Raw genomic sequence first — 55,994 nt, forward strand, 5'->3', positions numbered from 1 at the left:
GACAAGCCGGAGGATGAGGAGATCAGTGCCGAAGAGCTGATGGATGCCGCCGTCGCCTCACGCAAGCCGACCGAGCGCATCAGCTACTACGCCTTCACGGCGACGCCCAAGGCGAAGACGCTGGAGCTGTTCGGCCGTCCGCCGGATCCGGACCTGCCGGCTTCGGCCGACAACAAGCCCGAGCCGTTCCATCTGTACTCCATGCGCCAGGCGATCGAGGAAGGCTTCATCCTCGACGTGCTGAAGAACTACACCACCTACTCGACCGCCTGGAAGCTGGCGCACCCGCATGGCGATGACGAAGAGGTGGAGTCGCGCAAGGCCTCGACCAAGATCGCCCGCTGGGTGCGGCTGCACCCGTACAACATCAGCCAGAAGGTGGAGGTGATCGTCGAGCACTTCCGCGCCAATGTCCGCCACCTGCTGGATGGCCAGGCCAAGGCGATGGTGGTGACCGGCAGTCGGCAGGAGGCGGTGCGCTACGCGCTGGCGATGCGCGAGTACATCCAGGACAAGGGCTATGGCGATGTGCACGCACTGGTGGCCTTCTCCGGCTCCGTGCTGCCGGACGAGGTGATCCCCGAGGAGGTGACCGAGCACAGCTCGCTGCTGAACCCGGGCCTGAAGGGGCGCGACCTGGCCGACGCGTTCAAGACCGCCGAGTACAACGTGATGATCGTCGCCAACAAGTTCCAGACTGGGTTCGACCAGCCCAAGCTCTGCGCCATGTACGTGGACAAGAAACTGCTGGGCGTGGAGTGCGTGCAGACCCTCTCCCGGCTTAACCGGACCTTCCCGGGCAAGGAGGACACGTTCGTCCTCGACTTCTTCAACGATGCCGAAGACATCCTCGAAGCCTTCCGGCCGTACTACAACAAGGCCGAGCTCGCCGACGTCTCCGACCCAAACGTGGTCTACGACCTGCAGCATAGCCTGGACGCGTCAGGCATCTACCACTGGGACGAGGTCGAGAACTTCGCCCGCGCATTCTTCAACCCCAAGGCCAACGCCAGCCAGCTCAGCTACTACTGCCAGCCCGCCCGGGAACGCTACACAACCCGCTACAAGGCCGTGCTGGAACAGATCCAGACTTGGAAGGCCGCCTACGCCCAAGCCGAGCGCAATGGCGACAAGCCCGGCCTCCACCGAGCCGAGCAGGAGCTGAAGGACGCCCACACCACCCGCGACGAGCTGGACCTGTTCCGCAAGAACCTCCAGAGCTTCGTACGCAGTTACGAGTTCCTCTCGCAGATCGTCGACTTCGAAGACCGCGAGCTGGAACAGCTATGCGTGTATGCCCGCGCCTTGCACCCGCTGCTGCGCACCGAAAACCTGGAAGAAGACGCGATCGACGTCTCCGAACTGGAGCTGACCCACTACCGCCTCAACAAGCGCGCCGAACACCAACTCAACCTCGGAGAAGAGGGTCAGGACTACGATGGCCTGAAGCCCGTCTCCGACGTCGGCTCCGGCAAGCCCCACGACCCGGAAAAGAAACGCCTCTCCGAGATCATCGACCAGCTCAACGACCTGTTCGGCGCCGAAGTGAGCGACGAAGACAAACTCCAGTTCGCCAACGGCATCGCCGAACGCATACGCCGCGACGACGCTGTAATGGCCCAGGTCGAGAACCACAGCCCCGACCAGGTGATGCACGGCCTGTTCCCCAAACGCGTCACCGACACCGTCCTCGACGCCATGACCGACCACGAAAAACTCTCCATGCAGGTCCTGGACGATCCCGAACGGCAACGTGACTTCGCCCTCTTGATCCTGCGCCTGCTGACCGGTAGCGCAGGCGTACAACGAACCGCGACCACCTGGCCCGGCCAATGAACAAGTGCTTCAGTACATCGTGGCGCCCCTCGTCAACAGGAAAGCGAAAGTCACAATGCTGCCATGCCGCCATTCGGTTTCAACCGCGGCCTCGCATGGGCGTGTTGCCAACCGAGTCGGATGGAACCTCGCCAGCGGGATATCACGGCGATATCGGTGTTATGCAGAATCTGTATAGCGCCAATATCCACGATTCTGTCTAATACACTGTTAGAGCAATGGGAGCGGGTGTGTCAGATTCTGTTTGGGTTTTCGCGGGCTCGGTCGTTGCGGCACTCATTGTTCTCTTCGCCGGTTGGCTGCAGCAGAATATTGCACGCGCGTCTACGGTCTCAGGCTACCGCCAGAAGTGGATTCAAGATGTGCGCGCGGCATTTCTTGCCTACCTTGCGGAGCTCGACGCGCTAGCCGATAAGGGGGTGGGCCTCAAAGAGGAAGGCCGCCGGCTCGATAGCACGCAGCAGATGCTTGAGTGGGTGCGCAAGGTCCGGCACCGGAAACATGCATTCATCCTTTACTTGAATCCCCGAGAGGAAGAGCACTGTCAGCTCATTGCCCGCCTCGACGAGAACGAGGAATACCTGATCCGTACGGCGCCCGAGGACCTCATGCTAAATCTGTATGAGGAGCGCCGTAGAGCACTAATGGGCGAATTTCAATCGGTCCTCAAAGCAGAGTGGGATCGGGTGAAGTTGGGAGAGCTGCGTTGGCGGTTCCGCCGTTGGCGAAAGAGCTTCTAACATGGCGCTGCAGCCGACGGCTTCGCCGCGGCTGAGCTTCAACGTTGGGCAGGCAGGGCGTGAACAGAGCACGTGAAACCAGAGGTAGTACTTAAGGAGGCTACATGGCCGACAAAAAAACGGTATTCATCGCTTTCGCTATCGAGGATGAGCGGCAACGGGACTTTCTCAAAGGACAGTCCTTAAATACGGCCTCACCTTTCGAGTTCGTCGATATGTCCGTTAAAGAGGCGTATAGGGATGAATGGAAGAAGAAGGTTAGGGCACGAATCCGAAGGTCGGATGGCGTCATCGCTTTGGTGAGCAAGAACTCCCTGAGTTCAAGCGGCCAGAAGTGGGAAGTGCAATGCGCCAAGGAAGAGAAGAAGAAAATCCTTGGAATTTGGGCCTACAAAGATGACCGAACGAGTCTTGAGGGTGTGAACACGAAGGTATGGACTTGGAAGGCCATCGAAGATTTTATCGATAGTCTGTGAGTATGGGTGCTGAGCCATGAGAATCGCGCTAATCGTCGGCATTAACTATTACGACCATGGAAGCCCGCTTTTCGGGTGCGTTAATGATGCGCACTCAGTGAAAGCGATGCTGGGGCGCCACGACGGTGGTGCAGTTAACTTTGACTGCCAGCTCATGACCGGAACTGGTCCGAGTGAGAGAGTGTCTCGAAGTGCGCTAAAGGACGAAATCCAACGCCTATTTAATGCGGACGCAGAGGTCGCTTTACTGTACTTCGCCGGACACGGACACATCGAAGCGTCCGGTGGCTATTTGCTTGCGACAGACTCAAGCAGGGGAGATGAGGGCGTTTCTCTCTCGGAGATTCTAACGTACGCAAACGGCTCGCCGGCGAAGAATAGAATAGTTATTCTGGATAGTTGCCACTCAGGAATAGCTGGTTCACCACCGGGCGATGAGGGATTGGCAACACTGCAAGAGGGGACGACCGTTTTGACTGCCTCTACCAAGGAGCAATACTCCTCGGAGGCAAACGGCCACGGTGTCTTCACCGCCTTGTTGGTCGATGCGTTGGGTGGTAGTGCATCAAACCTTACTGGGGATATTACACCTGGAAGCATTTACGCTCATATAGATCAGTCGCTGGGTGCTTGGGAGCAAAGACCGGTATTTAAGACTAATGTGAAGAAGTTTGTATCGCTTAGAAGAACCACTCCCCCGATTGATATAAACGAATTGCGCCGCATACCGGATTTTTTCCCAAGCGCTGGGCATGAGTACGCGCTTGATCCGACTTATGAGCCGGAGATGAAGGGGCGCGATGAAGGAATGCCGCCACCGGATCCAGAGCATACGGAGACCTTTGCCATTTTGCAGAGGTACAACCGGCTACATTTGCTGGTCCCGGTGGGTGCCGATCACATGTGGAACGCCGCGATGGAAAGCAAATCATGTCGCCTCACGGCATTGGGTGAACATTACCGCCGCTTAGCGGAACGGAATAGAATCTGAGAACAAAGGGGGTGCCCAACAATTGAAATAGCGATGGGGTCAGACCTTGCCTTTTGCCCCCCTGGCAGGTGTAGGCCTTCCGACCCGATATGATCGATACCGAAGGCCCTGTGTCAAACACTGGAGGCGCCGCTTTGATAGCTTCCAAGGTCAATTTCGCACTCAGTTAACTGGAGCGTGGTATCGACAGTGGGGCTGCCCTTATTCTGAGTAGTCGGGGATTTCGACGTAGAAATGAACGGACATCCGCTCAAAATCTGTTACATATCGCAATATAGAGCGAAAACAGTCACTTAAGGACGTATACCATGTTACCAACTGCGGTAATACCATGCAGGTGAAAGTGAAATGGCTGGATCAGGTGGCCTTTGTCGGCGAGACCGACAGCGGCCACGCGGTGGTGATGGACGGGGCGCCGGATGCCGGCGGGCGCAACCTGGGCGCACGCCCGATGGAGATGCTGCTGCTGGGGATGGGTGGTTGTACCAGCTTCGACGTGATTGCGATGCTGAAGAAGGCGCGCCAGCAGGTGCTGGACTGCGAGGTGACCGTGGAGGGCACGCGGGCGGAGACCGTGCCCAAGGTCTTTACCGATATCCACGTGCACTTTCGCGTGTACGGCCACGAGCTGTCAGAGAAGCAGGTCGGGCGTGCGGTGGGGCTCTCGGCCGAGAAGTACTGCTCAGCCTCGCTGATGCTGGGGGCCTCGGCGAAGGTGACCCACGACTTCGAGATTATCGAGGGGCCGGCGCCGCGCTGAAGCCGCGTCTCCCCTGGGTCCGTCCTTGGACTTGCGGGCCGGGGCGTCTACAATTCGCCGCTCGCTGCGGCCCGGGCCAAGAGGACACGCCATGCCTCGTCACAAGAAGCAGATCAAGCTCCACGGTTTCAATAACCTGACCAAGAGCCTGAGCTTCAATATCTACGATATCTGCTATGCCTCGGGTGACCGACATCGCGATGAATACATTGCGTACATCGACGAGGCGTACAACGCCCAGCGTTTGACGCAGATCCTGTCCGACGTGGCCCACCTGATCGGGGCCAACATCCTCGATATCTCGCGCCAGGACTACGATCCGCAGGGCGCGTCGGTGACCATGCTGATCTCGGAGGAGCCGGTGGCCACCGAAAAGATCGGCTACACCGAAGGCCCCGGCCCATTGCCGGAGACGGTGGTCGGCCACCTGGACAAAAGCCACATCACGGTGCACACCTACCCGGAGGCGCACCCGGAGGGGGGCATCGCGACCTTCCGCGCGGATATCGACGTGTCCACCTGCGGGCGCATCTCGCCGCTGCGCGCCCTGAACTACCTGATCCACAGCTTTGAGTCCGACATCGTGATCATGGACTACCGCGTGCGCGGCTTCACCCGCGACGTGCGCGGCAAGAAGCACTTCATCGATCACAAGATCAACTCCATCCAGGACTTCCTGTCGCGCGACACCCAGGAGAAGTACCAGATGGTGGACGTGAACGTGTACCAGGAGTACCTGTTCCATACCAAGATGGTACTGAAGGACTTCGACCTGGACAGTTACCTGTTCGGGCTGGGCAAGGATGATTACTCGGCCAAGGAGGCCAAGCGCATCTCCAAGCTGCTCAAGCACGAGATGATGGAGATCTTCTACGGCAAGAACATGAGTCGCCCGGGCTGAGTCGGTGCGCGCCGCGCGTTGCACGCGGCGGTGATCACCTGGCTCCCCGCGTCGCGGGTCAGATCCAGTAGGCGGTGCGCGTCATTACGCTGGACGTCAGCGGCATCAGGAGGTTGCGCACCGGCCACGGCGGCGCCTTGCCGCCCAGTGCCATCGCGTGCGCGCCGTGTTCCACCTCGTCCTGTTTCATCTGCGCCAGGATGCGCGCGGAGACCTCGTCCTGTGCCGGCAGGCGCTCCAGATGGCGGTCCAGGTGGCGCTCCACCTGGCGTTCGGTCTCGTCGATAAAGCCCAGGCTGTAGGCATCGCCGGTCAGCCCGGCGAGCGCGCCCATACCGAACGAACCCATGTACCAGAACGGCCCCAGCAGGCTGGTGCGGCCGCCCAGGTCGTGTACCCGGCGGGCGCACCAGTGCAGGTGATCGCCCTCCTCGCGCGAGGCCTGGTCCAGGTGGCCGCGGATCTCCGGGTTGCGGGCGGTCAGCATCTGGCCCTGGTACAGCCCCTGCGCCGCGACCTCACCGGCATGATTGACCCGCATCAGGCGGGCGGACAGGTCGCGTTCGTGATCCTCCAGGTGCGGCCCGATGTCGTCCCCACCCGGGGATGGCCGGCCGGTGGAGCGGGCCTGTCCGGAGACGACCTTCACGAAGGCGTCGGCCTGGTTGATCAGGTGGTCCAGCGGGGAAAGTCGGCGCATGGTTCCGGTCCGGTTGGGGCGTCGTGGTGTACCCCTCAAGGGTACCGCAAGCGCGGGCAGGGATCAGCGCCCGGCGGAGTGGTGGGTGTGGTTTTTCAGACGCCGGGCCAGAAAGCGGGCGGGTGACAGGATTTCCGGCAGGTCGGATTGTTCGCTTGCCAGCGCCCGCAGGTGCACGCTGCAACCGACATTGGGGCTGATGATCACGTCCGGCGCATCGGCGGTCAGGACCTTCAGGGTCTCGGTGCCCAGGTCGTCGGCCATGGCTGCCTGCGTCAGCATCGCGGTGCCGCCGGCGCCGCAACAGTTCGGCGTGGCGGCGACCGGCGCCAGCGTGACCCCGGGCAGGCGTTCCAGGAGCGCGGGCAGCTCGCGGGCCTCGCGGGTGACGTTGCGCAGGGTGCAGGGCCGATGCAGCGCGATGCGTATCGGTGTGGCGTCCCAGATATCTCCGTCGGTGTTGGTGTCCAGCCACTGCGCCAGAAACCGGGTGAGGCTCTGGCTGCGCGCCGCCAGCGTGCCCTCGGGGTATTCGCGCAGCGTGGCCTCGCAACCGCTGTCCAGCGCGATCACCGGCACCTCGCGGGTGCCGAAGGCTTCGCCATTCCGCGCCTGCAGCGCCTGCGCCGCCGCGCGGTGGCCGGTGTGCTGGTCCAGCGCTCCGCAGCAAACCTGGCCCTGCGGGATGGCGATGCGCACGCCGAGGGCGTCGAGGACCTCCAGCGCGGCCTCCAGGTCGGGGCCGGTGAAGAAGCGGTCCATGCAGCCGGTAAACAGCAGGGCGTCGGCTGTTTCCGGGGTCGCGGTCGCCCGCAGCCGGGGGGCGGGTGCCAGGGAGTCCCGGGTGTGGGCGAGGCTGCGTTCCCAGCCGCCGCGCGGCAGCAGGCGGTCCACGCCCAGGCGGGCGCCGGTGCGCGCCGCCAGTCCCCCGAGGCTGCGCAGGCTTGGGTGCAGCAGGGCCTGGTGCTGTAGCGCCTGGCGCCAGCGGTCCCCGTGCGCCGACGTGGCGGGGTGCTCGTTCAGGATCTCGCGGGCACGATCGATCAGCGCCCCGAAGGGCACGCGCGCCGGGCACACCGCCTCGCAGGAACGGCAGCCAAGGCAGCCTTCCAGGTGGCTGTGCAGGCGCTCGGAGTCCGGCTCCAGCCGGCCCTGGGCCAGGCCCTGCATCAGGGTGAGCCGGCCGCGCGGGGAGTCGCCCTCGACCCCGTGCCAGCCATAGGTGGGGCAATGCGGGAGGCACAGCCCGCAGTGCACGCACTGGTCTGCGGCGGAAAGTCCCCGGAATCTCAGGGGCTGGTCCGATGCGCCGAGCGGCTTTGCTAGGGTCTTGCCCTCATTCGATTCCGGGAGGTTTCCCATGCTCGTGCGTTCGTTCCGGCCCGTCGGGTCTGCGTTTGCCTCGCTCATCCTGCTGAGCATACCAGTCTCGCAAGGGCTGGCCTGGGAGGCGGAAGGCTGGCAGTCGACGATCGAGCTGGGGGCCTCCAAGACCACCGGGAACACCGAGTCCACCACGGCCACGGGGCGTTTCCGCGCGGAACACACGACCATCGACTGGCGCAACCGCATCCGCCTGGACGCGTACTTCCACGAGGAGGACGACGAGACCACCGGCCAGCGCTACATCGCCGGCTACCAGGCGGACCGCAAGCTGGGCGAGCACGACTACCTGTTCGGGGCGCTGCGCTACGAGCGTGACCGCTTTAGCAACTATGACTACCAGGGTTCGGCCACGGCTGGTTATGGTCGTCGCCTGATCGACGGCGAGCGGGTGCAGCTGGACGGCGAGATCGGTGCCGGTATGCGCCAAGTGCGCATCCGGACGACCGGGGAGACCGACAGCGAACCGGTCGGACGCCTGGCTGGCAACTTCCGCTGGGAGATCAGCGAAAGCGCCCGCCTCACCGACGAGCTGCTGATCCTGACCGGCAGCGACAATACCGAGATCGAGAACATCCTCGCGCTGACCGCGGACGTCACCAGCCGGATGTCCCTGCGTACCAGCTTCACCGTGAAGCACAACACCGACGTCGAGCCCGGCGTGGAGAATACCGACACCATCACGGACGTGAGCCTGGTCTACCGCTTCCGCTGAATGCACGGACAGCGCACGCTGCCACCCGCCGTTTTGCCGGCGGCGGCGTTATCATGAGCCGCAGGGATCACCGGAGACTTTCATGGGCTACTACCAGCGCCATATCTTTTTCTGCACCAACTGCCGCGAGGACGGCAACTGTTGCGAGGACCACGGGGCGACCGAGATGCGCGCCTATGCCAAGAACCAGGCCAAGGCCCTGGGCATCCACGGCAAGGGCCAGGTGCGGGTGAACACCGCCGGCTGCCTGGACCGCTGCAACGAGGGACCGGTCGCGGTGGTCTACCCGGAGGGCGTCTGGTACACCTATCAGGACGAGCGCGACATCGACGAGATCCTGGAAGAGCACCTCAAGAACGGACGCGTGGTCGAGCGCCTGCAGATCTGAACCCTGCCCGGCGCCGCGCTGGCTTGACTTTATGCGCCGGCCTCCGGAGAATTCGCAGCCCGCGTGGCTACGTAGCTCAGCTGGTTAGAGCACATCACTCATAATGATGGGGTCCCCTGTTCGAATCAGGGCGTAGCCACCACCGACTTCTCCAAAAGGGCTGCCTTCCGGCAGCCCTTTTTGGTGTTGGGCGCTGCTGCCGGTTTTGGCTTTGCGTATCCTGGCAGTGACGAAGGCGTGGGCAAGGGGGCGCTATGCGCAGCAAGCGGACGGTTCTGGCGGGGCTTGGGCTGCTTGTTGCAATGGCGGCAGGCGGGGTCTCGTACGCTGCTGAGGCGCGTCCAGCAGGGTTGGTTGCGGCGGGTGAGGTGGTAACGGACCTGGTCGAGGATATCCGGTACTTTGGCGGCGACAATTTCGTGGGCGAACCGATTGATGGCTACGAGGCCCCTGTCTGTATCCTGACGCACCCGGCCGCCCATGCCCTCGCCCGGGTGCAGGAACGTCTCGCGGCTTTCGGGCTCGGTCTCAAGGTGTTCAACTGTTATCGGCCGGAGCGGGCCGTCGCGCACTTCGTGCGCTGGGCGGAGGATCTTGGCGATACCCGGATGCAGGCACAATATTACCCGGGTGTCGCCAAGGACGAGTTGTTCGAGCATGGCTACATTGCCGGGCGGTCGAGCCACTCGCGTGGTTCCACGGTGGATCTGACGTTGATTGACCGGGACTCCAGCGAGGCGCTGGACATGGGCACCGGCTTTGACCGGTTCAGTCCGCGCTCCTGGCCCGGGGATGACGGTGTTTCCGCACAGCAGCGGGCCAACCGCATGCTTCTGCAGCGGCTGATGGTAGAGGCGGGCTTCGAGCCCTACGAGCAGGAGTGGTGGCATTTCACCCTGGCGGACGAGCCCTTTCCGGATCACTATTTCGATTTTGTGGTCGGCCGGGGCCAATAGGCGCGCCGGAGGGCTTTATTGCCGCCTGTTCGGGGCTCGGCTAGACTGCGCGCCGGCCGGCCCGGCTCACTGGGACCAACCTCGGATGAACGCCATGAAACGTTACGGAATCCGCATTCGCCTGCCGGAAGGCAGCACTCTTTCCATGCCGCACCTGCTGGGGGCGGACTGGGAATCCTATCGCTGGTATGACAGCGCGCAGGCGCGTGACAAGGCGCTGGCGGACATGCAGCGCGACCTCCCGAATTACCGCAAGGGCGATCACGTCGCCCAGGTCCTCGAGCGCGTCGAACGCGACGCCTGAGCCGGATTGGAATCCGTCGCGAACAGCGGCGGGATCAGAGCGTCAGCGGCTCCATCAGGTAGCACAGGCAGTCCTGGGCGATCACGCGGGTGTCCAGCGTGAGCATGGACGGCATCGCCTGGCGCTTCAGGCGGATCTCCTGACCGGTCCGTTCCAGGTACTCCCCGGTCACATCCGAACCGTCCTCGGCGATCGCGATCAGCGGGTCCTGGGTATTCGCGTGGGCGTTCACCAGGCGCGAGCCAGCGGGGAGTAGCTGGAAATTCAGGCCATCCAGGTCGGGCTCCAGACGGATATCGTGCTGCGCTTCCAGTCCGACCTGCAATCCGGGGCGTACCCGGACCTGGGCTACGGTGTGGAAGATCTCGATGGCGCCCGTCCGCGGCGGCTCCTGGGCGAAGTGGTCCAGGTGCAGCACCGCGTCGATCATCTCGCGTGCGTGGTCCACGCCGGCCGCGTCCTCGGGGTGGCCGCACTCCACCGTCACGGCCGGTGCGATACGCGCCAGTGCCATGGAGGCCACGCCGCGCGGCCGGGTGAAGTAGACCACCGTGCGCCCAAACAGCGCGGCCAGATTCAGGAATGGCGCATCCAGGTGATTGATGCAGGCGTAGTGGGGGTTGCGCCCGGTGTTGTTGTGCAGGTCGATTGCGGCGAACAGGCCGCGTCCTTCCAGGCGCTGGCAGAGTTCGGCGAAGACGTCGGCCTCGCGCGAGCCGCCCTGTTCGGTCCCCGGCCAGATGCGGTTGAAGTCCGGCTGGTCGTCCAGGTGGCGCTGGTTGAGCGCTGCGGCCTGCGGGTTGCCCACGACCAGGGTCAGCGCGCGCGGCAGCGGGCGCCCGGTGTAGTGGCGCAGGAGTTGCTGCACCGCGTGCAGGCCCACCGGCTCGTTTCCGTGCAGCAGAAGGACCACGGCCACCGCAGGCTCGCGCTGGCCTTCCAGATGGATCAGCGCCGGCCCGGGCACGCACTGGTGCAGGGTGGCGGGCGTGGCCTCGAGGAAGCCGTCGGGTAGTTCGAAGTATTCGTTGATCGAAAGAGTCACGGGCTTCCTCAAAGTCCCCAGGTGTGAACCGGCGCGCCGGTGTTCTGCCAGCCGCGGTAGGCGTGGACCAGTCCCGGCCAGTCGCGGCCGTGGCGCGCGACCCAGTCGCGTTGCCAGTGCGTGCCGGTCTGCCGGCTGGCGACCCGCGCGGCGATGATGCCAAGCAGATTGTCGCGTTCGCTGCGGTCGATGCCCAGGCGCTCCAGACCTTCGGTCGCCCGGGGGAGCAGCTCCCGCGTGATCAGGCGTGGCGCCGGGACGGGGTCGCGATGGCCCCAGCGCAGGCGAGCATCCAGCCCGTAGCGGGCGGCATTGTAGAAGTTGTCGCGGGCCTCGGAAAACGGGGTCTCCAGCGTTCCATTGGGCGATTCGGCCACCAGGTACTCGATCAGGCCCAGGGCGAAGGCGGTGTTGGCCAGCATGTCGATCAGCGACGGGCCGGCCGGCAGGCAGCGAAACTCCAGGCGTAGACTGCGTCGGCCATCCGCGTCGCAGCCCACGATCGGCCGGTTCCAGCGCCAGATGGTGCCGTTGTGGAAGGCGAGATGGGCCAGTTGATCGGCCGGCTCGTCGAGGGCCACTGGCAACAGCACCGGAAAGTGCTCGAGGTTCTCGGTGAACAACTCGCCGATGGATGCGTGCAGATAGCCGGTACCGAAGGTCACGCGGCGGATCGGGCCACGCGCCGAGTTGGCGAACCCGCCGACCTCCACCGATTGCTCGAACAACGGGATGCGGCTCTCGGCCCAGAGGTCGTGGCCGAAGATGTAGGGCGTATTGCCGGCGGCGGCCAGCACCGGTGCCGCGGCGACCAGCGAGGCGTTGTAGGCGCGGTGGGCGACCTCGGGGCGGGTCTCGATATGCACCTGGAAGGAGGTCGCCGCGGCTTCCAGCATCACGTCCGCATGGCGGTGCTGCAGGTGCTCGTGACCGACGATGTCCACCTGCAGCGGGCGCTGGGCGCGTTGTTCCAGGATCGCGCTGTTCAGGGCCCGGTAGCGGGCCTGCTGCGACATGTGGTGGATCCCGAGGTCGTCCGGTTCCAGGGTGGGCAGGCTGCCGGCCATCAGCAGTTCCGCGCCGGCGTGGCGGGCCGCTCGGCGCGCCCGGCGCAGGGTCTCGTTCAACTCGTCGAGGATGGCGCTGAAGCAGCCGGGACCGGCGCGGAAGACGCCGCTGTTCAGTTCGATATTGAACTGCGCCAGTTCCAGGGTGGCCAGCGGGCTGTCCATCGCGGCGAGGAAGGCGTCATTGACCGGTAGCGGTCGCCCCTGGGTGTCGCACAGCCAGGCTTCGATCTCGAAGCCCAGCCGCGGGGGTGGGGCGGGGTCCTCGGGCGGTTGCGTGCGCAGCCAGTTCAGCAGCTGGGCGGTCTCGTCCGCGAGGGCCTGGTGGAAGCGGTCAAAGTCTGCCGCGCCGAAGTGCTCCTCGCGGATCTCGCGGCCCAAGGCCTAGTCCTCGTCCCGGTCGTCGTCCGGTGCGTCGTCATAGAGGCTCTCCAGAAGATCGCCCCAGATCTGTTCGTGTTGCTCGATGAAGGTCAGCAGGCTCTTGCGGAAGGCGAGATAGTCGGCCTCGAAGGCTTCGAAGTCGGCCCCGCCATTGAGCAGCTTGGCGGCCCGGTCGGTCTGCTGCAGGCTGTCACGCAGGTTGAGGCTGGCGGCCATCGCACCCTTGACGCGTTCGCGCTCGTGCGGGATCCAGGCGCGGTCCGACAGCATGGAGCGCAGGTTCTCGCCCAGTTCCAGCAGGCGCTTGCGCAGGCGCGGGACGGCGCCGATGGTGCCGGTCTTGAGCTCGCCCCAGACGGCATCGGTGATCAGGCGCGCCCAGTGCTCGCGCAGATCCCGCACGGTATCGGGGTCAAAGGCGAAAGCGCGCTCCAGTTGTTGCGGATCGAATGGCATTGGGTATCCTGATCGACGAAGCCCGGGATGCGCGGCGTCTGCGGTGGAGGGGCCGGAATAGCCCCGCGCCCCGTAGCGTCCTACAGGGTACAAGAACAAGCAAGGTCGCACGTACGGCCTGCGGATGGAGGAATCGACAACATGGCGAACTGGTTCGCGCAGCGCAGGCTGCGTCAGAAGGTGTGCGACCTGCGGCCGCAGATGTACCGCATGGCATTCGCGTGGTGTCACGATGCCGCGCTGGCGGATGACCTGGTGCAGGAGGCAATGATGAAGGCCCTGACCCGGCTGAAGTCGTTGCAGGACGAGAACGCCCTGAAGGCCTGGGTGTTCCGCATCATGACCAACTGTTACCGCGACTGGGGCCGGCGGCAGAAGGACACGGTGGATGTGGACAGCATGGAGCTGTCCTGCGAGGACTGCCCGGAGCAACAGACCGAGCGCAATCGCATGGTCGCGGATGTCCACCGGGCGATGGCCGAACTGAGTACCGATCACCGTCAGGTGGTCGCGCTGGTGGACCTGGAGGGTTTTGCCTACTCCGAGGTCTCGGAGGTGCTGGACGTACCGATCGGCACCGTGATGAGTCGCCTGAGCCGGGCTCGGGCGCAGTTGAAGAAGGTGCTACTGGAGCAGCAGGCCGACACGGGGACAGCGGCCGATACACCCTATCTCAAGGTAGTGAGGAATCGGCATGTCGAATGAACGACTGAGTGCAAAGAATCGACCCAGCGAGGAGATTCTCAATGCCTTCGTGGACGGCGAGTTCTCGCCGGAGGATCGTCTGTTTACGCTGAAGACGATCGCCTCCAGTGAGCATCTGAGTCGCGAAGTCTGCGACATGCACCAGCTCAAGGAGCTGGTGAACATGGCCTACGAAGACGTCCCGGCCGGGCGCGCGGCCGGGACCACCGGTGGCCGTTGCCGGTTATCGCGCGGTGGAGGTTCGGCCTGGTTTCCGTCGGTGGCGGCCGGGGTGCTCGCGCTGGTCGTGGGTTCGCTGGGTGGATACGAGATCACTCGCGATGCCGGTTTCTTCGGGGGCGACCATGCTGCTGCGGCCGGCCAGGAGTCCGGGGCCCTGGCGCAGGTGGCTGCCAGCGATAACGCGCCCGGCGGGGCCGCGGCCCCGCAGCAGGTGTTTTCGGCTACCGAAACCGATCAGATTCTGCTGCACATTAACGAGGCGGATACCCGCGCGGTGGACGAGTTGCTGGACGACATCGAGAGCATGTATCGCGAGGCGGCCACGGTCGGGCGCGACCTGAACGTGCAGGTGGTGGTGCACAACAATGCGATGGGCATGCTGCGAACCGACAGCGCACCCTATCCGGAACGCGTCGCGAGCATGGCGGAGGCGTACCCCACGCTGCGCTTTACCGCCTGTGCCCAGACCCTCAACCGCCTGGCGCGCGAGGAAGGCCGGAAGGTGGATATCCTGCCACAGGCTGAACTGATCGATTCCGGCGTCGCCGAGGCGGCCCGCCGTCAGGCGGAAGGCTGGATCTACATCAAGGTCTGATCCGGCACGGCCGGAATCTCGATGCAACCCGATCCACGAATGCTGCGCCCCGGCTGGTTCCTGGCCGGGGCGCTCTTGTTGATGCTGGCGGCGGGCGGCGCGACCGCTGTATTGATGGGCACCGTCGCCAAGGCGCCGGCGGCCGAAGAGCCGCTGCGGGTGGTCTATCACATCAACACCGATGACCCGGAGCTCCACCTGAACGCCCTGCGCAACCTGCAGAATCACATCGACGGTAGCCCCGATGATGTTTCTCTCAAGATCAAGGTGTTGACTCATGGCAGCGGCATCAGTCTGCTGCAGCACGCCCGTACCGATCCGGACCTGCGCAGTACCGTGAATACCCTTAAGCTGCAGGATGTGCGCTTTTTGGTGTGTGGCAACTCGCTGGAATCGCGCGGGCTCGAACGCAGCGATCTGCATGAGGTGTCGGACAGGGACGTGGTCCCCAGTGGCATCGTGGAACTGACCCGCCTGCAACGCTCCGGTTACACCTACATCAAGCCCTGACCGGACCGGCCGCATCCCCCCTGCGTTGGGTGATCAGCGCCCCTCAAGCTCGGTGTCCAGCGCTGCCAGGCGCTCCGGTGTGCCGATGTCGCGCCAGGCGCCGGTGTAGTGTTCGCCGGTGACCCGGCCGGCCTCGATGGCTTGACGTAGCAAGGGGCCGAGGGCCCGGCGCCCCGGTGGCAGATCACGGAACAGCGCCGGGTCGTACCAGCCGATGCCGCTGAAGGTCAGCAACTCGTTCCCCGCCAGGGCCACCCGCTCCCCGTCCAGGGCGAAATCGCCCTGCGTGTGATGGTCGGGGTTGGCGACCAGTACGAGGTGCGCGAGCGGTCGGTCGGTGGCCGTGTTCATTGTCGTCGGGGGTGTCAGCGGGTGGTCGCACCAGACATCGCCATTGACCACCAGAAACGGCTCCTCCCCCAGAAGGGGAAGGGCCTGGCGGATCCCGCCCGCGGTCTCCAGGGCACCCTCGGGCTCCGGTGAGTAGCGAATGGCGAGGCCCGACTGGCGTTCACCCAGGGTGGCGCGGATCTGTTCTCCCAGATGCGCGAGGTTGATGACTACCTCGCGGTACCCGGCGGTCGCCAGACGATCCAGCGTGTAGCCGATCAGCGGCCGGCCACCGACAGGCAGCAGCGGCTTGGGGCAGTGGTCGGTCAACGGGCGCATGCGTTCGCCGCGCCCGGCGGCCAGGATCATTGCGCGCATGGCTTAATCCTCCCGCATCCGTTCGGGCATGTGGGTGTGGAACCAGCCCGCCACCGGTGCCAGCGCCGGCTGTGACAGCCCCTGCGCCAGGAGTCGATGCAGGCGCGGCAGGTGTTCCAGGTAGCGCGGTTTGGCATCCCGGCGTGCCAGGCGTACGAAGATCCCGAGGATCTTGGTGCTGCGCTGGACGCCGAGGACGCGGTAGTGCTGCATGAAGGCCTCGGGGTCCCAGGCCGTTCCCGCGGCATAACGCTTCAATGCCCGCTCCACGGTGGCGGGTGACACCTCGCGCCGGGCGTCTTCCAGCAGCGAGACGACATCGTAGGCGGGGCTGCCGATCACGGCATCCTGGAAATCCAGGACGGCACAATCGCCATCCTCGCCGGGCGGCAGCATCAGGTTGTCCACGTGGAAGTCGCGTAGCACCAGTGTCCCGGGCAGGACGGGCAGGTCTTCCAGTGCCTCCCGCCAGGCTGCGAGAAATCCGTTGCGCAGGGACGCGCTCATCGGGGTGCCGTGTTGCTCCGGCCAGTACCAGTCGGCAAACAGCGCGGCCTCGTCCAGCAGACGCGGGGTGTCGTAGGCGGGGAGGTCCGGGGCCTTCGCGGCCTGCGCTGGCCAGGCGCGATGCAGCTGGATCAGGGTGTCGATGGCGCGGTCGTACAACGGGCCTTCCGCGGCCCCCTCGGCGAGGGCCCGGGTGAAGGTTCGGTCGCCGAGGTCCTCGAGCAGCACGAAGCCGGTGGCTGGATCGTGCGCAAGGATGCGCGGCGGGCGCAGCCCCAGCGATTCCAGCACTCGCGCGATCTCCACGAACGGCTCGGTGGCCTCGCGCTCGGGTGGCGCATCCATCAGCACCACCGGTTGGTCGTCGCGGCACAGGCGAAAATAGCGCCGAAAACTGGCATCTGCGCGCAGGAGTGCCAGGTCGGTAAACCTGCCCGGCTGGTCCTTCAGCCAGGCCTGGAGCTGCTTGCTGCGGCGATCGTCCGGGATCATGCGCGGGCCTCGGGAAATTCGCCGGATAGACGCTCGACGCGGGTGTCGATGCGGCCATCGGCATGCAATGCCAGTACGCGGTAGCCGGCGTGTTCGGTATCCAGCGCGAACTGTTCGGAGCCGGGGGCGAACTGGACGCAGGTGGAGGGGCAGCCCAGCAGTTCGACGCCCTGGCGCTCGGCGCGGAAATCCTGATGGATGTGACCGAAAAGACAGGCGCGTACGCGCGGGTGGTGATCCAGGATCGCGAACAGGTCGTCGGGATTGGTCAGGCCGATCCGGTCCATCCATGCGCTGCCGACGGGCACGACCGGGTGGTGAACGGCGACCATGCCCCAGTGATCGGGGTGTGCGGTCAATACTTGATCCAGGCGTGACAACTCGGCCGGCTCGATGCGCCCGTACGCCTGCCCCGCAACCGCAGAATTGATCCCGACCAGCAGCCAGTCGCCGAGCAGCCGGTGGCCGTCCAGGGCATGTCCGGCGCCCGTAAAGGCGCGGTGCAGCAGGGTCCAGTCATCGTGGTTGCCCGCCAGGCCGGCGAGCGGCCAGCCTTTCACGTGTTCGTCGAGCATTGCGAGGAGTCGCGTGTAGGCCGCCGGATCCGGATCTTCGGCCAGGTCGCCCGTGAGCCATAGCAGGTCCGGCCGGGCCTCGTTCCGGCGCAGGGCCTCGAGCACGCGGGCGAGCTGGCGGTCGCTGTCGGGATAACCCGGTCGAATGGGGCCCGGCTCCCGGCCGAGGTGGGTGTCGCTGATCTGAAGGATGTGCTGCATGCGGCCGGTGTCGCCTTCCGTATGGTGCCGGTTGTGTGCGTTCGGGCGCGCTTTCGCGTTTGCCGCCCGGCAGGGTTATTGCCCTATACTCGATCGGGTGTACTGTGCAATGCGCCGGGGCCTTCCCGCATGGGGCGAGAGGGGGCCTGGCGAGGGGTCCAAGATGAGCCAAGAAGCCAAGACCCGCCCGGATTCCGGGTACCGTCCGTCCGAGGACGAACCCTACATGAATCCGCGTCAACTGGACTACTTTCGCGCCAAGCTCGAGGCCTGGCGTGCCGAGCTGATCGAGGAATCGGAACAGACTCTGGAGCACTTGCGCAGCGAGAGCTGGCAGGAGCCGGACCCGAATGACCGCGCCAGCCACGAGACCGATGCCGGCCTGGAGCTGCGTACCCGGGATCGGTACCGCAAGCTCCTGAACAAGATTGACGCGGCGCTGGCGCGCATCGAGCAGGGCGAATACGGCTATTGCGAGGAGACCGGTGAACCGATCGGCATCGCCCGGCTGGAGGCGCGCCCGATTGCCACGCTGAGCGTGGCGGCCCAGGAGGCCCATGAGCGCGACGAGGCCCGCTATGAATAGGGCCTGTCTGGTCCGGGTTACTCGCCGGCCAGCACTCGGGTAAACACCCGCGAGTTGCGCGCCTGGTTGTAGCGGGTCTGCCGGCTGACGGGCAGATCGTCCACCTTGCCTGGCGTGTAACCGCGTTCCTGGAACCACTGGGCGGTGCGCGTGGTGAGCACGAATACCCGCCGGATTCCCTGTTCCTGCGCCAGGTGTTCCATTGCCTGCAGCAAACGGTCGCCGCGGCCGCTCCCGCGGTAATCCGCGTGCAGGGCCAGGCAGGCGATCTCCGCGGCATCCGCCTCAAAGGGGTAGAGCGCGGCGGTGCCGATGATCAGGCCGTCGGCCTCCAGCACCTGGAAGCGGTCGATCTCCAGCTCCAGGTGCTCCCGCGCGCGATGCACCAGGATGCCCTCGGCCTCCAGCGGTTCCAGTAGCGCATGGATACCCCCCACATCGTCGAGTGTGGCCGGGCGCAGCCGTTCCAGTGGCTCGCGCGAGACCAGTGTGCCGATTCCCAGGCGGGTGAACAGCTCGGTCAGGAGCCCACCGTCGTCCCGACGGTCGATCAGGTGCACCCGGATCTCGCGCTGGCGACAGGCGTCGATCGCGCTCTTCAGGTGGTTGGCCAGTTCCTGCGGCAGGTCGGTGGCGGTCTCCAGCAGCTCCTGCGCGGCCGGCACGGTGAGCTGGTCCAGCACGCCGTGCTCGGGATCGCGCAACACCCCGGCTTCGGTGAGAAAGATCAGCTTGTCGGCGTTCAGCGCGATCGCGACCTGGGTGGCGACATCCTCGCCGGAGAGGTTGAACACCTCGCCGGTGGGGGAGTAGCCGAGCGGGGAGACCAGGGCCACCTGCTCGCGGTCCAGCAGGGCCGCGAGTGCGGTGGTGTCCACCCCGCGCACCTCGCCGGTGTAGTGGAAGTCCACGCCGTCGCGTACGCCCAGTGGCCGTGCGGTGACGAAGTTGCCACTGGCCACGCGCAGGCGTGCGTTGCCGGTACCCGGCTGGCCGAGGCTGCGCGAGAGCAGGCCCTCGATCTGCAGGCGCAGCCGACCGACCGCATCCAGCACGGCTTCCAGCGCTGCGCCATCCGTTACGCGCAACCCGTTGGCGTAGGCCGGGGTCAGTCCGCGCTCGCTCATCCGTGCCTCGATTTGCGGGCGCGCCCCGTAGACCAGCACGACCCGGATACCCAGGGCATTGAGCTTGGCGATATCGCGCATCAGTGCCGGAAACTCCGGCGCCTGGGCGGCCTCGCCTGCGAGCGCGATCACCATGGTGCGCCCGCGGTGGGCGGCGATGTACGGGACGGCATCGCGGAACCAGGCGAGCTCCCCGGGCTGCGGGGCTCGGCGCGAGGGCGCGTGATTGCGGGCGGCTGGGTTGGATGTGGCGGTCACGGGCGTGTCCGTTTCCTGATGATGTCCTTGAGCAGACAGTCTAGGGAATCACGGATCAATGTACACGTGGGATCAGTCAGGCCTGCTGGCCCGATCCTGCGGGAAGGGGTGTTAGGGAAACGCTGATTAATGTAACGCTCGCGCTCGAGTCGCTTTTGCGTGCGAACAAGGCGCGGTGACTGCCGCGCAGTCATTCTGCACAAGGGAACCGCAACGCCGTTCCCACGCAAAAGCGGCCGAGCCCCTGCTTTGCAATGGCTTGTGGGGTTGGCACCCCAGGTTCCCCGATCCTGCGTTGCGCCGCTTGCGGGTAGAACCACTACCCGCTGCACGACGCGCCTTGTCTCGGAAAACCTGGGGTGCCAACGCGAGTGTGTACATTGATCAGTGTTTCCCTAGTCGGTCTCGCCCACGAGGCGTTCGAGGTCCGGGACGGAGGCGCCGGGCGCGATGCCGTGCTCCTTGAACCACCCGGCATTGACCTCCAGGGCGTAGCGCACCGGCCGTTTCGCCTCGTGTATGCGGGTGGAGTGGGGCGTCATGCTCGCGATGTTGGTAATGGTGAAATCGGCATCGATGAAGGCCACGTCCAGCGGGATGCGGGTGTTCTGCATCCACATGCCGTAGTGCGCCGGTCGTGGCCAGATGAACAGCATGCCGTGGTCGGCGGGCAGGTGGTCGCGGTGCATCAGCCCGATCCGGCGGCTACGGTCGGTCGCGGCGATCTCGATCGTCAGGGCTTGTTCGCCGAGTTGCAGTTCGGCGGTCGGCAGCCCGCTTTCGGCCTGCGCCAGCCCCGTGCCCAGGACGAACAGCAGCACCAGCCCGACAAGGCCGGGCTGCGCGCGCCCCCGCGACGTATTGATCAAGCCTATTCGCCGCTCATGCGCCCCACGGCGCAGCTGGCAAACGACTTGGCCTTGGCGCTGGCGGAGCGCAGGCCGGAGACCGAACCGACCTCGGGGTAACCCATGCTGGCGAGCTTGGCGGCGACCGCCTCGCGGGCGCTGTCGGGCGCCTCGATATCAACCGCACCGCCTTCCACGTCCACCTCGGCGTCGGTGACGCCCTCGACCTGCAGCAGGCCCTTGCGGATGGAGCTGGCGCAGCCGCCACACTTGATGTTCTCGACTTCGATTTTCATTGCAGGTGCTCCGGGGTACTGGGGTTTGTACGACTCATTATGTACGATCTGCGTTCACTGTAATCGTTCACGAGAATATACATGCCCGCCTATCGTTCCCGCACCACCACCCACGGTCGCAATATGGCGGGTGCCCGCGCCCTGTGGCGCGCCACCGGCATGAAGGATGGCGACTTCGGCAAGCCGATCATCGCCATTGCCAACTCCTTCACCCAGTTCGTGCCCGGGCACGTGCATCTGAAGGACCTGGGCCAGCTGGTGGCCGGCGAGGTGGAAAAGGCCGGCGGCGTGGCCAAGGAGTTCAATACCATCGCGGTGGACGACGGGATCGCGATGGGCCACGGCGGGATGCTCTATTCGCTGCCCTCGCGCGAGATCATCGCCGACTCGGTCGAGTACATGGTCAACGCACACTGCGCCGATGCCCTGGTCTGCATCTCCAACTGCGACAAGATCACCCCTGGCATGCTGATGGCCGCGATGCGCCTGAACATCCCGGTGGTGTTCGTCTCCGGTGGTCCGATGGAGGCCGGCAAGGTGCAGGCCCCGGGCAGCGACAAGGTCATCCACCTGGACCTGGTGGACGCGATGGTCAAGGCCGCCGACTCCAGTGCCAGTGATGAAGAAGTGGAGGCCATCGAGCGCTCCGCCTGCCCCACCTGCGGGTCCTGCTCCGGCATGTTCACCGCCAATTCGATGAACTGCCTGACCGAGGCGCTGGGTCTGTCGTTGCCGGGCAACGGCTCGTTGCTGGCCACCCATGCCGGGCGCAAATCGCTGTTCGAGCAGGCCGGCCGGCGCGTGGTCGAACTGGCCAAGCGTTACTACGAGCAGGACGATGCATCCGCGCTGCCGCGTTCCATCGCCACCTTCGAGGCGTTCGAGAACGCGATGAGCCTGGATATCGCGATGGGCGGCTCCACCAACACGGTGCTGCACCTGCTGGCGGCCGCGCGCGAGGGCGAGGTCGACTTCACCATGGCCGACATCGACCGCCTGTCGCGCAAGGTGCCGAACCTGTGCAAGGTCGCCCCGGCCACCCAGCTCTACCACATGGAAGATGTCCACCGCGCCGGTGGCGTGGTCGGCATCCTCGCTGAGCTGGATCGCGGCGGGCTGCTCCACCGCGACATTCCCACCGTGCACGCCGACACCATGGGCCAGGCCCTGGAACAGTGGGACGTGATGCGCCACGCCGCCGAGGCCGAGACGCTTTACCAGGCCGCCCCGGGCGGCGTGCCTACCCAGGTCGCGTTCAGCCAGGACAAGACCTGGGACAGCCTGGACATCGACCGCGAGAACGGCTGCATCCGCGACATCGAGCATGCCTACTCGAAGGACGGTGGCCTGGCCGTGCTCTACGGCAACATGGCCCCGGATGGCTGCATCGTGAAGACTGCCGGGGTGGACGACAGCATCCTGAAATTCTCGGGCCCGGCCCGTGTCTTCGAGAGCCAGGACGCGACGGTGGAGGCCATTCTTGGTGACCAGATCCAGGCGGGCGACGTGGTGATCATCCGCTACGAAGGCCCCAAGGGCGGCCCGGGCATGCAGGAAATGCTCTACCCGACGTCGTATCTCAAGTCCAAGGGCCTGGGCAAGGAATGTGCGCTGGTCACCGACGGGCGCTTCTCCGGCGGCACCTCCGGGCTGTCGATCGGTCACGTCTCGCCGGAGGCGGCGCAGGGTGGTGCGATCGGCCTGATCGAGGAAGGCGACACCATCGTGATCGACATCCCCGGTCGCGAGATCCGCATCGACGTCGACGACGCCACGCTGGCCGCACGGCGCGAGGCCATGGAGGCCCGTGGCGCGAAGGCCTGGAAACCCGAGTCGCGGGAGCGGGCCGTCACCCAGGCCTTGCGCGCCTACGCCCTGATGACGACCTCCGCCGCCTACGGCGCGGTGCGCGACATCTCCCGCTTCGAGGACTAGCCCAGGGCCCAAACCGAAAAAAGCGAACGCATGTAACGCAACCACAGGGAGGTGGTGATGGCGATTACCGACTGGCCCGCGGCCGAGCGCCCGCGGGAGAGGCTGATCGAACGCGGCGCGGCCGCGCTTTCGGATGCGGAGTTGCTGGCAATCTTTCTGCGCACCGGCGTGGCCGGCAAGAGCGCGGTGGATGTCGCGCGGGACCTGCTCAGCCGCTTCGGCGGGCTGCGGCCTTTATTACAGGCGGATCAGGCGGGGTTTTGCGCCGCCCCGGGGCTGGGGGATGCCAAGTACGCCCAGCTTCAGGCCGTGCTGGAGATGGGGCGCCGCCACCTGGCGGCCGATCTGGAGCGCGGCGATGCACTGACCTCGCCCGCGACCACCCGGCAGTTCCTGGCGGCGCGCCTGCGCGACTATCCCTTCGAGGTCTTCGGCGTGCTGTTCCTCGATAACCGCCACCGCGTGATCGCCTTCGAGGAGCTTTTTCGCGGCACCATCGATGGCGCCTCGGTGCACCCGCGCGAGGTGGTGCGCCGTGCCCTGCACCACAATGCTGCGGCCGTGATCCTGGCCCATAACCACCCCTCGGGCGTGGCCGAGCCGTCGCGTTCGGATGTCGCCATCACCCGCCGCCTGACCGACGCCCTGGGGCTGGTGGACATCCGCGTCCTCGATCACGTGATCATCGCCGACGAGGCCGTCTCCCTCGCCGAACGCGGCGAGCTGTAGGGGGCGGCTGACCCAGTCGCACGTCTGCGTTGCAACGCAGTGAGCTGCCGGCCGCTGGTCCGGCACCGAGTGGTCATTGCGAGGAGCCGCAGGCGACGAAGCAATCTGCCGATAACTTTTCCGGGGGGGGGCATCCGGATGATGATTGCTTCGTCGCTTTGCTCCTCGCAATGACGGTTAGAAGCTTGCGCGCGGTGTTACGCCGGTGTGTCGTTGAGGGCCTGTTCCAGCGTCTGCAGCAGTGCGTCGACCTGCGTTTGGGTGTGGGCGGCGGACAGGGTGATGCGCAGGCGGGCCTCGCCTTCCGGGACGGTCGGGGGGCGGATCGCGGGGACCAGGAAGCCGGCCTCGAACAGGCGCTCGGCGACGGCGCTCGCGCGAGTGGCGGTGCCCAGGGTGACAGGCTGGATGGGTGTGAGGGGCGGTGGGTGTGGCAGGCCGAGGCGATCCAGCCCGTCGCCCAAGCGTCGCAACAGGTTCTGCAGGTGCTCGCGGCGGTCGTGGGCGGACGCGGCGATATGCACCGAGGCCAGGGTGGCGGCGGCCAGGGCGGCCGGCATCGCGGTGGTGTAGATGTAGGGGCGCGCGGTCTGGATCAGGGTCTCGATCAGCCGTTCGGAGCCGGCCACGAAGGCCCCGGCGGTGCCGAAGCCCTTGCCCAGCGTCCCCATAAGGACCGGTACGTTGTCGCTGCCGAGACCGAAGTGCTGGCAACTGCCGCCGCCAGTCTCGCCCAGCACCGACAGGCCGTGGGCGTCGTCCACCATCAGCCAGGCATTGTATTCGCGCGCCAGGGCGGCGAGTTCCGGAAGCGGGGCGATATCGCCGTCCATGGAGAACACGCCGTCAGTGGCGATCAGGCGCTGGCCGGTCGCGGGCGCCTTCTCCAGGCGCTCGCGCAGGTGTTCGGGCTCGGCGTGGCGGTAGCGCTGGCTGCGCGCGCCCGACAGGCGCACGGCGTCGATCAGCGAGGCGTGGTTCAGGCGGTCCTCGAAGACGGTGTCGTGGCGCCCGACCAGGGCCTGGACCAGGGCCAGGTTGGCCATGTAGCCGGTGGAGAAGACGAGTGCCCGAGCGCGCCCTGTGAAGCGGGCCAGGGCCTGTTCCAGTTCCTCGTGGGCGCGGGTGTGGCCGTTGATCAGGTGGGCCGAACCCGCGCCGACGCCGTACTGATCCAGCGCCTTGCGGGCGGCGGCGGCGACCGCCGGGTCACCGGCCAGGCCCAGGTAGTCGTTCGAGCAGAAGGCAATCACGCGGTGGCCGTCGATAACCTGTTCGGGCCGCTGTGGGCCGTCGAGGATGCGGGTGCGGCGCCATAGCCCGGCGTCGCGCACAGTGCTCAGGCGTTGCTCCAGGTAGTGATCGAGTGAGTCGCTCATGGGCGCAGGCCCGCGCGCAGGAAGATCGGCCAGTGCACCCGTGCCGGCATGCTCGGGTTGGACCACAGGGCTTGCAGGGCCGGCGCTAGCGCGGCCAGCGGGTCCTGGCCGGCGGCGCGGGCGCGGCGGATCGCGGACCAGGTACCGAGATAGCCCAGCAGGGTGGCGCGATCCCATTCGCGCGTGATGCGAAACTCGGGCGCCTCGATCTCGGGCCAGGGAAACGGCAGGTCGCGGTAGTGGTTGCGGATGTGCTGGCGCTCTTCCGGCCACCAGGGGGCCAAGGTGGCATCGTGAAAGTCGATCAGCAGGTGGTCCAGTGCCGGGTCCTCGGCCCGCAGCACGCCGTAGCCCCAGATCGCCAGGAGTCCGTCCGGGCGCAGGACGCGGGCGACCTCGTCGTGGAACTCGGTGTGGCGGAACCAGTGCGCGGCTTGGGCCACACAGGCGAGGTCGACCGAGCCATCGGCCAGGGCACAGGCCTCGGCGGCGCAGGCGACGCGGTCGATCCCGGAGTGATCCGGCACTGTGGCCAGCAGCGATGGGGCGGCGTCCGTGGCGAAGACGTGCGAGAAGTGGGGCGCGAGGCCCCGCGCGGCCTGGCCGTTGCCGCTGGCACAGTCCCAGGCGCGCTCGTGGTGCGGGGTGCGCGCCGCCAGCCAGTCAAACAGCTCGGCCGGGTAGTCCGGGCGGTGGCGGGCGTAAGCGTTAGCCACCGCCGGGAAATGGTCGGGGAAGCCGCCGCTCACCGCCGGTCTGGCTCAGGCCGACGCGGACGCCGGCTGGTCCGATTGCGCGGGGGATTCCGGGCCGGTCTCCGGGTGCAGGCCCAGGCGTTCGAACAGCGCGAGGTCGTGGTTCTCGCCGGGGTTTGGCGTGGTCAGCAGGGTGTCGCCATAGAACAGCGAGTTGGCACCCGCGAGGAAGCACAGGGCCTGCATCTCGTCGGACATCTCGGTGCGCCCGGCGGACAGGCGCACGTAGGAGGCCGGCATCAGGATGCGGGCGACCGCGATGGTGCGCACGAACTCCAGCGGGTCCAGATGTTCGATGCCGTGCAGCGGTGTGCCCTCGACCTGGATCAACTGGTTGATCGGCACCGACTCTGGGTGTTTTGGCAGGTTGGCCATCTGCTGCAGCAGCCGCGCGCGATCGCGGCGCGACTCGCCCATGCCGAGGATGCCGCCGCAGCAGACGTTCATCCCGGCCTCGCGTACGTGCTCCAGGGTCTCGAGGCGGTCGTCGTAGGTGCGCGTCGAGATGATGTGACCGTAGAACTCCGGCGAGGTGTCGAGGTTGTGGTTGTAGTAGTCCAGTCCCGCCTCGGACAGGCGTTTGGCCTGCTCGGCCTTCAGCATGCCGAGGGTCATGCAGGTCTCGAGGCCCTCGTCCTTCACCGCGCGGACCATCTCGATCACGCGCTCCAGGTTCTTGTCGGTGGGGTTGCGCCAGGCCGCGCCCATGCAGAAGCGGGTCGCGCCCTGGGCGCGGGCGTTGCGGGCCGCCTCCAGCACCTCGTCCAGCGGCAGCAGGCGTTCGCGCTCGATCTCGACCTCGTGGTGCGCGCTTTGCGGGCAGTAGGCGCAGTCCTCGGGGCAGGCCCCGGTCTTGATCGACAGCAGCGTGCTCACCTGGACCGCGTTCGGGTCGAAGTGCTCGCGGTGGACGGTCTGCGCGCGGAAGATCAGGTCATTCAGCGGCAGGTCGAGCAGGGCCTCGACCTCGTTGGTGTTCCAGTCGTGGCGGGGCGTGCTCATAGATGATGTTCCTTGTCGGCTTCGGCGGGGATCTCGACGTCCGTCCAGGGCTCGCGGTAGATGGTGAACAGGGCGTAGATCGTCCACGGCAGCAGGATGGCCGCGGCGATCGCCCAGTAGGCGCGGTAGTAGTTCAGATCCGGCGGAAAGAAGGTGGCGACCCCGATCAGCAGGCCCATCAGGGCGTAGTAGCGATAGGCGGCCCACTGCGTGAAGTGGCCGACGCGGGGATCGGGGTGGTGCTTGTTCAGGGCGTAGACCAGCATCGAGCCGCCAAACCACAGTACCAGCGGGACGATGCCCATGATCGCGGCGATGATGAAACCGACCCCGACGCCCTCGCTGCTCACCAGGAACAGCGGGATGCCGGCAATCGACACGCTGATCAGGTTGCCGATATCGAACATCGACGCGGCGCGCCGCGAGCTGCGCCCGGAGACGGTCCTAGTGGCCATGGTCTACCCTGCATGCAAAAAGCAGAGCATACCATTATGGCCCCGGACCCTTCATTGCGCCCCGTTTCCAGGCGGTCTCCGGCCGCGCGCTTGAGGGCCCGGGCTGCGGCCTGCGTCGACTGGCTGGGGGAGGCCCTGTACCCCGGTCAGTGCGGACTGTGCCTGGCCCCCGGTCCGGCGATCTGCGCGGATTGCCGGGCGGATCTTGCGCCGCTCGAGCACCCCTGCCCCACCTGTGCGTTGCCCCTTCCGGTCGCCGGAGTGTGCCCGGCTTGCATCCGCCGAGCGCCGGTCCTGGATGCACTGCATGCCGGCTGGGCCTATGCCTGGCCGCTGGATCAGCTGATCCTGGCCTACAAGCACGGCGCCAATGCACGGGCCGAACGCATCCTCGCGGCCCTGGCGGAGCAGGTGGCGGGCCGTCTGGTGGGCGAGAACGGCGATCCGCCCGATCGGGTGCTCCCCGTGCCGCTGCATGGCAGGCGGCTGCGCGAGCGGGGTTTCAATCAGTCGGACTACCTGGCGCGGCGTGTGGCGGGGGTGCTGGATGTCCCGCTGGATACCCGCGGACTGCGGCGCATCCGCGCGACCGAGTCGCAACAGGCGCTGGGTCGCAAGGCGCGGCGGAGCAATGTCCACGGTGCGTTTGCCTGGGACGGTTCGAGCCTCGCCGGGCAGCATGTGCTGGTGGTGGATGACGTGGCGACCACGGGCGCGACGCTGGCCGCACTGGCCGAAGTGCTGCGCCGCGAGGGTGCCGCACGGGTGGAGGGACTGGTCCTCGCGCGCGCCTGAGGGTGTGCGGGCGCGGGATTCAGGCCCCCAGGTGGTGGTCGGCGATCATCGCCAGAAGGATGACGGCGCCCAGGTAGTGGTTGTTTTTGAAGGCGCGCAGACAGTCGGCGGGTTCGCGTTCGAAGATCAGGAACTGCTGGTAGAACATCAGCATTGCCACCACCACGAGCCCGGCGGTGTAGTAGCCACCGAAATCGGCGTGCTGGCCGACGAGATAAAGCCCCAGCCACACGAGCACCTGCAGCCCGCCGGTGATCAGGCGGTCGAGTTCGCCGAAGGCGATGGCCGTGGATTTCACCCCGATCTTCAGGTCGTCTTCGCGATCCACCATGCCATAGAAGGTGTCATACACCACCGTCCACGCCAGCACGGTTACGAACAACAGCCAGGCCACTTCGGGCGGGTGCTCGCCGGTCACGGCGGTGAACGCCATGGGCACGGCCCAGGCAAAGGCGGCGCCGAGATGGACCTGCGGGAAGTGGTGGAAGCGCTTGGAGAACGGGTAGGTGCCGGCCAGTGCCACCGCCACCAGGGAATACAGGATGGTCAGCCCATTGGTGAACAGCACCAGGACGAAGGCGACCACGCTGAGGGCCACGAAGGTACCCAGCGCCTCGCGTGGGGTGATGGTGCCGAGCGCCAGCGGTCGGTCGCGGGTGCGCGCCACATGGCTGTCGAAGTCGCGGTCGGCGTAGTCGTTGATCGCGCAGCCCGCCGAGCGCATCAGCACCACGCCGGCGGCAAAGATGAAGATCAGGTAGGCCGGCGGCCAGCCCTCGGCCGCCACCCACAGGGCCCAGAAGGTGGGCCACAGCAACAGGTAGATGCCCACCGGGCGATCCAGCCGGATCAGGCGGGCGAGTTCCCACAGGCGTTCGCGCTCGGTCATGGCGGCCAAGCTTACCAGCCTTGCGGCGCCAGGGCGCCGGGTGTCGCTCCGGCGTCGGGGGGCGCTACAGGTGCGCCTCCAGCCATTCGTCCAGGTCGGCCGGTTCCACCTCGCCACGATGGGTGTCGAGGATGGTGCCTTCGCGGTCGATCAGGACGGTGTAGGGCAGGGCGCCGATGCGGTTGCCGTATTCCCGGCCGATCGTGACCGCGTCGTCCTGGCCGATCAGTACCGGGAATTCGATGCCGAAATCGTCGACGAAATGCTGCGTGGCTGTTTGCTCGTCCACGGCGACCGCGACGATGGTAAAGCCATCCTCCTGGTTGGCATCAAAGGTGTCCTGGAACAGCGGCATCTCCTTCTTGCAGGGCGGGCACCAGGTGGCCCAGAAGTTCAGCACGATCAGGTCGCCGTCCCACTCACTGAACTGGCGTTCTTCACCGGAGAGGTCGGGCAAGGTGAAGTCGATGCGTTGATTGCCCTGGGTCTCCTCGGCGGCGACCTCGGTGGCCGCGTTGGCAGAGGTTGCCCCGGCGTCCATCTCGGGTTCCGGGTCACCACAGGCGGTCAGGATCAGGGCGCTGGCCGTGGCGACCACCACCCCTGCGAGTGTGTGCTTGCGGTTTTTCATGGCGTCACCCCGATGGCGCTTTCCACGTGTGCCAGGAAGCGGTCGGCATTCAGGTAGCCGACGTTGCGGTAGTTGCGCAGCTCGTTGCCGTCGCGGTCATAGAAGATCATGGCCGGCGGCCCGAACAGATTGAACTGACGCATCAGGTCGCGGTGCTCGGAGGTGTTGTCGGTCACGTCGGCCTTCAGGAGGTGCACGTCGCCCATCGCTCGGAGCACACGCGGGTCCTGGAAGGTGGTGCGGTCCAGCCGCACGCAGTCCACGCACCAGTCGGCGTAGAAGTCGAGGAACACGGACTGACCGTTTTCGCGGGCCCGTGCGACTTCGCGTTCCACGTCCTCCAGGCTGTCGACGTAGGTGAACGCCATCTCGGTCGGCCCGGACTGCTCGCCGGTGGACGTCACCGCGGGCTGGTTGAACGTGGCCAGCGGGCGGAAGATGTCCTTGCCGCCGGTCGCCGCGCCGAGCATCAGCAGCATGCCGTAGATCAGGATCACCACACCCAGGCCCTTCCACAGGCTGTACCAGCCGGAGGCATTCTCCGGCAGGGTCCGCAGCGCGCCCATGTAGACGGCGGTCACGATCAGCAGGATCGCCCACAGGAACATCGCGACCTCGCCCGGGATCACCCGTTCGAGCAGCCAGATGCCGATGGCCAGCAGGCCGACCCCGAACACCGCCTTGATGGTATCCATCCAGGGACCGGCCTTCGGTAGCAGGCGCCCGGCGGAGGTGCCGATGACCAGCAGCGGAGCACCCATGCCCATGCTCAGCGCGAACAGCGCGATCCCGCCCAGCACGGCATCGCCAGTGTGGCTGATGTAGAGCAGCGCCCCGATCAGCGGTGCGGTCACGCAGGGGCCGACGATCAGGGCGGAAAGGAAGCCCATGATGCCGGCGCCGACGTAGGTGCCGCCTTCCTGCTTGTTGCTGATCTGCGAAAGCTTGCTCTGCACGCCGGCCGGCATCTGCAATTCGTAGAAGCCGAACATCGACATCGCCAGCGCGATGAAGATGGCCACGAAGGTCCCGATAATCCAGGGGTTCTGGAAGGCCGCCTGCAGGTTGGCACCCGCCAGGCCCGCGAATACGCCGGCGATGGTGTAGGTCAGCGCCATGGCCAGCACGAACACCAGCGAGATCAGGAATGCCTTGCGTGTGGTCAGGTTCTTCTGTCCGATGATGATGTTCGACAGGATCGGGATCATCGGGAACACGCAGGGGGTGAAGGTCAGCAGCAGCCCGAAGCCGAAGAAGGCCAGGGCCACCAGCCAGATCTGGCCGTCTGCCAGCTGGGCCGCGATGCGGTCCTGCTGGGTGACCGGTGCCGCGGCCTCGTCGTCTTCCGCAGCCCCGTCGCCGGTTTCCGGCAGGGCGTCGGTGTCGGCCTCGGCGGCCAGATCGGCAGCAAAGGAGACCGAGACCTCCTGGGTCAGCGGCGGGTAGCACACGCCGGCGTCGGCGCAGCCCTGGTAGTCGATCGCTAGGGTGATGTCGGAGACGTCATCCGCGTCGCGCAGGACCGGAACCAGGATCTCGACCTGGCCCCGGTAGACCTGGCTCTCGCCAAAGAACTCGTCTTCCTGGAGCTCACCGTCCGGTGGGTTGACCGGCCCCAGCTCGATGCCATCGCCCTCGGCGATGCGCACATCGAGCTGCTCACGATAGAGATAGTATCCCTCGGCAATGTCGAAGCGCAGGATCGCCGCGTTCTGGCTGATCGCCTCCAGCGAGGCGGCAAAGGCCTTCTCCGGTTCCAGCAGGTCATCGGCGGCGCCCAGGTCGCCGGACAGGTTGCCCAGGTCACCCAGCGCGCTGCGTTCTTCCCCGGCATCTTCGTCCGCGCGGGTCTCGCCATTGCCGCTTGGCAGGCCGGGCAGCTCGATGGATACGGTCTGGAAGTGCGGCGGGTAGCACACGCCCAGGTCCGCGCAGCCCTGCGAGCGCGCGGTCAGCTCGATGCTGGTGCTGTCGGCCGCCTTGATCGGCAGCTCCACCTGAACCTGGCCGCGATAGGTCTCGACGCGCCCGAAGAATTCGTCCTCCTTGACCTCGCCGTCCGGGATCTCGGCCTCGCCCAGTTCCAGCCCGTCGCTTTCCGGGGTGAAGTCGAACTGCTCGCGGTACATGTAGTACTCGTCCGCGATGTCCCAGGTCAGCCGTACCGTGTCGGCGTCGATCGCCTCGGCGCTCAGGGCGAAGGCGTCATCCGGGTCCAGCAGGTCGTCCTCGAAGAGGGCGTGCGTCAGTCCCGGGGCCAGCAGGAGTGCGACCAGCAGGGTTGCCAGCCAGGTGCGCGGATTCATGAGGTGCATTGCGTTATCCAGTCCAGGTAATCGGGCAGCCCGCGTTCAATCGGCAGGGCGATGATCTCGGGTGTGTCGTAGGGGTGTTGTTCAGCCAGCTGCGTCTGAAGATCGTTCAGGCGCGCAGGCGCGGTCTTGATCAGTAGAGTGACTTCGGAGTCGATTTCGATATTCCCTTTCCACATGTAGACCGAGCGTCCGGGCGGGAGGATATGCACGCACGCGGCCAGACCCTGTTTCACCAGGGTGCCGGCCAGGCTGTCAGCCGTGTCCGGGTCGTCGAGTGTGGTAATGACCAGCCAGGCGCGGGCGCTGGATGGCGATTGCTCATTGCTCATGTATCAGGAATCCCGTTCGATCCGTGCGGGCTGACCCGGGCGCAGTGGTGTGTCGTCCGCCGGCGAGAATTCGACCTCGACGCGGTAACCCCGCTCGGGCTCTTCGCCGGTCGGCTCCCAGCCGATGGTCGCAATGGTGCCGGAAAGACGCTGGTCGCCGACTACGACCGTAACGGTCTCCCCGGGTTCCAGGTCGGCGGCGGTGGCGGCCGGGACGGTGGCCACGGCGCGCATCGGGTCGGTCGTGCCAAGGATCGCCAGGACCGGCGGTAGCAACGCCGGATTGACGTACTGCCCCGTATTGGCGTCGATGCGCACCAGGCGCCCGCTGGCCGGGGCGCGGATGGTCGCGTCCTCGAGATCGGCGCGGATGCGGTCGCGCTGGGCGCGGGCCTCGGCCAGGCGGGCCGCGACGGTCGCGTAATCGATACGCGCCAACTCCAGTTCGCGGGCGGCGATCAGGGTCTGGTCGTAGAGATCCTCGGCCTTGTCGCGCTCGCGCTCGGCTTCGTCCAGCTCCATCTGCAGGCGTTCCATGGTCGCGCGGGCGGCGCGCAGGTCGGCATCGCTGCGCCGGGTATCCAGCCGGAACAGGACATCGTCGGCCTCGACCCGGTCGCCGGCGCGGGCTTCGATTGCCTCGATGCGGCCCGCGATCGGGGCAGTAATGCGGTGGCGCTCACCCCAGTCGAGTTGGGCCGCGAAGCCTTCCTCGGCCAGTAGAGGCATGGGTGCCAGGGCGAGCAGGGCCAGCAGGCCGCCGGTGGTCAGTAGGGATGGGACATGGAATACGCGGGGCATGGTCAGGTCTCCCGTCCGGTCGCCGGCGGTTGGGCGGCTCAAGGGTTTTCGTCCGTGGCGCGGAACGGGCTCAGCTCGTCGCGCCCGCTCAGCAGGGCCAGGCGCTCGTAGGCCAGGGCCAGTTGGAATTCGGTGCTTGCATTGAAGTGCGCCGCTGCGCTTTGCTGGACCATCGAGTCGCCCAGGTCGGCCTGGTCCTCGATGTCGTACAGGTAGCGCGCGCGGTCGATGTACAGCTCACGGTAGTCCATGCGCCAGGCGGCCTCGTCGCGCTGGGTTCGTAGTGCGCGGATCTCGTCGTACAGCTCGCGCAGGCGGTTGCGCGCCTCGATGCGGGCCTCGCCCAGCTCGGCCTCGGCTCGATGGCGGGCGGCGACGGCCTGCCCGACCCGACTGTCGTGGCGGCGGCCTTCGTACAGCGGGATTTCCAGGACCAGGCCGGCGGCGAACGGGTTGCGATCGCTGCCGCCCAGGTCGCGGTGCCACCAGCCGGATTCGGCCTCGGCATACAGGCGCGGGCGCCGCTGCGCGCGCGAGGCCGCCACCTCGCGGCTGGCGGCCTCGACGTGGCGGCGCTCGGCCATCAGGCGCGGACTGGTGTTATCCAGTTCGGCGAGCAGCGCATCCAGTTCGGGCAGTTCGGGCAGATCCAGGGGCAGCATGGGGGCGAGTACGGTACGCACGCGCCGGTCCGGGCGGTTCAGGGCTTCGGCCAGCGCGGCCCGGGTGCGGGCCTGGTCCTGCAGGGCGCGGGTACGTTGCACGCGCAGGGTCTGGTACTCGGATTCCAGGCGGAAGACCTCGATGTCCGAGACCTGACCGCGCTGGTTGCGCTCCTCGGCCCGTTCCTTGGATACGTAGGCGGCGGCCATGGCCTCGGTGTCGCGGGCGAAGGCGAGATCTGCCAGCAGCACCTCGAAGTAGCGCTCGAGGACGTGGATGCGGTGACGGGCGTGGGTCAGTTCCTCTTGCTGGCGGGCGGCCTCGAGGCGCTGTTCGCCTGCGGATTCGCGCGCATGCGACTGCCCGAAATCGCTCAGCAGCTTGCGTGCGACGATGGAGGCGCGGGAGTCGTTGCGGCTGCGGTCGGCAATCAGGTCGTTGGGCTCGATCCAGCGAGCCTCGAGCTGCGCATCCACGCGCGCATCACGCTCGGCACGAGTCGCCTCCAGGGCGGCGCGGGCCTGTTCGCGGTCGGCGCGCGCCTGACGCACCCGGGGGTGCAGGGCGTCGACTCGTTCCAGGGCGTCACCCACCCGCATCGGGTTGGGCAGCGGGCCGAGGCCGGTTGCGCCGCCGGCTTCCTGGGCGGTCGCCGGCCCGGCCAGGGGCCACAGGAGAAGACTGGTCAGTAGCAGGCGAGCCAGGGGCCGCCGGCGTCCGGTGCAGGACGAGCGGGGGTGCATCGGCGACATCAGGCGTCGATCCTCGGGAGTGGCAAGAAGATGGGTTTAGCGACCGTCTTGCTCGCGCTTGAAGCGCGTGAAGTTCTGGTCCTTGTAATGCCCCTCGGCGACAAACTCGCCCAGCTGCAGGAATTCGCGGGAGTCGCGGGTGGCCCCGGTGAAGCGGGCGATCGGTTCGCCCTCGAGGTTGAAGAACTGGAACACCGGTGTGGCGCGTACCCGGTAGTCGCGGGTGGCCCAGTCCATCTGGGTTTTGGTCTCGCCCTCGAAGGTGACGATCTCGATGGCGCCCTCGACATCGACGCTGAACACCCGGAAGTGTTCGCTGAAGTATTCCTGGACCTCGGGCTGGTTCAGTACCTGGTTTTTCATGCGGTGGCAGAACGGGCAGTCGGCCATCTCGAAAAAGATCAGGATGCCTTTCTTGCCGGCCGCGCGCGCGTCTTCCAGCTCTTCGGGGAACTCGCCGAAGGTCGGGTCGAAGAAGTGGTGTGTCGGATCGCGCGGGTCTTCGACCGCGGCGGTTGCCAGAGCGGGGACAAGGAAGGCCAGCAGGGCCAGCATCAGGATTGGATTACGCAACATGAGCCGTCACTCTCCGAATATGTAGATAGCCGTATGCACCAATGACGTGCAGGAGACTGGCTTAATTCCCTTTGCCGTGCAAGGACAACGGAGGCGGGCCCCCGCGGGCGCTCTTGATATTGGAGTGTCCACGTATCAGCGAGGTTCCAATCGACACCACCCGGGGCGCATGTTCCAATAAACAGGCCTGATCTGCGGAACCCCTTCGATGCGCAACCCCCTCTTTCCCCTGTTTGTCTTTCTCGGTCTGGTGCTGCTCGAGATCTTCGGCTTCGCCTGGGTGGGCGATGCCGTGGGCGCCCTGATGACGGTGGTGCTGGTGATCGTCACGGCGGCGGCCGGGCTGATGTTGTTCCGATTGCAGGGCTTCTACCATTGGCGGCGGCTGCAACAAAGCCTGGCGCGGGGGGAGGTTCCGGCGCGCGGGCTGGTCGAGGGCTGGCTGCTGATGTCGGCCGCCGTGCTGCTGTTGCTGCCGGGGTTCTTTACCGATGCCGCCGGCTTCGTGCTGTTGATTCCGCCGCTGCGGCGCTGGGCGGCCGCCGGCATCCTGCGCCGCGGCATGGTCCGCACGCGCACCGGCGGCCCTGGTGGGCCGCCGGGCGGCGGTACCATCGAGGGCGAATTCCGCCACCACGACGACCGCCCCGAGACGCCCGACGATCGGCTGGACCACGACGACCGTCGCTGATTCACGTTTCTGGCCCCGCTTTCGTAACGCGCGCTCTTGACTCGCCCTTGTGTGCCCCTATTATTAGCACTCGTCAGGGGTGGGTGCTAACAGGGTGCCTGCCCGACAAACCAATTTTCCTGTTTGAGACATTCTAATAAGGAGTTCGCGCCATGAACCTGCGTCCTTTGCACGATCGAGTCATCGTGAAGCGTATGGAAGAAGAACGCACCACCCCCGGCGGCATCGTGATCCCGGATTCCGCGGCCGAGAAGCCGATCCGTGGCGAAGTGGTTGCAGTAGGCAACGGCAAGATCCTGGACAACGGCGAAGCCCGTCCCCTGGACGTGAAGGCTGGTGACACGGTCCTGTTCGGCAAGTACTCCGGCACCGAGGTCAAGGTCGATGGCAACGAAGTCCTCGTGATGCGCGAAGACGACATCATGGCCGTCATCGAGGGCTGAACGCCCCGAACCGCGACCGTCTAACACGAATTTTCAGGAGTAGAACGAATCATGAGCTCTAAAGAAGTACGCTTTGGTACCGACGCCCGTACCCGCATGGCCAAGGGCGTGAACACCCTGGCCAACGCCGTGAAGGTCACCCTCGGTCCGAAGGGCCGCAACGTGGTCCTGGACAAGGCCTTTGGTGCCCCGACCGTGACCAAGGACGGCGTGTCCGTGGCCAAGGAAATCGAGCTGGAAGACAAGTTCGAGAACATGGGCGCCCAGCTGGTCAAGGAAGTCTCCTCGCAGACTTCCGACACCGCCGGTGACGGCACTACCACCGCGACCGTGCTGGCCCAGTCCATCGTCCGCGAGGGCATGAAGGCCGTCACCGCCGGCATGAACCCGATGGACCTCAAGCGCGGCATCGACAAGGCCGTGAAGGCCGCCACCGAGGAGCTGAAGAAGCTCTCCAAGCCGTGCACCGAGCACAAGGCGATCGCCCAGGTGGGCTCGATCTCCGCGAACTCCGACACCGCGATCGGCGAGATCATTGCCGATGCGATGGACAAGGTCGGCAAGGAAGGCGTGATCACCGTCGAGGAAGGCTCCTCGCTGGAAAACGAGCTGGATGTCGTCGAAGGCATGCAGTTCGATCGCGGCTACCTGTCGCCCTACTTCATCAACAACCAGCAGAACATGAGTGCCGAGCTGGAGGATGCCTACATCCTGCTGTTCGACAAGAAAATCGCGAACATCCGTGATCTGCTGCCGATCCTCGAAGGCGTGGCCAAGGCCAACAAGCCGCTGCTGATCATCGCCGAGGACATCGAAGGCGAAGCCCTGGCGACCCTGGTCGTCAACTCCATGCGCGGCATCGTCAAGGTCGCCGCCGTGAAGGCCCCGGGCTTCGGTGATCGCCGCAAGGCCATGCTGCAGGACATCGCCGTGCTGACCGGTGGCCAGGTGATCTCGGAAGAGGTTGGCCTGTCGCTGGAGAAGACCACGGTGGAAGACCTGGGTCGCGCCAAGAAGGTGCAGGTGACCAAGGAGAACACCACGATCATCGACGGCATGGGGTCCAACAAGGACATCAAGGGCCGCGTCGACCAGATCCGTGCGCAGATCGAGGAAGCGAGCTCCGACTACGACAAGGAAAAGCTGCAGGAACGCGTGGCCAAGCTGGCCGGCGGTGTGGCCGTGATCAAGGTCGGTGCTGCCACCGAGATCGAAATGAAAGAGAAGAAGGCCCGCGTCGAAGACGCCCTGCATGCCACGCGTGCGGCGGTGGAAGAAGGCGTGGTCCCCGGCGGTGGCGTGGCCCTGCTGCGTGCCTGCGCCGCGATCACCAAGCTCAAGGGTGACAACGACGAGCAGACCGCCGGTATCAACATCTGCCGTCGTGCGATGGAAGAGCCGCTGCGCCAGATCGTCTTCAACTCCGGTGACGAGCCGTCCGTGGTCCTCAACCAGGTCCTGGAAGGCAAGGGCAACTACGGCTACAACGCCGCAAGCGGCGAGTTCGGCGACATGATCGACATGGGCATCCTGGACCCGACCAAGGTGACCCGTTCCGCGCTGCAGAACGCCGCATCGGTCGCTGCCCTGCTGATCACCACCGAGGCCATGATTGCCGACATCCCGAAGAAGGATGACGGTGGCGGCGCCGGTGGCGACGACATGGGCGGTATGGGTGGCATGGGCGGCATGGGTGGCATGGGCGGCATGATGTAATTCGCCGCTTTACCCGTGCATCGTTGATGTACCTAGGGACCCCGCTTCGGCGGGGTCTTTTTGTCTGACCGGTACCGTTTCCTGGGGTCCGAGTTCGGGTGCCAAATCCGCGGTTTCAGGAACCCTTAGCAGGGTTGTGTGTCTTCCGGAGTACAGCTTGCCGGAATGTCTCTGTGCGATTCGGGTTCTGTCTGTTGCAATATCGAAACAGGGCAGTCGAAAGTCACTGGATATTCGGAAATTTACGGAATGTGACGATGTTGTGATGTCGACACATAATTTGCGTTCCGATGCGTGCAAAACCCGAACTTGTGTGCCACTATCAGGGTACTGTAGGGGGCTTGGCGCAAGGAGCTCGCTGCTTTGGATTGCGGTCGCGGCGCGTACCATGGTGGTCGCGCGGTTCAACCCGGGTCCGACGTCTATTGTTTTTACAAGGAGGCTTTGCAATGAATCATAAGCTCGTTAAGAATCTTCTGGCCGCTTCCGTGGCCTCGCTGGTGCTCGGCGCCGCCGGGCAGGTTGTGGCGCAGGAACCGCCGGCCGCCAACGTGACCGACCGTAGCGGCAAGGTTGTGGTCGATCGCTCCGGTGAATGCGTGCGTACGCGCTCCTGGACGGAAGAAAACGTGAAGTTCCCGCATTGCGCGGGCTACATCGAAGAAACCGCCGAGGCCCCCGCGCCCGAGCCCGCCGCCGCCCCGGCGCCGGAGCCGGAGCCGGAATTCACCACCACCACGCTGAGCGCCCAGGCCCTGTTCGACTTCGACAGCGCTGATCTGCGTTCCGAAGGTCGTTCCGCCCTGCGTGATCTGGCCCGCAGCCTGACCTCCGACGACGCCGAGTACAGCTCGGTGCTGGTCGAAGGCCACACCTGCACCATCGGCCCGGCCGACTACAACCAGGGCCTGTCCGAGCGTCGTGCCCAGGCAGTCACCGACTTCCTGGCCAGCGAAGGCGTGCGTGAAAGCGACATCCGCACCGTCGGCTACGGTGAAGACCGCCCGACCGCCGACAACTCCACCCAGGAAGGCCGCGAAGCCAACCGCCGCGTGGAAGTGACCTCCGACGTGCGCCAGCGCGCCAACTAAGGTCGCCGGCAAGACCCTGACCGCCGGTTCGCCGGCGAGTTGGAATCAGGCCCCGCTCCGGCGGGGCCTTTTTTGTGGGCAACTCGCGGGCGCCCTTCGGCGGACCTTCGGGCCGTCCGGAGGCGGGGGCGCGGTTGCTGGCCCTTCAGCCTGCGTTAATGTGGCGGCCCTAGACTGGTTCCAAACACCCAAGGATCCACGATGACCATGACCCTCAATACGAACCTTCCCCGCTCCCCGTTCGGCCCGATACTTCTGCGCTCCGGTGCCTTGTTGGTCGGCATGCTGCTGGCTACTGCGGTCGCGGCGGGCGGCGTCGAACGCGCAACGGACCTCCAGGCGCTGAACACCCAGGGCGATGGCAAGGCGACCGTGATCATGTTCGCGTCGACTAGCTGCCCGTACTGTGATCGTGCCGAGCAGCGCTATCTCGGCCCGATGACCGCGGACCCGGCCCTCGAGGGTGTGAATATCCGCAAGGTCATGCTGGATCGCGAAGAGGTGCGCGATTTCGACGGCACGACCAAGCTGGGCAGTGAGCTGGGTCGTGCCTACGGCGTGCGGGTGGTGCCGACGATCATGGCGTTCGATGCCGAGGGCCAGCCGGTCGGGCGTCCCCTGGTGGGCATCCCCAACGAACAGCTCTACCGCAGCCAGATCCGGGTACGTATCGACGCCGCACGCAACGGCGCTCGCGATACCTCGAGCTAGCCGCGCGATCCTAGGGAGACGCTGATTGAATCGCACGTTCGCGTTGATGCCCCCCGGCTTTCCATGAGAATGCTCCGAGACAAGGCGTGTCGTGCAGCGGGTAGTGGTTCTACCCGCAAGCAGCGCAACGCAGGATCGGGCCATTCTCATTGGAGCGGGGGCACCAACCTGGCAAGTGATGGAAAGAGCGGGCTCGGCCGCCCGCACGGCGTTGCGGCTCCCTTGTGCAGAGTGCTGCACGGCAGTCACCGCGCCTTGTTCGCACGCAAAAGCGACTCGAGCGCGAACGTGCGATTCAATCAGCGTCTCCCTAGCACCCGCAGAAAGCAACAAGGCCGGTCCTTCCCGGCTCAGGGCGGCAGCCCCGGGGCACTCTAGAGGGACTTCCAGGCGGATCGCCACGTCGCTTCGCTCCTCGCGATGACGGGCTGGCCGGTCAGCCGCCCTTGAGGAGATACTCAAGGTGAAGTCATGCGAGCGTTGATCATCATCGAGCGCAGTTTTGGGCGCCTCGTGAACTCCGTGTCCTCGGTGGTGCACCGGCACTGCTGTTTTCTTCGTGCCTACGGGTGCTCGTGGTGAATAAAGCCTTTGATCTTAGATCCGCAGTGTCTCCCTAACGCTCGAATCGATAGATCAGGTCTACCGACTGTTCCGTCGTCCCGGAGGCGGTCTCCACGCTCAGGTTGCGGGTCAGTTCGTAGCGCAGCAGCACCTTCGAGGTGTTGTCGAACAGTCCGATGGAGTATCGCAGCAGCAGGCGTGGCGAGAGGTACAGGCCCAGTGTCAGCGCGCTTTCATCCAGCCCGCCCTCGGTGTCCAGTTCCACCTCGTCCAGCCCCAGTTCGCGGCCGATGCGTTCCGTGATCACCGCGCCCTGTTCCAGGCCGTAGGCCGCTGCCGCGGCGGCGATCATGTTGCCGTCGGACTGCGAGGCGCCGGATAGCGGGCGTCCGGTCAGCAGGTAGGACATCGCCTCGGTCTCGTCCATCGGCGGGTCCGAAATCACCCGTGAACGCAGGTTGTCCGGCGTGCCGCGGATCTCCAGCCCGACGGTCACGTTGTACTCGCGCACGGTGCGTACCGCGCGCAGGTCCAGTTCCGGGTTCTCCGCCGGTCCCTGGAAGACCAGGCTGCCGCGTTCCACCCGCAGGTCCTGGCCGTAATCGCTGTACTCGCCTTCGGGGATCGTGATCTCGCCGAACAGCTGGGTCGGTTGCCCGGTGACCTCCTCGACATCCACCTCGCCGGCGAAGCGTGCGGTCAGACCGAAGCCGTCGAAGCGCACGTCATCCCCCAGGCGGATCCGAATGCGGATGTCGGTCTTGAGTCCCTGCGCCTCCGTGATCTCCTCCCCGAGGATGATCTCGTCGCCGGAGACGCGGATCGCTCCGGGCGGAAGATCCGGCGGACGGATGCGCGCCCAGGGCAGGAAGACCTCGCCGCGCACACGAATGCCGTCGTCGGGGGTGAAGACCAGTTGCAGGTCCGGTGTGATGCGTGCCTCCGCGTCGATCCGGTTGACCACCAGGAAGTCCTCGCCGGTCAGGCTCAGCTCGGCACGGGGCCCGGCGTCGCCGAGCTCCACGCGACCGTCGAGGTCGATGCCGCCGTCCCCGGATACCAGGCGGCCGGTCAGGGTGAGCTGCTCGGCCGAGACGACCCGGGCGGTGATCTCAGGGATCAGGATATCGATCCCGGCCTCGGGGATCAGGACCCCGCCGTCACGGAACGCCACTTCGCCCTCCACCAGTGGCGCGTCCAGGCGGCCGCCGAAATCCAGGCGGGCGATGAGCGAGCCGCGCAGGCGCTGGATCTCGGGGCTCAGGGCGCCCAGCCAGGAGAGATCGTCGAGACGCGCCTCGAATTCGCCGTCGAGACGCAGGTCGTCGCCGTCCGGTCGCAGCTGGATATCGCTGCGCGCCGTCCCGCCGTCCAGGAAGTCGAGCCGCAGGGAGACGTCCACGTCGCGATCGCGCACCCGGGCGGTCAGCCGCACATCCCGGTAGGGTACCTCCTCCAGGTCTCCGTCCTCGTCGCGGACGATCAGGTGGCCATCGGTCGGGCTCACGATCAGGTCGGCCGTCAGGAGGCCATCCGCGTCCATGCGACCGCTGGCGTCGGCATTCAGCTGGCCCGCGATGGCGAGTTCCGGCGGCAGGAAGGGTTCCAGCCAGGCCAGGTCCACGGCCCGGGCCTCGGCGGCGAACTCGGCCCCTGCGGACCTACTCCAGCGCCCCTCGGCACACAGCCGTCCGTCGTCGCGTGCCAGGCACAGACGTTCGAGGTGTGCGCGTTCCGGCCCGCCCTCCAGTGCGACCGGTTCGGTCAATTGCCAGGGGCCAGCCGTGGGCTGATCCAGTTCCAGATCCGCGATCAGGCCACGCCAGTACAGGGTATCGGGGTCCAGTGCTCCCCGCAGGGTCAGGTCCACCGAGCCCAGGTCCCCCGCATCGGCCATCAGCGTGACACGATGTTCGTCGATGCGACCGGCGGCGCTCAGCCGAAGGCGCTCCACACGCATCCCGTCGTTGCCCTCGAGGCCGCTCAGGCGCAGATCGATCTCGGCCGGGGCGGCGACCTCGAGACCGGCATCGGCCTCCAGTTCCAGGCGCTCCAGGGTGATGTCCGCAAGACGCAGCCCGGAACCGGTGCCACTCGCCACGACGCGCGGTCGGTCGGGCTCGCCGGTGATGTGCGCATCGAGTTCCAGTCGGCCGGCGAGGTCGGGCCAGACCCGATCCAGCTCCGGGGCATCCAGGCGCAGCTCGAAATCCAGGGCCTCGGCCCATTCGCCGTTGGCGGTCAGGGTGTTCCGGCCCAGCGCCAGATCCAGCTGGTCCACTTGCAGATGTCCCCCCTCCAGCTGCAGTTGGCCCTGACCGGATACGGGCTGGTCGCGCAGCGTACCCTCCAGCCGCTGGAGTTGGGCCTGCACGCGCGGGGTGCCGTCGGCGTCGAGGTGCCCCTGGCTGAGCAGGGAAAGGGCGATCTGGCCGGGGGCCTCGGCGACCACCAGCGACGGATCCAGCCCGTCGCCTTCCAGCGCGAGGTCCCAGCGCAGGCCCTCGGACCAGTCGAGATCACCATTCAGGGCGAGCCGGACACCTGTGTCGGTGGCGAGTTGCAGCCGCTCGATCTCGCCACCCGTCTCGGTCAGCGCGATCCGTGCATCGCCCGTGATGTCGATCCCGCGCAGTCGGGCGCGCAATGGGTCCAGGCCAAGCTGCGCGCTCAGGGCGCCGCTGGCGGGGGTGTAGTGGCCGTCCAGCACGAGTCGCAGTTGCTCGATCTGCCCGTCCAGCTCCGAGTGCAGGCGCGCCAGATCCGGGGCCTCCAGATCCAGCCCGAGGTCGAAGACGAGGCGGTGATCGGGGTCGCTCAGGTCGCCCGCGAGGCCCGTGGCCGAAGCGTTCAGGTCCAGCTGCGCGGTATCGCGGATCGTCAGGTGCGTGTCCTCGATCCGCGCCTGACCGTCGACCAGCCAGGCGTTCAGGCTGCCGGTGATGGGTTCACCCTCGTAGTGCCCGGTCAGCTCGTCAAGGGTGAGGCTCGCGTCCAGGGCCGCCAGAGGCGGGGTGTCGGTTCCCAGCGGCAGGGTGCCCTGCAACCGTCCCTTCAGGCGTTCGACCCCGGCATCGAACTCCACACCCATTCCGGACGTGGTCAGGTCCTCGGCCTCCAGGGTGAGGTCCCAGTCCAGGGTGTCGACAAAGCGAATGGGCCCGGCGAGCGTGACCCGCCCGGCCTCGGACTCGATATCCAGGGCTTCGATCTCCAGCGATTCGAGGTCCCCGTGCGCCCGGGTGTTCAGCACAAGCCGTGGCCAGGGCGTCAGGGTGGCCGCGGTCTGCAGACTGAGCGCCCAGTCCTCCGGCGTCCCCTGCAGGTCGAGGCGGCCGGCTTCCAGGGCGATGTCCTGTTCCGGGTCGAGGTGGTAGGTGAAGGGTTGCCACTGCGCCGCCAGTTCCAGCGCCGGGGTGGTGAACAGTTCGTGGGCGCTGGCCTGCAGGTTCAGCTCGATCCCGGCGCGCAGGTCATGTTCGAGCTGCACACGTTCGCGCAAGGCCCCGGTGATCTCCAGCTCGCCCCGCGCCTCTTCCGTGCCCAGGCCCTCGGCCAGGGCCACGGGCAGGGGCGCCTGCCACTGACCCCGCAGGTCCACGGGGTAGTCGCCATCGGCCTCGAGTGATCCGGCCAGCCGGGCCCGGATCTCCGGCATGTCCAGCTCCAGGGCGTGTAGCTCGATGCGTGAGCCGCTGGCCCGCGCATCGGCCGTCAGGCGGGTGATCGAGGCCAGGGGTTCGCCCGCCAGCCGGATCTCCAGGTCCTCCACCTGGAGCTGGCCCAGGCGCACCGCCAGCGGCAGCCGGAAGGAATCGGGCAGGGCGAAGGGTTCGTCCGCGGGTGGTGCATCCGGGTCGGGTGGTGGCAGGTCCACGCGCAGCCCGGTGGCGGCCAGTATCCGGATGTTCAGCTCGCCGCGGAGCAGGCTGCGGGCGCTGATCCCGACGCGTCCGGTGGGCAGGTCGATCACCGGGCCGTCGGGCAGAGCGAGGTGCAGCCCGTGCAGGTGCAGCTCGGTGAACAGGGTCCCGTCGACCCGGTCGATGCGCAGTTCGACGGGGGCCAGGCGCTCGCCCTGTTCGACCAGCCAGCGGGTGCCCGATTCGGTCGCGAGCATGGCCCCGAGGGTGCCCAGCAGGATGATCACCAGGGTAAGGACCGTGGAGAGCCCCCAGAGTGTGCCGCGCAACAGGGGTCTCAAAGGTCCGGACCCATGGAGAAGTGGATGCGAAAGTCATCGTCCGAGTCCGGCCCGTGGGCCAGGTCCACGCGGAGCGGGCCGACCGGGGAGCGCCAGCGCACACCGACCCCGACGCCGTAGACGGGGTCGAACTCGTCCCACTCGTTGACGACGTTGCCGGCGTCGACGAAGGCCGCGGCACTCCAGTTGCCGACGACCGGGTAGTCGTACTCGAGGCTGCCCACCACCTTGTGGCGCCCACCAATCACGTCGCCGCTGTCGTTGCGTGGCCCGACCCGCTGGTAGCCGTAGCCACGGATGCTGGCATCGCCCCCGGCATAGAAGCGTAGAGAGCTGGGGAGGTCGCTGACCGAGTCCACGTCGGTGAAGCCGGCATCCACGCGGGCCAGCACCCGGCCGGTGCCGAGGCCGCGGACCACCTTGCCGCTGGCCAGGACCTGGGCGAACGAGGTGCTGGACAGGATCTCTTCGCGCGCGCCCTGCACGGTGGTCTCGAAGCGGTAGCCACGGCGTGGGGTCATCGGTTCGTCCGCGTCCATGCGGCTGATGCGGTAGGACGGGATCAGCAGGTTGCTGCGGCCGCTGTCATCCTCGCCGGCGGTGTAGTCCTCGTACTCGTAGCGCAGCCCCTCGGTGGTCTGCCAGCCGCTGCGGCGCTGCAGGACCCGGTTGGCGCCGACCTGGAAGCGATCGGACTGCTGGGTGTCGGTGTCTTCCGTGCGGTAGGTGGTGAACAGGTTCAGGCGTTCGCGTAGCGGGTCGCGCAGCGGGATCTCGTAGTTGTAGCCGATCCCGGAACGCACCGGCGACGCCTCGATCTCGGCCTGGTAGCGATGGCCGATCCGGTTGGCGTAGCGATGCTCGTAGCGCAGCCGGATACGCGGGCCGATATCGGTGGAGTAGCCGATGCCGGCCTCGTAGCTATGGCGTTTGCGCGGCTCCAGTTCGACCAGGATCGGGACCTGCAGTCCCTCTGCCGCGTCGCGTTGCGGGCGCACACGGACGCCGCCAAAGTAGCCGCTGTCGTTCAGATTGCGCTGCAGCGCGATGATCTGGGCCGAGCTGTATGGGTCGCCCGCCGCGAACGGCACCATGCGCTGGACGAAGTCCTCGGAGAGGATGTCCTGGTCGATGTGGACCCGCCCCACGCGGTAGCGATCGCCGGTATCCATGTGCAGGCGGATGGTCGCGCTGCGGGTGTCGCGGTCCACCTCCAGGCGTCGGGTGTGGAGATCGGCGTCGAAATAGCCGCGATCCGACGCGATCCGCGTCATGCGGTTGCGCAGGGCCTCGTAGCGATCATGGCGCAGGGTGTCGCCCTCGCGGATCTCGGTCTGGCTGAGCACGGCCTCGAAGCCGAGATCGCCGGCTCCCTCGCCGGTGATCTGCAGGTCCACTTGCTCCACCGTGGTCGGCGGGCCGGGGTCCAGGGTGATGCGGATATCCCAGCAGGCCTCGTGGCGCTCGAAGTTGAGCACCAGCTCGGGGTCGTAGAAGCCGATCGCCCGCAGGGCATCGGTGGCGCGCGCCTCGGTGTCGCGCAACACGCGGCTCTCGCGAAACCCGAGCAAGTCGCAGGGGTGGCGAGCCAGGTTGATGCTGTTGCGGATATTGCTGCGCTGAGCGTCGGTACCCCCCTCGATCTGCAAGCCGGGGGTGGAGCCATCCTGGGCACCGGCCGCACCCGGGATGCCCGCCAGTGCGACGAGCAGCATCGCAACCACGCCCAGCCCGGTGCGGGCCGGGCGGCGGACAACAGGGGCGCGGGCGTGGGTCATGAAACGATGATAGCGGTTGCGGAAAGGGGAGCGTGTCGACATCGGAACGCGCGAAATCACGCGAGTTCCCGCTGGGCCTGCACCACCGACCCTGGCGGGCTGCGGAGCGCGCGCGGGTCAGGAGGCCGGGCAGTCGACCCCGCTGCCGCGCGAGAACACTACTAGGTGGGTGAAGTCGAGGCGCAGACGCACGTGCTCGCCGATGACGAAATTGTCGTGGCTGGGCGCCATGCACAGCACGCTGAGGCCGTCCGGCAGGCGCAGGGTGTAGAGGAAGTCCGCCCCGCGGAAGGCCTTGTCGAGGATCTCGGTGCGGATGGTGCCCGCTTCGTTGTCGATCGCGATGTCGTCCGGACGCACGAGGACGTCCACGGCGGTGCCGGGCGGCAGCTGTTCCGACAGCGTGCCCTCGATCTGGCCAAAGGCGGTATCGACCACGTGTTCGGCGCAGACCATGCCGGGGATCAGCGTACCCTCGCCGACGAAGTCTGCGACGAAACGATCCGCCGGGCGATGGTAGAGGTTGTAGGCAGTGTCCCACTGGGCCACGCGGCCCTGGTGGATCACCGCGATGCGATCGGCGAAGGCGAAGGCCTCGTTCTGGTCGTGGGTCACGAGGATGGCGGTGGTGTTCTCCGCGCGCAGGATGCGCCGGACCTCGCGGGCCAGTTCGCTGCGTAGCTCCACGTCCATGCTGGAAAATGGCTCATCCAGCAACAGCAGCTTGGGCCGCGGGGCCAGGGCCCGGGCCAGGGCGATGCGTTGCTGCTGGCCACCGGACAGGGCGTGCGGGTAGGACTCGCCATAGCCCGGCAACCCCACCAGCTTGAGGAGCGAGCGGATGCGCTCGTCACGATCCTTGCGGCTCCAGTCGCGGATGCCGAAGCCAATGTTGTCGGCCACGCTCAGGTGCGGGAACAGGGCGAAATCCTGGAACACCATGCCGACCCCGCGCTTCTCCGGCGGGATCGTGCTGCGGGCATCGCTGACGCTGCGCCCGTCCAGCTGGATGCTCCCCGCCATCAGGGGCTCGAAGCCGGCGATCGCCCGCAGCAATGTGGTCTTGCCGCAGCCGGAGGGACCCAGCAGGCAGCCGATCTGGCCCTTGGGCAGGGCCAGGGATACCTGGTGGACCACGGCGGTACCGTCATAGCCGATATCCACTCGATCCAGGGCGATCAGCGGGGTATGGGGCACCTGTAGTGTGGTTTCGATGGGCTGGGTCATGGCGTATTCGTCGTGCCTGCGGGCATGGCGAGGGGTTTTTGCGGCGATTCTTCGTCCGCCGCGCGGGTCGGGCCCTGCTGGCCGGGGCGCGAGCGGCCGATGGTCACCGACAGCAGGATAACGGGAACCAGCCCGACCAGCACGATGGCCAGGGCGGCGCTGGAGGATTCGGCCAGGCGCTCGTCACTGGCCAGCTCGAAGGCGCGCACCGCGAGGGTGTTGAAGTCGAACGGGCGCAGGATGAGCGTCGCCGGAAGCTCCTTCAGGACATCGACGAATACCAGCAGCAATGCCGTCAGCAGGGTGCCGCGCATGATCGGCAGGTGTACCCGGGTCAGGGTCTGCAGCGGGCGCATCCCCAGCGAGCGGGCGGCATCGTCCATGCTCGGCTGGATCTTGCCCAACCCAGCCTCAACTGTTTGCAGCGAGACCGCGAGGAAGCGCACGGCATAGGCGAACAGCAGGGCGAACAGCGTGCCCGACAGCAACAGGCCGGTGGATACCCCGAAGGTGTCGCGCATGAAGCCGTCCAGGGCGTTGTCGAAGGCGGCGAACGGGATCATCACGCCGATCGCGATCACGATGCCGGGTACCGCGTAGCCCATCCCGGCGACGCGCACGGCAGCCGCGGTGAAACGCCCGCCCTCCATGCGCCGCGCATAGGCAAGGACCAGGGCCAGGACGACCGCGATCACGGCCGCGGCGATGGCCAGCCAGAAGCTGTTGAACACCAGCCGCCCGAAGGCCGGGTTCATCCATTGTTCGGTGGTCTGCACGGTCCACAGTCCGAGCTGGAGGGCCGGCAGCAGGAAGCCCAGCAGGACCGGAAACAGGCAGCCGAGGAAGGCCGCGGTGGCCTTCCAGCCGCGTAGCTGGTAACGCGGCAGGGTCGAGTAGCGGCGGCTGGTGTGATGGAAGCGTGCCTTGGCCCGCGACCAGCGTTCCAGCACGATCAGTACGAATACGAAGGTCAGCAGCACGGCCGCGAGCTGGGCCGCTGCGGCCGGGTCGCCCAGGGCGTACCAGGTGCGGAAGATGCCAGTGGTGAAGGTGCTCACGCCGAAGTAGGCGACTGTGCCGTAATCGGCCAGCACTTCCATCAGCGCAAGGGTCAACCCGGCGATGATGGCCGGGCGCGCGAGCGGCAGGGCGACCCGGCGAAAGCCACCGAAGGGACCGGCACCGAGGGTGCGGGAGACCTCCAGTACGCAGACCGACTGCTCGAGGAAGGCGGCCCGGCTGAGCAGGTAGACATAGGGGTAGAGCACCAGCGTCAGCATGGCCATGGCGCCGCCCAGCGAGCGGATCTCGGGGAAGTAGTACTCGCCGTATCCCAGTCCCGTGAGCTCACGGATCAGGCTTTGTACCGGACCACTGAAATCCAGCATGCCGGTGTAGGTGTAGGCAATGATGTAGGCCGGCATGGCCAGCGGCAGCATCAGCGCCCACTGGAAGATCGAACGGCCGGGGAACTCGCACACGCTGACCAGCCAGGCAACCGGCACCCCGATCACCAGCACCCCGATCCCGACGCCAATCAGCAGGGCCAGGGAGTTGACGACATAGTCCGCGAGCACTGTCTCGCGCAGGTGGGTCCAGACCTCGCCGGCGGGGATGAACACGTGCCCGAAGATGACCAGGATCGGCAGGGCGAGTGTCAGCGCTACGACGATGGCGACTGCCGACCACGGGCTGAACGGCAGGCGCTGGCGAACCGCGGGGTTCGCAGGCGTCGCGGGCGGGTTGGTGGTCTGGGCGGTCATGGATTGCGAATAATAAAGGTTCTTGTTTCGAATACCACTATGGCCGCCTTGTGACTGGCGGATTGTCGTGGTGCTGCGTGACGTGGCTGTGGCCGGGTTGTTTCGGTTGAACTACGGAGGGCACGGAGGGCACGGATGTAGGATGTGTTGAGCGCAGCGAAACGCATCGGGCCTAACCCGCCGGCGCGATGATGCGTTTCGCTGCGCTCAACACATCCTACGTAGTTCCTGAATTTGCAGTTTTCTCCGTGTCCTCCGTGCGCTCTGGGGTGCAAAACAGAACGCCCCCGGAGGACCGGGGGCGAGAGTGAGTGGGGTGTCGTGGGCGAGCATCAGCGCCAGCGGACGCGGTCCATGATGCGTACGGCCTCGGCGTTGTGGTTGCCCAGGCGGTAGAGCTCGATGTCGTCGGACCGGAATTCGCCGAAATTCTGGAGGATGTCGCTGGCCGGTACGTCGTCGCGGATTGGGTATTCCTGGTTGACCTCGGCGTACCACTCCTGCGCCTCGGTGGAGGACAGGAATTCCAGCAGGCGAATCGCGTTGTCCCGGTTCGGGGCATGCGCGGTGACGCCGGCGCCGCTGATGTTCACGTGGGTGCCGCGGCCGTCCTGGTTGGGCCAGAACACCCCGATCTGCTCGGCGACCTCGCGATCACGGCCCTCGCCGCCCAGCATCAGGCCCAGGTAGTAGGTGTTGGCAATCGCGACGTCGCAGACCCCGTCGGCCACGGCGCGGATCTGATCGCGGTCACCGCCCTGCGGCTGACGCGCCATGTTGGCCACGATCCCGGCGGCCCAGTCCTGGGCGGCCTCGGCGCCCTCGGTGGCGATCATCGCGGCCACCAGCGACTGGTTGTACACGTTGCTGGAGGAGCGGATGCAGATCCGGCCCTCCCATTGCGCATCGGTCAGGGCCTCGTAGGTGGAGAGTTCCGCCGGGTCCACGCGGTCCTTGTGGTAGAGGATGGGGCGCGCGCGCGATGACAGACCGAACCACTGTCCGTCCGGGTCGCGGTAGCGCTCCGGGATATTCTCGCGCAGCACGTCCGATTCCACCGCCTGCAGCACGCCGGCCTCGCTGGCCTGGTGCAGACGCGCTGCGTCCACGGTGATGAAGAGATCGGCGGGTGAGTTGCGGCCCTCGTGGCGCAGGCGCTGCAGCAGGCTGTCCGCCCCGCCGGTCACCAGATTGACCGGGATGCCGGTCTGATCAGTGAAGTCGTCCAGCAGCGGCTTGATCAGGTTTTCCTGGCGCGCCGAATAGAGGTTGACCTCGTCCTGGTCGGCGGGGCTGCAGCCGACCAGGGGCATGCTGACGGCGATGGCGGCGGTCGTGGCGATCAGCCAGGCAAACGGGCGAAAGTTCATGGCGAGCGATCCTCGTGTGGATTCATTCGGCGGATAGCCGTGTAGACGATAACGATTGTTATTTGTGTTCTCATCCAAGTCAATACCCCGCGACCGGTACGTGGCATGGGGTGGCCTCCCCGGGTCGCAACGCTGATACGCTTGGCACATGGACAAGCCCCTGCCCGAATCCCCCGCTCGCCTGTCGCCGCCGCTGGAGCAGGAGGTCCGCGATCTGCTGGCCGAGCTGGACGAAAAGCTCGCCTGGCCGGACACCTTCCTGGCGTCGACGCCGGCCCCGTTCGCCTTCAGCCACTACCTGATGCAGACAGTGCGTCAGCATCCGGAGTACTTGCTCGAGGCGCTGGATCCACACGGCCAAATACCGGCTTGTGACGATGCGGACTTCGAGCGCACGCTGCAGGCGCGCCTGGAGGCCGTGACCGACGATGCCGGGCTGCGTCACGCGCTGCGCGAAACGCGGCATCGCGAGATGATCCGCATCGCCTGGCGCGACCTGGCCGGGCACGCCGACCTCGACGAGGTCATGCACGACCTGAGCCGTCTGGCCCGCTCCCTTATCGAGGGTGGCCTGCAATGGCTGGACCGCCATTTGCAGGAGCGTTACGGCCAGCCGCGCAGCCCCGCGGGCGAGCCCCAGTCCATGGTTGTTCTGGGGCTCGGCAAGCTGGGTGGCAGCGAGCTCAACTTCTCCTCCGATATCGATCTGATCTTCGCCTTCGAGGAGGCGGGGGAGACCGATGGCAAGCGCGTGATCGAGAATCAGGAATTCTTCCAGCGCCTGGGGCGCCAGCTGATTGCAGCGCTGTCGGACGTGACTGCGGACGGCTTTTGCTATCGCGTGGACATGCGCCTGCGCCCGTTCGGGGATTCCGGACCGCTGGTGATGCACTTCGACGCGATGGAGGACTACTACCAGGCCCACGGCCGCGAGTGGGAGCGCTACGCCCTGATCAAGGCGAGTCCGCTGGCGGGCGACCCGGACGCCGGCGCGCGCCTGATGCGCCGGCTGCGCCCGTTCATCTACCGGCGCTATCTGGACTACGGCACGCTGGCCAACCTGCGCGAGCTGAAGCAGATGATCAACGACGAGTCGGCGCGGCGCGGTCGCTTCGAGGACGTGAAGCACGGCGAGGGCGGGATCCGCGAGATCGAGTTCATCGCGCAGTCGTTCCAGTTGATCCGCGGGGGGCGCGACCAGGGGCTGCAGCGGCGTGACCTGCTGGGCGTGATGACGGCATTGCAGGAGCGCGACCTGCTGCCCGGCTATGCCGTCGAACAGCTGGAGCGTTCCTATCGCTTCCTGCGTCGGGTAGAGAACCGTCTGCAGATGCTGAATGACCAGCAGACCCACCGTCTGCCCTCCAATGGCCAGGACCGGCATCGACTGGCGCTGTCGCTGGGGTTCGACGACGAGGCGGCCTTCGAGATGGCGCTGTTGCGCGAGCAGCGGCGGGTGCATGCTCACTTCGAGCAGGTATTCAGTGCCCCGCAGCGTGCGGACGGGGAGGCCATGGAGGCCTCGCCCGAGACCGGGCGCGAGCAGCAGCTCAATCGTCTGTGGCAGGGCTCGCTGCCGGAGGCGGATGCCCGGGCGGTGCTGGAGGCGATGGACTTTCAGGATGCGGACGAGGCTCTGCGCGGGATCGCCGATCTGCGCGAGAGTCCGGGCGTGCGCGCGATGAGCGTGACCGGGCGCCAGCGCCTGGACCGCCTGATGCCGTTGCTGATCGGGGCGATCGCGGAGATGGACGCGCCGGATGCGGTATTGCCGCGGGCGCTGCAGATGGTGCGCACGATTGCCCGGCGCTCGGTGTACCTGTCGCTGCTGGTCGAGAACCCCCTGGCGCTGTCGCAGCTGGTCAAGCTGGTGGCCGCCAGCCCGTGGATCAACGAGCAGTTGACCCGCCACCCGGTGCTGCTGGACGAGCTACTGGACCCGCGCGCGCTGTACGCGCCGCCCGATCGTGACGGGCTGCGCGAGGAGCTGGAGGCCGAGCTGGCGCAGTTCCCCGGGCAGGACCACGAGCAGATGCTGGACCGGCTGCGCCAGTTCAAGCAGGTGCAGACGCTACGCGTGGCGGCCGCCGACATCATGGGCTTTCTGCCGCTGATGAAGATCTCCGACCATCTGACCTGGCTGGCCGAGGTGCTTCTGGAGCGGGTGCTGCAGCTGGCCTGGGACAAGATGGTGGAGCGCCACGGCGAGCCGCAGTGCGGGGCCACGGATGCGCGCCGCGTCGCGCGCTTTGCGGTGATCGGGTACGGCAAGCTGGGTGGCTTCGAGCTGGGCTATGGTTCGGACTTGGACGTGGTGTTCCTGCACGACAGCGAGGGGGACGAGGCGCAGACCGCGGGGCCCAAGGTGATCGACAACACCGAATTCTTCGCTCGCGTCGCCCAGCGGGTGGTGCACCTGCTGGGGGCCTTTACCCCGGCGGGCCGCCTGTACGAGGTGGATACCCGGTTGCGGCCCAGCGGGACCGCGGGTCTGCTGGTCAGCGGCTTGCAGGCGTTCCGGCGTTACCAGGACGAGTCGGCCTGGACCTGGGAGCATCAGGCGCTGGTGCGTGCGCGCTTCGTGACCGGGGATGCCGAACTGGGCGAGCAGTTCGATGCCCTGCGTCGCGAGGTGCTGACTCGTGAAAGGGATACCGATGCACTGCGCGCCGAGGTGGTCGAGATGCGCAACCGCATGCTGGCCGAGCACGCCTCGAAGCGGGGCCACGGCTTCCATCTCAAGCGCGACCGGGGCGGTATCACTGATATTGAATTCATGGTTCAATACTGGGTTTTGGTATCTGCTCACGATCATCCCGCCGTGTGTGACTGGCCGGACAAGATTCGCGCGCTGGATGCACTGGGGCGCGAGGGCGTGATCGACGCGGCGTTGAGCGAGGCGCTGGCGGATGCCTACCGCGATCTGCGCAACCGCATCCACCGCCTGACGCTGGCGGGCCTGGACGCCCGGGTCGAAAAGCCCGACGACGAGCTCTGCGCCGTGCGCGATGGCGTGATCGATGCCTGGAATGACCTGTTCGGCGAGCCGGAATCGGCCGCGAACGAGACCACATAGAGGAACAAGACAATGTCGATGGCCGACCGCGACGGGGTGATCTGGCTGGACGGGCAGATGGTGCCCTGGCGCGAGGCGAAGACCCACGTGCTCACCCACACGCTGCATTACGGCATGGGGGTGTTCGAGGGTGTGCGCGCGTACAAGACCGAGCGCGGCCCCGCGATCTTCCGCCTGCAGGACCACACCCGGCGGCTGTTCAACTCGGCCAAAATTCTCGGCATGACCCTCCCCTATACCGCCGAGGTGCTGAACGATGCCCAGATCGCGTCCGTGCGCGACAACGGGCTGGAAAGCGCCTACCTGCGCCCGATGTGCTTCCTCGGCTCCGAAGGGATGGGCCTGCGCGCCGACAACCTCCTGGTGCATGCGATGGTTGCGGCCTGGCACTGGGGCAGCTACCTGGGCGACGAGGGTATCGAGAAGGGGATTCGCATTCGCACCTCCTCTTTCAGCCGGCATCACGTCAACGTGACCATGTGCAAGGCCAAGGCCAACGGCAACTACATGAACTCCATGATGGCCCTGCAGGAGGCCACCCGCTGTGGCTACGACGAAGCCATGCTGCTGGATACCGAGGGCTACGTGGCCGAAGGCAGCGGCGAGAACATCTTTATCGTGCGCGACGGCGTGTTGTTCACCCCGGACCTGACCTCCGCGCTGGACGGCATCACCCGCCGCACGGTCATCGAGCTGGCGCACGAGGAGGGCCTGGACGTCATCGAGAAGCGCATCACTCGCGACGAGGTGTACATCGCCGACGAGGCCTTCTTTACGGGTACTGCCGCCGAGGTGACCCCGATCCGCGAGGTCGACGACCGCCCGATCGGCTCCGGCACCCGCGGACCCATCACCGAGCGCCTGCAATCGCGCTACTTCGATGTGGTACAGGGCCGGGACAGCCGCCACGAGGGCTGGCTGACCTTCGTCTGAGACGCCCAAATTTTCCGTCAACCGGATGCGAGAAAAACCATGGTGAACCCCGATACCGCCCACCACCAGGATCAGTACCCGACCGCGAACGCGCAGACCGAAATCACCGTCACGCGCAAGGACCTGCCGCTGCACTGCCCCACGCCGACGATGGCGCTGTGGTCCTCGCACCCGCGCGTCTTTCTCCCGATCGACGAGACCCCCGACGGCCGCTACCTGTGCCCCTACTGCGGCACCCAGTTCATCCTGAAAGACGACGACTAGTCGCGTGTATGACACGCTGACCGGTCGCGGGCACATTCCGGCTAGTCCTGTTCGGGCCAGCGCTCACCCCCGATGAAGCTTTCCCTCCCCTCATTTGATCAGGCCCGTGTGCTGGTGATCGGCGATCTGATGCTAGACCGCTACTGGCACGGCGGTACGGACCGCATCTCCCCGGAGGCGCCGGTCCCGGTCGTCCACGTGCGCGACATCGAGCAGCGCCCGGGTGGCGCCGGCAACGTTGCCCTGAATCTCGCCGCCCTCGGTGGCCATGCCGATCTGGTCGGTGTTACTGGCGAGGACGAGGCGGCCTCCGAACTCGCCGGGCTGCTCGAGGGCGCGGGCGTGGCCTGCCATTTCCGCCGCCAGCCGGGCGCGGCCACTATCACCAAGCTGCGCGTCATCAGCCGCCATCAGCAACTGATCCGCCTCGACTTCGAGGACGGCTTCCCGGGTATCCGTGCCGCCGACCTGCTGCCGCAGGTCGAACCGTTGCTGGCGGGCTCCGGCGCAGTGGTCCTGTCGGACTACGCCAAGGGTGCGCTGCGCGACCCCCAACCCTTGATCGAGGCTGCGCGCGCCGCCGGGGTGCCCGTGCTGGTGGACCCCAAGGGGCGCGATTTTTCTCTCTATCGCGGTGCGACACTGATTACTCCGAATCTGACCGAGTTCGAGGCCGTGGTTGGTCGTTGCGCCGACGAAGCCGAGCTGGTCGCGCGTGGCGAGGCGCTGGCTCGCGACTGCGGCATTGACGGGCTGCTGGTGACGCGCGGCGAGGATGGCATGAGTTTGATTCGTCCGGGCGCAGTTCCGGTGCATCTGGGAGCTCGGGCGCGTGAGGTGTTCGACGTGACCGGCGCCGGCGATACCGTAATTGCGACTCTGGCGGCCGGGCTCGCAACCGGCCTGGAACTCCCGCAGGCAATGGCCCTGGCGAATATCGCGGCCGGTATTGTGGTGGCCAAGCTGGGTACCGCGACCGTCAGCGTTGCGGAGTTGCGTCGAGCTTTGCAGGACCAGGAACAGACGGGGCGCGGCGTGTTGACCGAGGACGAGTTGCTTCGCGCAGTGGCGGATGCCCGGATGCATGGCGAGCGCATCGTGATGACCAATGGCTGCTTCGATCTTCTGCATGCCGGCCATGTCGCCTATCTCGAGCGTGCACGCAGTCTGGGCGACCGCCTGATCGTGGCGGTGAACGATGACGAGTCCGTGCGCCGGCTGAAGGGTGAAGGGCGACCGGTGAACCCGGTTGAGCAGCGTATGGCCGTGCTTGCTGGCCTTGCGTCGGTGGACTGGGTCGTCCCGTTTTCCGAGGATACGCCGGCGCGTCTGGTCGGGGAGATCCTTCCGGACCGACTGGTCAAGGGTGGCGACTACCGTCCGCAGGACATCGCCGGGCACGATGCGGTGGTTGCGCACGGCGGA

53 protein-coding genes and 1 tRNA gene (2 of these 54 running past the window's edge) are annotated in these 55,994 nt (G+C 66.5%); 27 read left to right on the forward strand and 27 right to left on the reverse strand.

The genetic code is table 11. The annotated features are described in order from the left end of the window. The 6 genes from D575_RS0106810 to speD all read left to right on the forward strand — a co-directional run. On the forward strand, positions 1-1,836 hold the 3' portion of the coding sequence (locus D575_RS0106810) for a type I restriction endonuclease subunit R (RefSeq protein WP_018145171.1). 1,359 nt of this gene lie to the left of the window's left edge; the window shows 1,836 of its 3,195 coding nt (coding positions 1,360-3,195); its start codon lies beyond the left edge, outside the window; its stop codon occupies positions 1,834-1,836. A 230-nt stretch (positions 1,837-2,066) separates the two neighbouring features. Next, on the forward strand, positions 2,067-2,576 hold the full coding sequence (locus tag D575_RS0106815; RefSeq protein ID WP_155985173.1) for a hypothetical protein: 510 nt from the start codon (positions 2,067-2,069) through the stop codon (positions 2,574-2,576). 104 nt (positions 2,577-2,680) lie between these two features. After that, positions 2,681-3,052: a TIR domain-containing protein gene (locus tag D575_RS0106820; RefSeq protein WP_018145173.1), complete on the forward strand. Its 372-nt coding sequence runs from the start codon at positions 2,681-2,683 to the stop codon at positions 3,050-3,052. A 16-nt stretch (positions 3,053-3,068) separates the two neighbouring features. Continuing rightward, the gene (locus D575_RS13980) at positions 3,069-4,043 is read left to right on the forward strand and encodes a caspase family protein (protein ID WP_081612106.1); all 975 of its coding nucleotides are present in this window, start codon (positions 3,069-3,071) and stop codon (positions 4,041-4,043) included. Positions 4,044-4,374: 331 nt separating this feature from the next. After that, on the forward strand, positions 4,375-4,803 hold the full coding sequence (locus D575_RS0106825; RefSeq protein WP_018145174.1) for an OsmC family protein: 429 nt from the start codon (positions 4,375-4,377) through the stop codon (positions 4,801-4,803). Positions 4,804-4,894: 91 nt separating this feature from the next. Beyond that, a complete protein-coding gene (gene speD, locus D575_RS0106830) occupies positions 4,895-5,704 on the forward strand; it encodes an adenosylmethionine decarboxylase (RefSeq protein WP_018145175.1) in 810 nt (269 codons plus the stop codon). 58 nt (positions 5,705-5,762) lie between these two features. Here speD and coq7 read toward each other — a convergent pair whose 3' ends face one another. Further along, complete coding sequence (gene coq7 / locus D575_RS0106835) at positions 5,763-6,404, reverse strand: 2-polyprenyl-3-methyl-6-methoxy-1,4-benzoquinone monooxygenase (RefSeq protein ID WP_018145176.1); 642 nt, start codon at positions 6,402-6,404, stop codon at positions 5,763-5,765. A gap of 63 nt (positions 6,405-6,467) precedes the next feature. Beyond that, positions 6,468-7,661, reverse strand: coding sequence for a (Fe-S)-binding protein (locus tag D575_RS0106840; RefSeq protein ID WP_018145177.1), 1,194 nt, complete (start codon positions 7,659-7,661; stop codon positions 6,468-6,470). Positions 7,662-7,764: 103 nt separating this feature from the next. On the opposite strand from D575_RS0106840, the gene D575_RS0106845 reads away from it, so the two are divergent. The 5 genes from D575_RS0106845 (at position 7,765) to D575_RS0106865 (ending at position 10,150) form a co-directional block, all read left to right on the forward strand. Then, a complete protein-coding gene (locus D575_RS0106845; protein ID WP_018145178.1) occupies positions 7,765-8,502 on the forward strand; it encodes a YdiY family protein in 738 nt (245 codons plus the stop codon). Between the two features lie 82 nt (positions 8,503-8,584). Further along, positions 8,585-8,890, forward strand: a complete 306-nt coding sequence (locus D575_RS0106850; RefSeq protein WP_018145179.1) for a ferredoxin — start codon at positions 8,585-8,587, stop codon at positions 8,888-8,890. 65 nt (positions 8,891-8,955) lie between these two features. After that, a tRNA-Met gene (locus D575_RS0106855) sits at positions 8,956-9,032 on the forward strand. 112 nt (positions 9,033-9,144) lie between these two features. Further along, the gene (locus tag D575_RS0106860) at positions 9,145-9,846 is read left to right on the forward strand and encodes a M15 family metallopeptidase (RefSeq protein ID WP_026182079.1); all 702 of its coding nucleotides are present in this window, start codon (positions 9,145-9,147) and stop codon (positions 9,844-9,846) included. A gap of 94 nt (positions 9,847-9,940) precedes the next feature. After that, positions 9,941-10,150 carry a hypothetical protein gene (locus tag D575_RS0106865; RefSeq protein WP_018145181.1) on the forward strand — a complete coding sequence of 70 codons (210 nt, stop codon included), beginning with the start codon at positions 9,941-9,943 and terminating at the stop codon, positions 10,148-10,150. A 34-nt stretch (positions 10,151-10,184) separates the two neighbouring features. Here the strand turns inward: D575_RS0106865 and D575_RS0106870 are convergent, their stop codons facing one another. The 3 genes from D575_RS0106870 to D575_RS0106880 are packed head-to-tail and all read right to left on the reverse strand — an operon-like array spanning position 10,185 to position 13,102. Next, complete coding sequence (locus tag D575_RS0106870) at positions 10,185-11,195, reverse strand: M14 family metallopeptidase (RefSeq protein ID WP_018145182.1); 1,011 nt, start codon at positions 11,193-11,195, stop codon at positions 10,185-10,187. 8 nt (positions 11,196-11,203) lie between these two features. After that, positions 11,204-12,643 (reverse strand): glutamate--cysteine ligase GCS2, encoded by a 1,440-nt coding sequence (locus D575_RS0106875; RefSeq protein ID WP_018145183.1) that lies wholly within the window; start codon positions 12,641-12,643, stop codon positions 11,204-11,206. Between the two features lie 3 nt (positions 12,644-12,646). Further along, entirely contained in the window at positions 12,647-13,102 is a 456-nt protein-coding gene (locus D575_RS0106880; protein ID WP_018145184.1) for a hypothetical protein, read from the reverse strand. Positions 13,103-13,243: 141 nt separating this feature from the next. Here D575_RS0106880 and D575_RS0106885 point away from each other — a divergent pair, with 141 nt between their 5' ends. Genes D575_RS0106885 through D575_RS0106895 form a run of 3 tightly spaced genes read left to right on the forward strand, consistent with a single transcriptional unit; the run spans position 13,244 to position 15,134 of the window. Beyond that, the gene (locus D575_RS0106885) at positions 13,244-13,807 is read left to right on the forward strand and encodes an RNA polymerase sigma factor (protein WP_018145185.1); all 564 of its coding nucleotides are present in this window, start codon (positions 13,244-13,246) and stop codon (positions 13,805-13,807) included. Further along, positions 13,797-14,624: a hypothetical protein gene (locus D575_RS0106890; protein WP_018145186.1), complete on the forward strand. Its 828-nt coding sequence runs from the start codon at positions 13,797-13,799 to the stop codon at positions 14,622-14,624. The genes D575_RS0106885 and D575_RS0106890 overlap by 11 nt, the downstream gene beginning before the upstream one ends. 21 nt (positions 14,625-14,645) lie before the next feature. After that, positions 14,646-15,134, forward strand: a complete 489-nt coding sequence (locus D575_RS0106895; protein ID WP_026182080.1) for a DsrE family protein — start codon at positions 14,646-14,648, stop codon at positions 15,132-15,134. A 33-nt stretch (positions 15,135-15,167) separates the two neighbouring features. On the opposite strand, the gene murU is transcribed toward D575_RS0106895, so the two are convergent. The 3 genes from murU to D575_RS0106910 are packed head-to-tail and all read right to left on the reverse strand — an operon-like array spanning position 15,168 to position 17,617. Continuing rightward, on the reverse strand, positions 15,168-15,842 hold the full coding sequence (murU, locus tag D575_RS0106900; protein ID WP_018145188.1) for an N-acetylmuramate alpha-1-phosphate uridylyltransferase MurU: 675 nt from the start codon (positions 15,840-15,842) through the stop codon (positions 15,168-15,170). 3 nt (positions 15,843-15,845) lie between these two features. Beyond that, positions 15,846-16,841 (reverse strand): aminoglycoside phosphotransferase family protein, encoded by a 996-nt coding sequence (locus D575_RS0106905; RefSeq protein ID WP_018145189.1) that lies wholly within the window; start codon positions 16,839-16,841, stop codon positions 15,846-15,848. Beyond that, positions 16,838-17,617 carry a metallophosphoesterase gene (locus tag D575_RS0106910; protein ID WP_018145190.1) on the reverse strand — a complete coding sequence of 260 codons (780 nt, stop codon included), beginning with the start codon at positions 17,615-17,617 and terminating at the stop codon, positions 16,838-16,840. Before D575_RS0106910 ends, D575_RS0106905 begins: the two co-directional genes overlap by 4 nt. Positions 17,618-17,780: 163 nt before the next feature. Here D575_RS0106910 and dksA point away from each other — a divergent pair, with 163 nt between their 5' ends. Next, positions 17,781-18,203, forward strand: a complete 423-nt coding sequence (gene dksA, locus D575_RS0106915) for an RNA polymerase-binding protein DksA (RefSeq protein ID WP_018145191.1) — start codon at positions 17,781-17,783, stop codon at positions 18,201-18,203. A 17-nt stretch (positions 18,204-18,220) separates the two neighbouring features. Here dksA and argA read toward each other — a convergent pair whose 3' ends face one another. From argA to D575_RS0106930, 3 genes are all read right to left on the reverse strand, one after another. Continuing rightward, positions 18,221-19,588: an amino-acid N-acetyltransferase gene (gene argA, locus D575_RS0106920; protein ID WP_018145192.1), complete on the reverse strand. Its 1,368-nt coding sequence runs from the start codon at positions 19,586-19,588 to the stop codon at positions 18,221-18,223. A 395-nt stretch (positions 19,589-19,983) separates the two neighbouring features. Next, a complete protein-coding gene (locus D575_RS0106925) occupies positions 19,984-20,457 on the reverse strand; it encodes a DUF192 domain-containing protein (RefSeq protein WP_018145193.1) in 474 nt (157 codons plus the stop codon). Positions 20,458-20,459: 2 nt separating this feature from the next. After that, entirely contained in the window at positions 20,460-20,732 is a 273-nt protein-coding gene (locus D575_RS0106930) for a heavy-metal-associated domain-containing protein (RefSeq protein ID WP_018145194.1), read from the reverse strand. A gap of 81 nt (positions 20,733-20,813) precedes the next feature. On the opposite strand from D575_RS0106930, the gene ilvD reads away from it, so the two are divergent. Both ilvD and radC read left to right on the forward strand, forming a co-directional pair. Next, complete coding sequence (gene ilvD, locus D575_RS0106935) at positions 20,814-22,667, forward strand: dihydroxy-acid dehydratase (protein ID WP_018145195.1); 1,854 nt, start codon at positions 20,814-20,816, stop codon at positions 22,665-22,667. A 57-nt stretch (positions 22,668-22,724) separates the two neighbouring features. Further along, positions 22,725-23,396 (forward strand): DNA repair protein RadC, encoded by a 672-nt coding sequence (gene radC / locus D575_RS0106940; RefSeq protein ID WP_018145196.1) that lies wholly within the window; start codon positions 22,725-22,727, stop codon positions 23,394-23,396. Positions 23,397-23,593: 197 nt separating this feature from the next. On the opposite strand, the gene bioF is transcribed toward radC, so the two are convergent. Genes bioF through D575_RS0106960 form a run of 4 tightly spaced genes read right to left on the reverse strand, consistent with a single transcriptional unit; the run spans position 23,594 to position 26,987 of the window. Further along, positions 23,594-24,775 carry an 8-amino-7-oxononanoate synthase gene (bioF, locus tag D575_RS0106945; RefSeq protein ID WP_018145197.1) on the reverse strand — a complete coding sequence of 394 codons (1,182 nt, stop codon included), beginning with the start codon at positions 24,773-24,775 and terminating at the stop codon, positions 23,594-23,596. Then, entirely contained in the window at positions 24,772-25,524 is a 753-nt protein-coding gene (locus D575_RS0106950; protein ID WP_018145198.1) for a class I SAM-dependent methyltransferase, read from the reverse strand. Before D575_RS0106950 ends, bioF begins: the two co-directional genes overlap by 4 nt. Before the next feature lie 12 nt (positions 25,525-25,536). Further along, entirely contained in the window at positions 25,537-26,532 is a 996-nt protein-coding gene (gene bioB, locus D575_RS0106955) for a biotin synthase BioB (RefSeq protein WP_018145199.1), read from the reverse strand. After that, positions 26,529-26,987, reverse strand: coding sequence for a hypothetical protein (locus D575_RS0106960; protein WP_026182081.1), 459 nt, complete (start codon positions 26,985-26,987; stop codon positions 26,529-26,531). Before D575_RS0106960 ends, bioB begins: the two co-directional genes overlap by 4 nt. A 240-nt stretch (positions 26,988-27,227) precedes the next feature. Between D575_RS0106960 and D575_RS0106965 the strand changes: the two genes are divergently transcribed. Beyond that, entirely contained in the window at positions 27,228-27,782 is a 555-nt protein-coding gene (locus D575_RS0106965; RefSeq protein ID WP_018145201.1) for a ComF family protein, read from the forward strand. A gap of 19 nt (positions 27,783-27,801) precedes the next feature. On the opposite strand, the gene ubiA is transcribed toward D575_RS0106965, so the two are convergent. The 7 genes from ubiA to D575_RS0107000 all read right to left on the reverse strand — a co-directional run bounded on the left by ubiA (position 27,802) and on the right by D575_RS0107000 (position 34,738). Continuing rightward, entirely contained in the window at positions 27,802-28,671 is an 870-nt protein-coding gene (ubiA, locus tag D575_RS0106970) for a 4-hydroxybenzoate octaprenyltransferase (protein ID WP_018175637.1), read from the reverse strand. A gap of 64 nt (positions 28,672-28,735) precedes the next feature. After that, a complete protein-coding gene (locus D575_RS0106975; protein WP_018145203.1) occupies positions 28,736-29,302 on the reverse strand; it encodes a redoxin domain-containing protein in 567 nt (188 codons plus the stop codon). Then, a complete protein-coding gene (gene dsbD / locus D575_RS0106980) occupies positions 29,299-31,617 on the reverse strand; it encodes a protein-disulfide reductase DsbD (protein ID WP_018145204.1) in 2,319 nt (772 codons plus the stop codon). Before dsbD ends, D575_RS0106975 begins: the two co-directional genes overlap by 4 nt. Further along, positions 31,605-31,946, reverse strand: a complete 342-nt coding sequence (gene cutA / locus D575_RS0106985; protein WP_018145205.1) for a divalent-cation tolerance protein CutA — start codon at positions 31,944-31,946, stop codon at positions 31,605-31,607. The genes dsbD and cutA overlap by 13 nt, the downstream gene beginning before the upstream one ends. A 3-nt stretch (positions 31,947-31,949) precedes the next feature. Then, positions 31,950-32,747 carry an efflux RND transporter periplasmic adaptor subunit gene (locus D575_RS0106990; protein WP_018145206.1) on the reverse strand — a complete coding sequence of 266 codons (798 nt, stop codon included), beginning with the start codon at positions 32,745-32,747 and terminating at the stop codon, positions 31,950-31,952. Between the two features lie 38 nt (positions 32,748-32,785). After that, entirely contained in the window at positions 32,786-34,162 is a 1,377-nt protein-coding gene (locus D575_RS0106995) for a TolC family protein (RefSeq protein ID WP_018145207.1), read from the reverse strand. A gap of 36 nt (positions 34,163-34,198) precedes the next feature. Next, positions 34,199-34,738 carry a thioredoxin family protein gene (locus tag D575_RS0107000; RefSeq protein ID WP_018145208.1) on the reverse strand — a complete coding sequence of 180 codons (540 nt, stop codon included), beginning with the start codon at positions 34,736-34,738 and terminating at the stop codon, positions 34,199-34,201. Between the two features lie 208 nt (positions 34,739-34,946). Between D575_RS0107000 and D575_RS0107005 the strand changes: the two genes are divergently transcribed. From D575_RS0107005 to D575_RS0107025, 5 genes are all read left to right on the forward strand, one after another. Continuing rightward, positions 34,947-35,429, forward strand: a complete 483-nt coding sequence (locus D575_RS0107005) for an FxsA family protein (protein ID WP_018145209.1) — start codon at positions 34,947-34,949, stop codon at positions 35,427-35,429. Positions 35,430-35,581: 152 nt separating this feature from the next. Then, positions 35,582-35,872, forward strand: a complete 291-nt coding sequence (gene groES / locus D575_RS0107010) for a co-chaperone GroES (RefSeq protein ID WP_018145210.1) — start codon at positions 35,582-35,584, stop codon at positions 35,870-35,872. A 51-nt stretch (positions 35,873-35,923) separates the two neighbouring features. Further along, positions 35,924-37,588, forward strand: coding sequence for a chaperonin GroEL (gene groL / locus D575_RS0107015; RefSeq protein WP_018145211.1), 1,665 nt, complete (start codon positions 35,924-35,926; stop codon positions 37,586-37,588). 449 nt (positions 37,589-38,037) lie between these two features. Further along, positions 38,038-38,679: an OmpA family protein gene (locus D575_RS0107020; RefSeq protein WP_018145212.1), complete on the forward strand. Its 642-nt coding sequence runs from the start codon at positions 38,038-38,040 to the stop codon at positions 38,677-38,679. Between the two features lie 201 nt (positions 38,680-38,880). Next, positions 38,881-39,390 carry a thioredoxin fold domain-containing protein gene (locus tag D575_RS0107025; RefSeq protein WP_018145213.1) on the forward strand — a complete coding sequence of 170 codons (510 nt, stop codon included), beginning with the start codon at positions 38,881-38,883 and terminating at the stop codon, positions 39,388-39,390. Between the two features lie 616 nt (positions 39,391-40,006). Here D575_RS0107025 and D575_RS0107030 read toward each other — a convergent pair. The 5 genes from D575_RS0107030 to D575_RS0107050 all read right to left on the reverse strand — a co-directional run bounded on the left by D575_RS0107030 (position 40,007) and on the right by D575_RS0107050 (position 50,296). Beyond that, complete coding sequence (locus D575_RS0107030; RefSeq protein ID WP_018145214.1) at positions 40,007-44,146, reverse strand: translocation/assembly module TamB domain-containing protein; 4,140 nt, start codon at positions 44,144-44,146, stop codon at positions 40,007-40,009. Positions 44,147-44,154: 8 nt separating this feature from the next. After that, positions 44,155-45,978, reverse strand: coding sequence for an autotransporter assembly complex family protein (locus D575_RS0107035; RefSeq protein WP_018145215.1), 1,824 nt, complete (start codon positions 45,976-45,978; stop codon positions 44,155-44,157). A 75-nt stretch (positions 45,979-46,053) separates the two neighbouring features. Beyond that, a complete protein-coding gene (locus tag D575_RS0107040; protein ID WP_018145216.1) occupies positions 46,054-47,163 on the reverse strand; it encodes an ABC transporter ATP-binding protein in 1,110 nt (369 codons plus the stop codon). After that, the gene (locus tag D575_RS0107045; protein WP_018145217.1) at positions 47,160-48,926 is read right to left on the reverse strand and encodes an iron ABC transporter permease; all 1,767 of its coding nucleotides are present in this window, start codon (positions 48,924-48,926) and stop codon (positions 47,160-47,162) included. Before D575_RS0107045 ends, D575_RS0107040 begins: the two co-directional genes overlap by 4 nt. A gap of 332 nt (positions 48,927-49,258) precedes the next feature. Next, the gene (locus D575_RS0107050; RefSeq protein WP_018145218.1) at positions 49,259-50,296 is read right to left on the reverse strand and encodes a Fe(3+) ABC transporter substrate-binding protein; all 1,038 of its coding nucleotides are present in this window, start codon (positions 50,294-50,296) and stop codon (positions 49,259-49,261) included. A gap of 148 nt (positions 50,297-50,444) precedes the next feature. On the opposite strand from D575_RS0107050, the gene glnE reads away from it, so the two are divergent. From glnE to hldE, 4 genes are all read left to right on the forward strand, one after another. Next, positions 50,445-53,372, forward strand: a complete 2,928-nt coding sequence (gene glnE / locus D575_RS0107055) for a bifunctional [glutamate--ammonia ligase]-adenylyl-L-tyrosine phosphorylase/[glutamate--ammonia-ligase] adenylyltransferase (protein ID WP_018145219.1) — start codon at positions 50,445-50,447, stop codon at positions 53,370-53,372. A 12-nt stretch (positions 53,373-53,384) separates the two neighbouring features. Further along, the gene (locus D575_RS0107060) at positions 53,385-54,305 is read left to right on the forward strand and encodes a branched-chain amino acid transaminase (RefSeq protein ID WP_018145220.1); all 921 of its coding nucleotides are present in this window, start codon (positions 53,385-53,387) and stop codon (positions 54,303-54,305) included. 39 nt (positions 54,306-54,344) lie between these two features. After that, a complete protein-coding gene (locus tag D575_RS0107065; RefSeq protein ID WP_018145221.1) occupies positions 54,345-54,569 on the forward strand; it encodes a zinc-finger domain-containing protein in 225 nt (74 codons plus the stop codon). A 72-nt stretch (positions 54,570-54,641) separates the two neighbouring features. After that, positions 54,642-55,994: the 5' portion of a bifunctional D-glycero-beta-D-manno-heptose-7-phosphate kinase/D-glycero-beta-D-manno-heptose 1-phosphate adenylyltransferase HldE gene (gene hldE / locus D575_RS0107070; RefSeq protein ID WP_026182083.1), read on the forward strand. It continues 81 nt past the right edge of the window; only the first 1,353 of its 1,434 coding nucleotides appear in the window; its start codon is at positions 54,642-54,644; its stop codon lies off the right edge, out of view.

The sequence above is a fragment of the Thioalkalivibrio sp. AKL6 genome, assembly GCF_000376905.1.
Classification (GTDB): Bacteria; Pseudomonadota; Gammaproteobacteria; order Ectothiorhodospirales; family Ectothiorhodospiraceae; genus Thioalkalivibrio; species Thioalkalivibrio versutus.

Bases quoted from the DNA above. Each gene is read 5' to 3' on its own strand.
- D575_RS0106820 (WP_018145173.1), top strand. From the start codon at position 2,681: ATGGCCGACAAAAAAACGGTATTCATCGCTTTCGCTATCGAGGATGAG.
- D575_RS13980 (WP_081612106.1), top strand. From the start codon at position 3,069: ATGAGAATCGCGCTAATCGTCGGCATTAACTATTACGACCATGGAAGC.
- D575_RS0106825 (WP_018145174.1), top strand. From the start codon at position 4,375: ATGCAGGTGAAAGTGAAATGGCTGGATCAGGTGGCCTTTGTCGGCGAG.
- speD (WP_018145175.1), top strand. From the start codon at position 4,895: ATGCCTCGTCACAAGAAGCAGATCAAGCTCCACGGTTTCAATAACCTG.
- coq7 (WP_018145176.1), bottom strand. From the start codon at position 6,404: ATGCGCCGACTTTCCCCGCTGGACCACCTGATCAACCAGGCCGACGCC.
- D575_RS0106845 (WP_018145178.1), top strand. From the start codon at position 7,765: ATGCTCGTGCGTTCGTTCCGGCCCGTCGGGTCTGCGTTTGCCTCGCTC.
- D575_RS0106850 (WP_018145179.1), top strand. From the start codon at position 8,585: ATGGGCTACTACCAGCGCCATATCTTTTTCTGCACCAACTGCCGCGAG.
- D575_RS0106860 (WP_026182079.1), top strand. From the start codon at position 9,145: ATGCGCAGCAAGCGGACGGTTCTGGCGGGGCTTGGGCTGCTTGTTGCA.
- D575_RS0106865 (WP_018145181.1), top strand. From the start codon at position 9,941: ATGAAACGTTACGGAATCCGCATTCGCCTGCCGGAAGGCAGCACTCTT.
- D575_RS0106880 (WP_018145184.1), bottom strand. From the start codon at position 13,102: ATGCCATTCGATCCGCAACAACTGGAGCGCGCTTTCGCCTTTGACCCC.
- D575_RS0106885 (WP_018145185.1), top strand. From the start codon at position 13,244: ATGGCGAACTGGTTCGCGCAGCGCAGGCTGCGTCAGAAGGTGTGCGAC.
- D575_RS0106890 (WP_018145186.1), top strand. From the start codon at position 13,797: ATGTCGAATGAACGACTGAGTGCAAAGAATCGACCCAGCGAGGAGATT.
- D575_RS0106895 (WP_026182080.1), top strand. From the start codon at position 14,646: ATGCAACCCGATCCACGAATGCTGCGCCCCGGCTGGTTCCTGGCCGGG.
- murU (WP_018145188.1), bottom strand. From the start codon at position 15,842: ATGCGCGCAATGATCCTGGCCGCCGGGCGCGGCGAACGCATGCGCCCG.
- D575_RS0106905 (WP_018145189.1), bottom strand. From the start codon at position 16,841: ATGATCCCGGACGATCGCCGCAGCAAGCAGCTCCAGGCCTGGCTGAAG.
- D575_RS0106910 (WP_018145190.1), bottom strand. From the start codon at position 17,617: ATGCAGCACATCCTTCAGATCAGCGACACCCACCTCGGCCGGGAGCCG.
- dksA (WP_018145191.1), top strand. From the start codon at position 17,781: ATGAGCCAAGAAGCCAAGACCCGCCCGGATTCCGGGTACCGTCCGTCC.
- D575_RS0106930 (WP_018145194.1), bottom strand. From the start codon at position 20,732: ATGAAAATCGAAGTCGAGAACATCAAGTGTGGCGGCTGCGCCAGCTCC.
- ilvD (WP_018145195.1), top strand. From the start codon at position 20,814: ATGCCCGCCTATCGTTCCCGCACCACCACCCACGGTCGCAATATGGCG.
- radC (WP_018145196.1), top strand. From the start codon at position 22,725: ATGGCGATTACCGACTGGCCCGCGGCCGAGCGCCCGCGGGAGAGGCTG.
- bioF (WP_018145197.1), bottom strand. From the start codon at position 24,775: ATGAGCGACTCACTCGATCACTACCTGGAGCAACGCCTGAGCACTGTG.
- bioB (WP_018145199.1), bottom strand. From the start codon at position 26,532: ATGAGCACGCCCCGCCACGACTGGAACACCAACGAGGTCGAGGCCCTG.
- D575_RS0106960 (WP_026182081.1), bottom strand. From the start codon at position 26,987: ATGGCCACTAGGACCGTCTCCGGGCGCAGCTCGCGGCGCGCCGCGTCG.
- ubiA (WP_018175637.1), bottom strand. From the start codon at position 28,671: ATGACCGAGCGCGAACGCCTGTGGGAACTCGCCCGCCTGATCCGGCTG.
- D575_RS0106975 (WP_018145203.1), bottom strand. From the start codon at position 29,302: ATGAAAAACCGCAAGCACACACTCGCAGGGGTGGTGGTCGCCACGGCC.
- dsbD (WP_018145204.1), bottom strand. From the start codon at position 31,617: ATGCACCTCATGAATCCGCGCACCTGGCTGGCAACCCTGCTGGTCGCA.
- cutA (WP_018145205.1), bottom strand. From the start codon at position 31,946: ATGAGCAATGAGCAATCGCCATCCAGCGCCCGCGCCTGGCTGGTCATT.
- D575_RS0106990 (WP_018145206.1), bottom strand. From the start codon at position 32,747: ATGCCCCGCGTATTCCATGTCCCATCCCTACTGACCACCGGCGGCCTG.
- D575_RS0106995 (WP_018145207.1), bottom strand. From the start codon at position 34,162: ATGTCGCCGATGCACCCCCGCTCGTCCTGCACCGGACGCCGGCGGCCC.
- D575_RS0107000 (WP_018145208.1), bottom strand. From the start codon at position 34,738: ATGTTGCGTAATCCAATCCTGATGCTGGCCCTGCTGGCCTTCCTTGTC.
- D575_RS0107005 (WP_018145209.1), top strand. From the start codon at position 34,947: ATGCGCAACCCCCTCTTTCCCCTGTTTGTCTTTCTCGGTCTGGTGCTG.
- groES (WP_018145210.1), top strand. From the start codon at position 35,582: ATGAACCTGCGTCCTTTGCACGATCGAGTCATCGTGAAGCGTATGGAA.
- groL (WP_018145211.1), top strand. From the start codon at position 35,924: ATGAGCTCTAAAGAAGTACGCTTTGGTACCGACGCCCGTACCCGCATG.
- D575_RS0107020 (WP_018145212.1), top strand. From the start codon at position 38,038: ATGAATCATAAGCTCGTTAAGAATCTTCTGGCCGCTTCCGTGGCCTCG.
- D575_RS0107025 (WP_018145213.1), top strand. From the start codon at position 38,881: ATGACCATGACCCTCAATACGAACCTTCCCCGCTCCCCGTTCGGCCCG.
- D575_RS0107035 (WP_018145215.1), bottom strand. From the start codon at position 45,978: ATGTCGACACGCTCCCCTTTCCGCAACCGCTATCATCGTTTCATGACC.
- D575_RS0107040 (WP_018145216.1), bottom strand. From the start codon at position 47,163: ATGACCCAGCCCATCGAAACCACACTACAGGTGCCCCATACCCCGCTG.
- D575_RS0107045 (WP_018145217.1), bottom strand. From the start codon at position 48,926: ATGACCGCCCAGACCACCAACCCGCCCGCGACGCCTGCGAACCCCGCG.
- D575_RS0107050 (WP_018145218.1), bottom strand. From the start codon at position 50,296: ATGAACTTTCGCCCGTTTGCCTGGCTGATCGCCACGACCGCCGCCATC.
- glnE (WP_018145219.1), top strand. From the start codon at position 50,445: ATGGACAAGCCCCTGCCCGAATCCCCCGCTCGCCTGTCGCCGCCGCTG.
- D575_RS0107060 (WP_018145220.1), top strand. From the start codon at position 53,385: ATGTCGATGGCCGACCGCGACGGGGTGATCTGGCTGGACGGGCAGATG.
- D575_RS0107065 (WP_018145221.1), top strand. From the start codon at position 54,345: ATGGTGAACCCCGATACCGCCCACCACCAGGATCAGTACCCGACCGCG.